We start from the raw sequence: 51926 nt of genomic DNA, 5'->3' as shown, positions 1-51926 counted from the left end.
GCCAGCACGCGCAGACGCGCCGCGACCGTTTGCGCATTCCAGCGGATCACCGCTTCAGCGTGGCTGCGCTCGACCAGCTTTTGCACCTCGTGAGGGTAGTGCAAACTGACGGAGATGTGTTCTTGCAGATCCAGCCCTACCTGAAACGTGCGCAGTAACCGCTTGTAGTCATGGTTTTTATTGGCTGCAAGCATATGCAACTGTTGGTAGCACTGGCTTATCAGATCGACCACCTTTTGCTGGCGAGCCAGCAGTGGCGGCAACGACTTTTCCGGGTCGGTGTGCTGAGTCAGCAAGGTGTACTTGGCTTCACAGTAATCAGCAAGCTGTACATAGAGCAGGCTCAGGGATTCACGCAGTGGCTGTTCGCGCCATAGCCAGAACCAAAACCAGTTAAATACGCCGTACCACAGCGTGCCCAGGGCGTAGATAAGCAGGGGTTCCCACATCGGCATATTGCCTGCGAGGCTGAGGGTAAAAATGGCCGCAATAAGCGATGCAGGCAGTAACCGGGCATGCAGTGAGCTGATTTCAGCCGTGACGCCAAGCGTCATCGCAAGTACTGTCAGAATCAGCGGCAGCGGGATCTCACGGGCGAGTAGCAGTTGCACCGCAAGGCTACAACCGGCAAACAGGCAGCCGCCAATAATCAGGCGTTTGAAAAAGCGTTTGTGGGGCGTATCCAGACCCGCAATGTTGCAGCAGGCAGGGACGAGAGAGAAAAGCAGACCTTGTTGCAGATGTCCGAGGAGCAATCCCACAGCCACAGGAAGACACAGCACCAGCGTTTGCCGCAGTGCATAGTTAACTTCCGGGTGATAAATCAGCCTTCGCCACATGGGGGATAGAGACAAAAACGGCGTGACACCTTGCGATGGCACGCCGTTTTACCGGAATTAACGGGTTCCGTAAACCACGATGGTTTTACCGTGTGCGGAGATCAGGTTCTGGTCTTCCAGCATTTTCAGGATACGGCCAACCGTTTCACGAGAACAGCCGACAATCTGACCAATTTCCTGGCGGGTGATTTTAATTTGCATACCGTCCGGGTGGGTCATTGCATCAGGTTGTTTCGCCAGGTTCAGCAGCGTCTGTGCAATACGGCCTGTTACGTCCAGGAAGGCGAGGTTACCCACTTTCTCAGACGTGACCTGCAGACGGCGAGCCATCTGCGAAGAAAGACGCATCAGGATGTCAGGGTTAACCTGGATCAACTGACGGAATTTCTTGTAGGAGATTTCAGCCACTTCACATGCGGTTTTTGCACGAACCCAGGCACTGCGTTCCTGGCCTTCTTCAAACAGGCCCAGCTCGCCGATGAAATCGCCCTGGTTCAGATAAGAAAGGATCATCTCTTTCCCTTCTTCATCTTTGATCAGCACTGCCACCGAGCCTTTGACGATGTAATACAACGTTTCCGCTTTTTCACCCTGGTGAATCAGCGTGCTCTTCGATGGGTACTTATGAATGTGGCAATGAGACAAGAACCATTCGAGAGTCGGGTCTGTTTGCGGTTTGCCAAGCACCATGCGCTGTTATCCTCTGTTATAAGCTGTCACCAGAGTCATAAGATGCATCCGGACTCTGGGGTTGCAATCGAATTCTTACCCATACCTGGGAAGTCGGCTGTCGTAATATTCGCAGCCAGTAAAGTTTGATGTCCTCTGCATACATGTGTAACGTCAATGTATTACTGTAGCATCCCGAGTGTTTTAGCATAGCTTTTGCCGCGTGTCTCCTGGTGTCTCGCTTCAGCATGATGCAGGTCGCCTTCCGTTGCGAGAATTGTAACGCACGCGTAATCTGTCACCAAAAATGCAACGTTGGAGTTAATGAATATGCAAGCGCGTGTGAAATGGGTTGAAGGTTTAACATTCCTGGGCGAATCCGCTTCTGGACACCAGATTTTGATGGATGGTAACTCCGGCGATAAAGCACCAAGTCCGATGGAGATGGTGCTGATGGCGGCGGGTGGATGCAGCGCAATTGACGTGGTATCTATTCTGCAAAAAGGTCGTCATGACGTGACAGATTGCGAAGTTAAGCTGACATCAGAGCGTCGTGAAGAAGCGCCGCGCCTGTTTACGCACATCAATCTGCATTTTATTGTCACCGGTAAAGATCTGAAGGATGCGGCAGTATCACGCGCGGTTGATCTTTCTGCTGAGAAATACTGCTCTGTGGCGTTAATGCTGGAAAAAGCGGTAAATATCACGCATTCCTACGAAGTGATTGAAGCCTGATGTGTGTTGGGCATCATGCACGTTGATGCCCTCATCCGGACCCTCTCCCTGCGGAGAGGGGAAATGTTCATGCGATCTTCTTCCCTTCCATCAGTCGCTCGACCAGCGGCGTCATGATCAACTCCATCGCCAGCCCCATTTTCCCGCCCGGAACCACTAATGTATTCATGTGGGAAATAAATGAGCCCTGCAACATTGCAAGCAGCCAGGGGTAATCAATACCTTCCAGATTTCGGAAGTGAATCACTACAAAACTCTCATCCAAAGAAGGAATACTTTTGGCCGCAAAAGGGTTGGAGGTATCGACCGTCGGGACGCGCTGGAAGTTGATGTGCGTACGCGAGAACTGCGGCGTCAGGAAGTTGATGTAATCCTCCATCGAACGCACGACCGAATCCATCACGGCTTCACGGGAATGACCGCGTTCGCTGGTATCGCGTGTGAGCTTTTGGATCCACTCCAGGTTGACGATAGGAACCACGCCGACCAGCAAATCCACATGTCGCGCCACGTTGTGATGTGGTGTGACCACACCGCCGTGCAAGCCTTCATAAAAGAGCACGTCGGTTGGTTCAGGAAGCGGTTGCCATGGCGTGAACGTGCCGGGAACCTGATTCCAGGGGACGGCTTCATCATAGGTATGCAGATACTTACGGGATTGCCCTTTACCTGTTTGCCCGTACGCATGAAATGTCTGCTCAAGCAGGCCGAAGTCGTTAGCATCAGGCCCAAAGTAGCTGATATGTTTACCGAGATCGCGAGCCTTGCGAATGGCCATATCCATTTCAGGGCGAGTATAGCGATGGAAACTGTCCCCTTCGACTTCGGCTGCCCGTAAGTTCAGTTGCGCGAAAATCTTGCGAAAGGCGAGGCTGGTGGTGGTTGTTCCTGCCCCACTCGAACCTGTAACGGCAATAACCGGATGTCTGGCAGACATAGCAACTCCCTGACTGGAAAGGTTTAACGGTCAGCCATGAAGCGCGTTGCGGGGCATGATATTGACCGTTTCGTGCAATTCGGACCACACCAGCACTACATCGCCACTTTTCAACTGGCGCTTCACATCGGCGACCTTTTGTTCAAGCGAATGTTCATGTTCACCATAATCTGTGCCTTCACGCAACACAAAGCTTTCAATCAGATTATCGAGCGTTTCGGGAGCCAGATCCTGCCAGGGAATAATCATTTTGCGCTTTCCAGATAAGAGGTTAACCAGTCAGGAATACGTGTCTCCAGCCACATCCGGGGATGTCTGAGCGTGCCGCCAACAAAACCGACATGGCCGCCATGCTCGGTCAGTTGATATTGCACATTGGCGGGCAGATATTCCTGCGCGGGTATGGAGTGATGATCCATAAAGGGGTCATCTTTGGCATGAATGATCAGCGTGGGTTGGGTTATTTTGCTGAGCAACGGCATGGCGCTGCACTGACGATAATAGTCAATCGCATCGGCAAAACCGTGGATCTTGGCAGTGATCAGATCGTCAAACTCGCGGATACGACGCACTTTTTTCAGTTGACGCAGGCTGACCGGCAATGTGTCCGGGTAGGCTTTCAGTTTACGTGCCGCGTTGGCTTTCAGCAGGTTGAGCAAGTAGCGCTGATAAACGCGTGAAAAGCCCTTTTCCATATGGTAGCTGCACTGCTCCAGCATGAACGGTGCAGAGACAATCACGGCGGCATCCAACGGAACCGACGCGCCTTCTTTTGCCAGCAAACAGGCGAGCATGTTTCCGCCCAGCGAGTAGCCTACTGCTGCGGTAGGTACGCGGCCAAAATGCTCATTCAGCCAGCGTAAAAACCCTGTGCCGTCTTCGGTTTCGCCGGAATGGTAAATCCGGTTCTGGCGATTGGGTTCGCCGCTGCATCCGCGAAAATGCATCACCACGCCAAGCCAGCCACGCGCTTTTGCCGCCTGGATCAAACCGTGCGCGTAGGGGCTGTACAAGCTGCCCTCCAGCCCATGAAATACCACCAGACGTGGTTTATGCCGGGCCTGCTCAGGCTCTTCGCTCCAGGCGAGATCCAAAAAGTCACCGTCGGGTAAATCCAGGCGTTGCCAGTGCGGTGTGAACTGTAGCTTGCGGCGAATCAGGCGCGGCAGCATGGTTTGCAGGTGGCGGTTTGCCACGCCACGCATGGGCACGAACTCTGCGCTTTCTTCGGACGCGATGTCGAAGTCGGATGGAATTATTTGGGTCATAACGGTGCGATGTTAATTCTTGTCTGTCATTTACTATACCTTCCGAATTGTACCCTGTTTATGAAAACGAGGGGCGTTTACCTCTGATTCAGCAATTTCCGCATCGTGAAATGATCCCGATCACAAATCCTTACGCTGATTATTACTCTCAGGCTAACGATTTCTCTCTACGCTTAATTGATGCCTTTCTCACCAGAGTGCAGACTTTACTCAGCGTTAAGCAAATCAAAATGATGTGCTGAATCAGGAGGTTAATAATGTTATCTGGGCAAACACCCGCCCGGGCATGGAACACTCGACGCACTGAGAAAGCGCGCCGTCTGGCTTCTGTCCCGGTGCAGGGCAAGGTACTGCCAACCGGCGACCTTGTCGCCATGCTGGAAAAACTGATCGCGCCAGGCGACAAAGTCGTACTGGAAGGCAACAACCAGAAGCAGGCAGACTTTCTGTCTCGCTCACTGGCTGAAGTGAACCCGCAAATCGTGCATGACCTGCATATGATCATGCCAAGCGTCGGTCGCAGTGAGCATCTGGATATCTTTGAAAAAGGGATCGCCCGCAAGCTGGACTTCTCCTTCTCCGGGACCCAAAGCCTGCGTATTTCGCAGTTGCTGGAAGATGGGCAACTCGAAATCGGTGCAATCCATACCTACATCGAACTTTATTCTCGCCTGTACGTTGATCTCTCGCCCAATGTGGCGCTGATTGCCGGGTTTAAAGCGGACCGCAAAGGCAACCTTTACACAGGGGCCAGTACAGAAGATACCCCAGCACTGGTTGAAGCTGCGGCGTTTCACGACGGGATCGTCATCGCACAGGTGAACGAGCTGGTGGACGACGAGTGTGACCTGCCGCGCGTGGATATTCCTGGTTCCTGGATCGACTACGTGGTGGTGGCGGATAAACCGTTCTTTATCGAACCGCTGTTTACCCGCGATCCGCGCCTGATCAAACAGGAACATATCCTGATGGCGATGATGGCCATCAAAGGTATCTATGCGGAGCACCAGGTACAGTCTCTGAACCACGGGATCGGTTTTAACACCGCCGCAATTGAGCTTCTGCTGCCGACTTACGGCGAACAGCTCGGCTTGAAAGGCAAAATCTGTAAACACTGGACACTGAACCCGCATCCAACGTTGATCCCGGCGATTGAAAGCGGCTGGGTTGAGAGCGTGCACTGCTTCGGTGGTGAGCTGGGGATGGAAGAGTATATCCGTGCTCGTCCGGATGTGTTCTTTACCGGCGCAGATGGCTCTATGCGTTCCAACCGCGCGTTCTGCCAACTGGCTGGCCAGTATGCTGTTGATATGTTCATTGGTTCGACCCTGCAAGTTGATGGCTACGCTAACTCCTCAACGGTGACTCGGGGGCGTTTGTCTGGCTTCGGTGGTGCACCAAATATGGGGCACGATCCGCACGGTCGTCGTCATGCTACCCCGGCATGGCTGAATATGATCACCGAACCGGACCCGATGCAGCGAGGTAAAAAGCTGGTCGTGCAGATGGTTGAAACGTTCCAGGCTGGTGTGAAACCGACCTTCGTGGAAAAACTCGACGCAGTCGAGGTCGCGAAAGCCTCCGGTATGCCACTGGCTCCCGTAATGATTTATGGCGATGACGTGACCCACGTTCTGACGGAAGAGGGGATTGCTTACCTTTACCGTGCGAAGGATCTCGGCGAGCGCCGGGCGATGGTTGCAGCCGTTGCGGGCATCACCGATATCGGCCTGGGTGTAGATGCCAAACGCGTCGCCGCGCTGCGTCAAAGCGGCAAAGTGGTTTACCCGGAAGATATGGGCATTCGCCGCACTGACGCCACCCGTTCCCTGCTGGCCGCTGGCAGTGTTTCTGACCTGGTGGAATGGTCTGGCGGTCTCTACAACCCACCTGCGAAATTCCGGAGCTGGTAATGAAACTTCTGCCCCAGATTCAGGTTGAAGGCGGTGCGGAATGGCTGGCGCGAACCGCCACGCAGTGTCTGATTGACGAAGCACGATTAAGCCCGAAGCCCGGTCTGGTGGACAGTCGGGGGAACGGCGCGCACCACGATTTAACGCTCGCGTTAATGGAGCGTTCCGCACACAGCCTGACCCCCACGTTTCAGGCACTGGCGCAACAAAGCTGGCAGCGTCCGGCAGACATTGCGCTCCGGCAAACCGTTGGGCGGCTTGGCCGCGAAGGCGAACAGCAGATGATGGTGGTCACGGAAGGCGTTAATACCCACCGTGGTGCAATCTGGGCACTGGGATTACTGGTGAGTGCCGTGGCGATGTTGGGGGGAAATGCTCGCGCGCAGGCCGTGGCGGAAACCGCAGCGGCCCTGGCAATGCTCCCGGATGATGCCGCGCCGAAAGTGTTTAGCAAAGGTCTTCGTGCGACGCACCGCTACCGTGTACCGGGCGCGCGTGAAGAGGCTCAGCAGGCGTTTCCGCATATTTTACAACGCGCATTGCCGCAGCTTCGTCTGAGCCGTCTGAACGGCAGCAGTGAAGCGCACGCCAGGCTTGATGCCCTGATGGCGATCATGACGTCCCTGACGGACACCTGCGTGCTGTCTCGTGCCGGGCTGGAAGGGCTGGATGTCATGCAAGACGGCGCTCGGGCAGTGCTTCGCGCCGGAGGTACGGCTCAGCCTGAAGGCCAACGCGCGCTGGCTGAACTCGATCGCCAGATGCTTGCACTTAACGCTTCGCCAGGAGGTGCGGCGGATTTGCTCGCCGCCACGCTGTTTCTCGATCGCGTCGAGACGCCATATTCAACGCATTAAGAGGATGTTATGGAAAAAATTACATTGACCGTGCCAGCCAGCCGCGTGTTAAGCGGCAGAGCGCTGGCAGGGGTTGTCGGCTCAGGGGATATGGAGGTGCTATTCACCGCCGACCAGGGGCAGACCTTAACTATTGATATCACCACTTCTGCCGACAACAGCCGTCGTCGCTGGGATGCACTGTTCAATCGTCTGCAAACCGTCAGCAGCCTGCCTGCAGGCAAACTGACGATCCACGATTTTGGCGCAACACCGGGTGTCGCGCGCATTCGTATCGAACAGGTTTTTGAAGAGGTGAATCATGCGTGATGACCGTAGTTTTATCGAACTAAAAGCACGTCAGCGTGCCCATGCCCTGCTGGATGACGGCAGCTACCGCGAACTGCTCGATCCGTTTGAAGGCATTATTTCACCCTGGCTGGGGCCACAGGGCATTGTGCCACAGGCCGACGACGGCATGGTGGTTGCTAAAGGGACAATCAATGGACAGCCTGCGGTGGTTGTCGCCATTGAAGGGGCATTCCAGGGGGGCAGCATGGGTGAAGTGTCCGGCGCCAAGATGGCGGCGGCACTGGAGCTGGCGGCAGAAGATAACCGCAACGGCATTCCGACACAGGCGGTTCTGTGCCTTGAAACCGGCGGTGTGCGTTTGCAGGAAGCGAATCTTGGTCTGGCGGCGATTGCCGATATCCATGCGGCGATAGTTGACCTGCGCCGCTATACCCCGGTGGTGGGTATTGTGGCCGGGACCGTCGGCTGTTTCGGCGGGATGTCCATTGCCGCCGCACTGTGCAGCTACCTGATTGTGACCCGTGAAGCGCGTCTTGGCCTCAACGGCCCGCAGGTGATTGAGCAGGAAGCGGGCATTGAAGAGTACGACTCCCGCGACCGTCCGTTTATCTGGAGCATGACCGGTGGCGAAGTGCGCTACCAGAGTGGTCTGGTGGATGCGCTGGTGGGGGATGGTGTGAATGCGGTGAAACAGGCGATGAATGACGCCATCGCCAAAGGCGTTCCGGCAAAGCATCGTACCGATAACTATGACGATTATCTGAACCGCCTGACGGCATTCGACACCCGCAAACAGGCCGATGCCGAACAAATCAAGGCGCTTTTTGCCCGGGAGGTGAAATGATGACTAGCTCAATAAGCCGCGGCGAATTATGGCTGCAAACCCTCGCTCCGAATGCGAAACGTCTGGAAGGATTATGCCCGTCCGTACAGGCAACTGACGGTGAACTCAACGGTGAAGCGGTGCGTTTCGTGGCGGTTGTCCCGGATGCGAATAATCACTTCCCGCGTGCAGCGAAGGGCGAAGTGGGTCTGCTGGAAGGGTGGACGCTGGCCAAAGTGGTGAGTGAAACCGTTGCCGCTGATGCAGATAAAACCGTGAAGCGCCCGATTGTGGCCGTGATTGACGTTCCGAGCCAGGCCTATGGTCGTCGCGAAGAGGCGTTTGGTATTCACCAGGCGCTGGCCGGTGCGGCGGCAGCGTATGCCAATGCGCGCCTGGCCGGGCATCCGGTGATTGGTCTGATTGTGGGAAAAGCGATGTCTGGTGCGTTTTTGGCGCATGGCTACCAGGCCAACCGCCTGATCGCATTCAACGATAAAGGCGTGCTGATCCACGCGATGGGGAAAGAGTCTGCGGCACGCATTACGCTGCGTACCGTGGAGGCACTGGAAAAACTGGCTGCCACCATCCCACCAATGGCCTATGACATCAGTAACTACGCTACGCTGGGGCTGCTTGAGAACCTGCTGGATATCAGCAATCCGGATGCCCCCACAACACATGATCTGGCGCAGGTGAAAACCACGCTGCAACAGGCCATCAACGACGCACGTCAGGACACCACGTTAAAAAATCGTCTGGGTGCTGACAACCGCCGCAGCTCTGCTCTTGTACGCGAACGTATGCGAGCAAGCTGGTAAGTAACAAAAGACCTGCCAGATGCATTACCCCGTGGGCGCGCCCGTAGCGCCCGCGCGGGATGCTGCATCCTGAAAAATAATAATCATCGCACCAGTGCTAAACATTTTTTATTTATTACAGGTGATATATGACTTACGTAATTGTTCATGCTCTTGCGCCAATTTTCATCATCATGCTACTGGGATTCTGGGCCGGTAAGGCAAAGATGGTCGATAACAAAAATGTTTCCCTGCTTAATATCTTCGTCATGGATTTTGCCCTGCCCGCTGCCCTGTTCAGTGCCACTGTGCAAACACCCTGGACGGGGATTGTGGCGCAGTCGCCGCTGATTCTGGTGCTGACTCTGGCGATGTGGATCACCTACGCCATCCTCTATTTCCTGGCAACCAGCGTCTTTAAAAAATCTCCACAGGATGCCGCTGTACTGACGCTGACAGTCGCTCTGCCAAACTACGCCGCGCTCGGCCTGCCGATCCTGGGAAGTGTGCTGGGAGAAGGGTCTTCAACATCGCTGTCTGTTGCCGTGTCAATTGCTTGCGGTTCTGTACTGATGACCCCGTTCTGTCTGCTGATCCTGGAACGCGAAAAAGCCCGAGCTGATGGCAATAACTCTGGTTCTACGCTGGCGATGTTGCCGGTACTGATGTGGCGCTCGATCAAAAAACCGATTGTGATGGGCCCGCTGCTGGGGGTGATTTTATCTGCCATTGGCATCAAAATGCCGGAGCTGGTTCTGGCTGCGATTAAACCGCTGGGCTTGTCTGCAACTGCTGCCGCGCTGTTCCTGACCGGTGTTATTCTTTCTGCCCGTAAACTGCAGATCAACACCATGGTGATCACCTCGACTGTCGCCAAACTGCTGATCCAGCCTGCGATTGCCTGGGGCATTGTGCTGATCTTCGGTCTGCACGGTTCTGTGGCGATTACCGCCATTCTGATGATTGCGCTGTCTGCTGGCTTCTTTGGTGTGGTGTTCGGCAACCGCTTTGGCGTGCAGTCGCCGGATGCAGAAGCTGTGCTGCTGTTAAGCTCCGTCCTGTGTATCCTGTCACTGCCGCTGTTTATCTCGCTGACTTCAGGAATGTAATCATGACCACAACATTACGCCCACACGACCTCATCTGGCTTACCGCGCGTGACGCGCTGGAAGGTATTACTGAATCCTGGGTGGATACGGTCTGGCATTCTGGTCTGCCGGTGGTCGTGAGGCGTGATGTTGATAACGATGGCCGTATTCCCGTTGGCGTGCGTGGTTTGCGCCGCGATCAGCGTGCGGCTGGGTGGGTGAAACCGGAAAACGTACTTCGTGTGGTTTCACCGGAAGCCCTGAGTGTGACAGCCGATTTGTTGCGCTCACCCTTCATCACTCAGCCGCCAGTTCAGGTGGCGTTACAGCTTTCTCAGCACTCCTGGCCGTGGGTGTGGGGAATTACCGGCAGCACAGGCTATGCCCTGGCGACCGGTATTCCGGTTATCCACGCTGACAGTGACCTCGACCTGCTGATCCGCGCGCCACTCGCACTATCGCAAGACGCATTTTCCCTCTGGCAGAACCAACTGAGCCGTGCACTTTGTCGTGCGGATACGCAGGTGGATACCCCAGAAGGCGGTTTTGCGTTATCTGAGTGGCTACGGGACGGAAAAATCTTGTTAAAAACAGGCCATGGGCCGCGCCTGGTGGTCGACCCGTGGCACAGGGAGGCGTGATGAAAATACTGTTTACCTTTCCGGGGCAGGGGACACAACATCCCGATATGCTGCAACATTTGCCGGGTACGGAACTGGATCAGGCGCGTGAGATATTGGGAACCGAAGCCGATGCGCTGGACACCCCCGATTCGCTACGCCATACCCGTGCGGTACAGCTCTCTTTACTTATTGCCGGTGTCGCCTGGGCGCGTGAACTTGAGCGTCGAGGGATCTCGGCGGATATCGTCAGTGGCCTGTCGATAGGCGCTTATCCCGCTGCGGTGGTTGCCGGGGTGCTTGATTTTGCTGATGCGCTGCAGTTGGTAGCGCTGCGCGGTGATTTGATGGAACAAGCGTATCCGCATGGCTATGGGCTGACAGCCATCATGGGGCTCACGCTGTCTCAGGTCGAAACCCTGATCGCGGATAGCGGGACCTATATCGCGAACCTGAATGCTGAAACGCAGATTGTGATTGCCGGAAGTAATGAGGGGATGGCGCAGGTTGCGAAACGCGCGCTGGAAAAAGGGGCTTCGAAAGCGCACCGGCTGGCGGTTAGTGTACCTTCGCATTGCGAGCTGTTGGCTGAACCAGCGCGAAAACTGGAAGATGCTTTCCGCCAGGTTACGCTCTCCCGTCCGCGCTGTGCGTACCTGAGTGGTAGTACCGGGCGCGTACTCTGGCAGCCGGAAAAGATTGCCGATGATTTAGCGATGAACATGGCGCGGACAGTGCGCTGGCAGGACGCGGTGATCTCGGCAAATGAACGCGACGCGCGGCTGGCGATTGAAATGCCACCCGGCGGTGTGCTGACCTGCCTGACGAGACAGGCTGCGTGGGAAGGCGAGTCCATTTCGCTGGAACGCAGTGGCGTTGATGTGGCGGTGCATCTGGCGAAGCGGCTTCGGGCGTGATCTTTTGTCCGGTGGCGCTACGCTGATCTGGCCTGCGTTCCTGGTGTGATGCATCGCATCGCCACAGGACAAGACATCAGACGCCGTCCTGCAAGCTACGGGCGTACATCCGCCCTTCGGCGGCTAATGCCCGCAGGCTTGGATCTTGCTCGCGGTTGCGGGCAAAGACAATGGCGATAAGCTGTTGCATCTGGTACGGCTGTGCCAGCTTCAAAAGTTGCACTGAATTCTCATACACCTTCTTCATTCTGCCGGGCATCAGCGTAAAGCCCACGCCCGCCTGCACCAGGCTCAGCATCGAGAAGATGTCATTCACGCGGGTGACGATCTCAGGCTCAAATCCGGCAATGTGAAAGGCTTCCTGAAAACCGGCATAAGTGGCAAACCCTTCCGCCAGGGCGACAAATTTCTGATCTTTATAATCGCGCAGGTCGGCCAGCCCGCTGGTGTGTAACGTGGCCGAAGCTGGGGCCGCCAGGAAAATATCATCATGAAACAGCGGCAGAACTTCGAGGCTGTTGCGGTCAATATCACTTTCAGAGATGGAGATTAAAATCGCATCCAGCGAGCCTTCATCCAGCATGTGCAACAAGGTTTCGTTAGAGCCCATCGTGAGATCCATCTCAAGATCCGGGCGGCGCAATTTCATACCCATAATCAGGCGGGGCACGGTTTCCAGCGTTAACGAATACAGCGTGCCGACACGTAAGCGTCCCTGGCCGATACCGGCAATTTTTCGCGCTTCTTCTAACCCGCGCTCCATCACCTGCATCACTTCCTGGCAATATTCCAGCAGTGTCCAGGCGGAGGGGAGCGCAATCAGGTTGCGGCCTTTGTGGGTGAAGAGTGGGCAGCGGACATTCTCTTCCAGGGTATGCAGTGCACGATGCACGCTGACGCCGCTCAGGCCCAGAGTTTCGGCGGTACGCGCGATGTTACCTTTTTCCATAAAAGTCATGAAAATACTGAGCTTGCGGAATGTAATGTCGCTCGTGATATCGAAACTCATAACCCTCCCTGCGTGTTAGTCGGCCTGTAGTATCGCTTCGAGTTGTTCCTGGGCATCGAGCCAGGCCATCTCACACTCTTCGAGGCTGGATTTGGTTTTCGCCTGCGTTTGCAGACAATCTGTCAGCTCTGCTTTTCGGCTTTGGTCGTACAACCCGCTATCACCTAGTTTTTCTTCAACGGCGGCAAGTGTGGCGTTGAGCTTCTCCATCTCTTTTTCCAGACGGGCAATCTCTTTGCGCAGGGGTTGCGTCTGGGTACGTCGTTCCGCTTCACGACGCTTCTGGTCTTTCCGCGACTGTGCGCTGTTAGCATTGTCTTTCGAGGCATCCTCAGGCTGGTTCTCCTGCTTCTGCACGTCTGTCAGCCACTGCTGGTAATCTTCCAGATCGCCGTCGAACGGTTCAACTTTTCCGTCATGCACCAGATAGAGATCGTCAGTGGTGGAACGGATCAGGTGGCGATCATGCGACACCACGACCAGTGCACCTTCGAATTCAATCAACGCCTCGGTGAGTGCCTGACGCATATCGAGATCGAGGTGGTTGGTTGGTTCATCAAGTAGCAGCAGGTTCGGACGCTGCCAGACAATCAGTGCCAGCACCAGACGGGCTTTTTCTCCGCCTGAGAAACGTTCGGTATTTTCCGTGACCTTGTCGCCCTGGAAGCCGAATCCGCCGAGGTAGTCGCGGAGTTTCTGCTCCATCTCCTGTGGCGCGAGGCGTGCGAGGTGCTGAACAGGAGATTCATCCGCGCGTAAAAATTCCAGCTGATGCTGGGCGAAGTAACCCAGTTTAATACCCTTTGCCAGACCAATATCACCGCTGACCGGGTTAAGCTCGCCCGCCAGCAGCTTAATGAGCGTCGACTTACCTGCGCCGTTACGTCCCAGCAGACCAATGCGGGAGCCAGGGACGAGGTTGAGCTTGATGGAGTCCAGGATAATGCGATCGCCATAACCGGCGCTGACCTTTTCCATTTTCAGCAGCGGGTTAGGCAGGCTTTCCGGTTCACGGAAGCTGAAATGGAAGGGGTTATCCACGTGCGCCGGGGCAATCATCTCCATACGTTCGAGCATTTTGATACGGCTTTGCGCCTGCTTGGCTTTAGAGGCTTTTGCTTTAAAGCGGTCGACAAAGCTTTGCAGATGGGCCACTCGCTGTTGTTGGCTTTCGTACATGGATTGCTGTTGGGCGAGGCGTGTTGCACGCTGGCGCTCGAAAGAGCTGTAGTTGCCGGTGTATTCGAACATCGTCTGTTGCTCGATATGAATGATTTTGTCCACCACCGGGTCAAGGAAATCACGGTCGTGGGAGATCAAAATCAGGGTTCCCTGATAGCTTTTCAGCCATTTTTCCAGCCAGATAACCGCATCGAGATCGAGGTGGTTAGTCGGTTCATCGAGCAACAATAAGTCTGAGCGGCAGATCAGCGCCTGAGCCAGGTTGAGGCGCATACGCCAGCCGCCGGAGAAATCGCTGACCGGGCGTTCGAGTTGTTCGTTGCTGAAACCCAGACCGTGCAGCAGGCTGGAAGCACGGGAACGGATGGTCCAGGCATCAATGGCGTCCAGCTTGACGTGAACGGTGGCGATCGCATGGCCGTCGTCTCGCTCATTTGCCGCACGCAGTTCGCTCTCAAGTTTGCGGTACTCACGGTCACCGTCAATCACATAGTCGAGAGCAGGTTCACTCAGGGCAGGTGTCTCCTGGTTGACCCACGCCAGTTGCCAGTTGCCCGGAAACGTGAAGTTACCGCCATCAGCGCTAATCTCGTTTTTCAGGAGTGACAGCAGGGTGGATTTGCCGCAGCCATTTTTGCCGACCAGACCGACTTTTTGGCCAGGATTGATGGTGGCTGTTGCGTTATCCAGCAGGACGCGCACACCACGACGAATTTGTAACGAGGAGAAAACAATCATAGAAGCGCCGTATGTTCCGACTATGTTAATTTGTCATTATGATAATGTAAGGTGTGCGCCATTTTCCGCACCGGGCCGCCATGGTAGCCCAAAACGACGACTTTACACAAAAACAGAAACAGAACCGGGAGGGGAGTGATGTCTCAGACAGCAAAAGTGCTGCTGCTGTATGCCCATCCGGAATCTCAGGACTCGGTGGCAAACCGGGTTCTGCTTAAGCCGGCTTTACAGCTCAACAATGTAACGGTGCACGACCTCTACGCGCACTATCCCGATTTTTTTATCGATATCCCTTTCGAGCAGGAATTGCTGCGCCAGCATGATGTGATTGTGTTCCAGCATCCGCTTTATACCTACAGTTGTCCCGCGTTGCTGAAAGAGTGGCTTGACCGGGTACTGAGCCGGGGGTTCTCCAGTGGAGTAGGGGGAAACCAACTGGCGGGAAAGTACTGGCGTAGTGTAATTACGACCGGTGAGCCAGAGAGCGCCTACCGTCACGACAGCCTTAACCGTTACCCGATGAGCGATATTCTGCGACCGTTTGAACTGACGGCCGCCATGTGCCGTATGCACTGGATGAGCCCGATTATTGTCTACTGGGCGCGTCGTCAGGAACCCAACGAGCTGGCGAGCCACGCTAAAGCATATGGCGAATGGCTGGCGTCGCCGATTCCGGCAGGAGGTCGCTGATGGAAGGCTCTAATTTGCTGCTGGCTGGTGTGCTGTTTTTGTTTGCGGCGGTCGTTGCTGTGCCACTGGCCTCGCGACTGGGTATTGGCGCTGTTCTGGGGTATCTGCTGGCGGGCATTGCTATTGGTCCCTGGGGACTTGGATTTATCAGTGATGTGGATGAAATCCTGCACTTCTCCGAGCTGGGCGTTGTTTTCCTGATGTTCATCATTGGCCTTGAATTGAACCCGTCAAAACTGTGGCAGCTTCGTCGCTCTATTTTTGGTGTCGGCGCAGCGCAGGTGATCTTCAGTGCCGCCATTCTTGGCGGCTTGCTGATGCTGACGGATTTTTCCTGGCAGGCAGCAGTGATTGGCGGCATAGGGTTGGCGATGTCTTCTACGGCCATGGCACTGCAGCTTATGCGCGATAAAGGTATGAACCGGAGTGAGGCTGGCCAATTGGGGTTCTCGGTGTTGCTGTTTCAGGATCTGGCGGTGATCCCTGCGCTGGCGCTTGTCCCGTTGCTGGCAGGATCGGGCGATGAGCATTTTGACTGGGTTAAAATTTGTATGAAGGTGCTGGCATTTGCCGGCATGTTGATTGGCGGACGTTTTTTACTGCGCCCGGTATTTCGCTTTATTGCGGCTTCAGGTGTGCGTGAGGTATTCACTGCGGCGACGTTGCTGTTGGTGTTAGGCTCCGCTTTGTTTATGGATGCGCTGGGCGTGTCTATGGCGCTCGGGACCTTTATCGCCGGGATATTGCTTGCGGAGAGCGAATACCGACATGAGCTGGAAATCGCGATTGATCCTTTTAAAGGGCTGCTGTTAGGGCTGTTCTTTATCTCGGTTGGCATGGCGCTCAATCTTGGCGTGTTGTACACCCATCTGCTGTGGGTGGTCATCAGCGTTGCTGTGCTGGTCGCGGTAAAAACGCTGGTGCTGTATGCCCTGGCACGTATTTACGGCCTGCGTAGCTCGGAAAGAATGCAGTTTGCCAGCGTGTTAAGCCAGGGGGGCGAGTTCGCGTTTGTACTCTTCTCCACAGCATCGTCCCAGAAATTGTTCAAAGATGATCAGATGGCGCTCCTGCTGGTGACGGTGACGTTATCGATGATGACGACACCGCTCCTGATGAAAATGGTTGATGCGTTCCTTGCCCGTCGGCTTAACCCGACAGATGATGAAGATGAAACGCCCTGGGTGCAGGATGATAAGCCCCAGGTGATCATTGTGGGTTTTGGGCGCTTTGGTCAGGTCATTAGTCGTTTGCTGATGGCGAACAAAATGCGCATTACGGTGCTTGAGCGTGATATCAGCGCGGTGAACCTGATGCGCAAATATGGCTATAAGGTGTATTACGGTGATGCCACTCAGCTTGAGCTGTTACGCTCTGCCGGGGCGGAAGCGGCAGAGTCGATAGTCATTACCTGCAATGAGCCGGAGGATACGATGAGGCTGGTGGAGTTGTGCCAGCAGCATTTTCCCCATTTACATATCCTGGCCAGGGCGCGTGGGCGCGTGGAGGCCCATGAGCTGTTGCAGGTGGGAGTAAAACATTTTTCACGTGAAACCTTCTCCAGTGCATTAGAACTTGGACGTAAGGCGCTGGTGTCGTTGGGTATGCATCCGCACCAGGCTCAGCGGGCTCAGATGCATTTCCGTCGTCTGGATATGCGCATGCTGCGAGAACTCATGCCTGTTCATTCTGATACGGCGCAAATTTCCCGCGTGCGGGAAGCTCGTCGGGAGCTTGAAGAGATTTTCCAGCGTGAAATGCAGCAGGAGCGACGCCAACTGGATGGCTGGGATGAATTTGAATAAAAGGTAAAAAAGCATGGCTGTACGTAAACGCTTTATCGCAGGTGCAAAATGCCCGTCCTGCCAGGCGCAAGATTCGCTGGCAATGTGGCGCGAGAATAATGTTGATGTTGTTGAGTGTGTTAAGTGCGGCCACCAGATGCGTGAGGCCGATAAACAGGCTCGCGAGCATGTTCGCAAAGAAGAGCAAGTCATTGGCATTTTTCATCCGGACTAGCGATATGCCCTGAGTTTTTTTAAGCTAAAGGGTACACGGGTGCAGATTTCCGCTACAATCTGCGCCAGCAATTTTCCCACGCTCAGGAGATATCATGAAAGTAGCAAAAGACCTGGTGGTCAGCCTGGCCTATCAGGTACGTACAGAAGACGGTGTGTTGGTTGATGAGTCTCCGGTGAGTGCGCCGCTTGACTACCTTCACGGTCACGGTTCTCTGATTTCCGGCCTGGAAAGCGCGCTGGACGGTCATGAAGTTGGCGACAAATTTGATGTTGCTGTAGGCGCAAACGACGCTTACGGTCAATATGACGACAACCTGGTGCAGCGCGTTCCGAAAGACGTGTTCATGGGTGTTGATGAGCTGCAGGTTGGCATGCGCTTCCTGGCTGAAACTGACCAGGGTCCCGTTCCGGTTGAAATTACCGAAGTGGAAGATGACCACGTTGTTGTTGACGGTAACCACATGCTGGCTGGCCAGAACCTGAAATTCAACGTTGAAGTTGTTGCGATCCGCGAAGCGACCGAAGAAGAGCTGGCTCATGGCCACGTTCACGGCGCTAACGGTCATGACCACGGTCACGATCACGACCATGACGGTTGCTGCGGCGGTCACGGCCACGATCATGACCACGGTCATGAACATGGCAAAGGCGGTTGTGGTGGTAACGGCGGTTGCGGTTGCCATTAATTCCGTTACACGGAAAATGAAAAAAGCGGGAATATCCCGCTTTTTTTACGCCTCAATAATGAGGTGGAGGTGTCTCTTCTGACTGAGAGGCGATGTGCGATGACTGTGTCGCTTTCACTTTTTCAGTGAGCAGGCGCATCAGATCTCGCAGTTTTGCCATTTCAAGTTCATGAGCCGTCACCGTCTGGTTGAGTTCTTCGATGGTGATGTCCTGAAAAGCCAGTCGGCTTTCCAGCTCGGCCAGTCTCTCTTCTAACATTGCATCTTTCATGATTCACCTCGTTTATCAATCTATCCCATATGGGGTGGCGGCGGCGAAGTCTAACCGAGTTTATCGTTAAGTGCAGCATCCATCCCATTGGCAAGAAACTTATTTAAACAAAAATAGTCTTAAAAGTGGCGAGAATAGGGAGAGTCTGTCTGTAGATTTCTTCCGCAACGTTTTATAGTACGCTTCTCATTTACGTTTAACGCTGGGGTGAGAGTCCCCAGGCCCTGGAGATATGGATGAAATCACTGTTTAAAGCAACGCTGCTGGCCACTACGATGGCTGTCGCACTGAATGCGCCGCTGTCTTTCGCTGCTGATACCGCTGCGAAGCCTGCTGCGACTGCAGACAGCAAAGCGGCGTTCAAAAATGACGACCAGAAATCCGCCTACGCACTGGGCGCATCTCTGGGCCGCTACATGGAAAACTCTCTGAAAGAGCAAGAAAAACTGGGCATCAAACTGGATAAAGCACAGTTGATCGCAGGTGTTCAGGATGCATTTGCTGATAAGAGCAAATTGACTGACCAGGAGATTGAGCAGACTCTGCAGGCATTCGAAGCTCGCGTGAAGGGTGCTGCTCAGGACAAGATGGATAAAGATGCAAAAGAAAACGAAGCGAAAGGCAAAGCCTACCGCGATACTTTTGCTAAAGAGAAAGGTGTGAAAACGTCCTCTACTGGTCTGGTCTATAAAGTAGAGAAGGAAGGTACAGGTGATGCGCCGAAAGACAGTGATACCGTTGTGGTCAACTACAAAGGTACGCTGATCGACGGTAAAGAGTTTGATAACTCTTACACCCGTGGCGAACCGCTCTCTTTCCGTCTGGACGGTGTGATCCCTGGCTGGACTGAAGGCCTGAAGAACATCAAAAAAGGCGGTAAAATCCAGCTGGTTATCCCACCAGATCTGGCTTACGGCAAAACAGGTGTCCCAGGTATTCCGGCAAACTCTACGCTGGTGTTTGACGTAGAATTGCTGGACATCAAACCGGCGCCGAAAGCTGACGCTAAACCGGAAGCCCCGGCAGACGATAAAGCCGCTGCCGCTGCGAAGAAATAATGTTGTGAAAACCGCCGCCTTCAAGGCGGCGGTTTTTTTATTGTGGGGCAGATATAATTAACGCTGGTAAGCGTTATACACGCTGTATTAATTTAGTTGTCCGTGTAGATAATGAGCCTGCCCTGAAAACGTAACGACAGGCTCCTGAAAAGGAGTGTTTTTTTCATGTCCAGGTCGCTTTTAACCAACGAAACCAGTGAACTTGATTTGCTGGATCAACGTCCTTTCGATCAGACCGACTTCGATATTCTGAAATCCTACGAAGCGGTAGTGGACGGGTTAGCGATGCTCATTGGGTCCCACTGCGAAATCGTATTGCACTCCCTGCAAGATCTAAAGTGTTCCGCCATCCGTATTGCCAATGGTGAGCATACTGGCCGCAAAATTGGCTCGCCAATCACCGACCTTGCATTGCGTATGTTGCACGACATGACCGGCGCGGACAGCAGCGTCTCCAAATGTTATTTCACTCGCGCCAAAAGCGGTGTACTGATGAAATCAGAAACCATCGCGATACGAAATCGTGAGCATCGTGTGATTGGACTGCTGTGCATCAACATGAACCTTGATGTGCCATTCTCGCAAATTATGAGCACCTTTATTCCGCCAGAAACACCAGATGTCGGTTCTTCAGTCAACTTTGCTTCTTCTGTCGAAGATCTCGTGACTCAAACGCTTGAGTTCACTATTGAAGAAGTGAATGCCGATCGCAATGTATCGAACAACGCGAAGAACCGTCAGATTGTGCTGAACCTCTATGAGAAAGGTATTTTTGATATCAAAGACGCCATTAACCAGGTTGCCGATCGTCTGAACATTTCCAAACACACTGTTTATCTCTATATCCGCCAGTTCAAAAGCGGTGATTTCCAGGGGCAAGATAAGTAATGCGTTTTGCTTTAATGGTGACGGGCCCGGCATATGGTACGCAGCAGGCCAGCAGTGCATTGCAATTTGCACAAGCGCTACTGGACGCGGGTCATGAACTGAGTAGCGTCTTTTTTTACCGTGAAGGGGTCTATAACGCGAATCAGTTCACTTCACCGGCTTCAGATGAGTTTGACCTGGTACGCGCCTGGCAATCCTTAAGCGAAAAGCAGGGCGTAGAATTACATATCTGTGTTGCAGCGGCGCTGCGTCGCGGTATCACGGATGCAGCAGAAGCGGCGCGTCTTGGTTTACCGGGTGCAAATCTGCAATCAGGATTCTTGCTGAGTGGTTTAGGCGCGCTTGCGCAGGCGGCGCTGACCTGTGACCGAATGGTGCAATTCTGATGAATCGTGTCGCGTTTGTTTTTTCTTCCGCTCCGCATGGTAGTGCTGCTGGCCGGGAAGGGTTGGATGCATTGCTGGCAACCTCCGCCTTAACCGAAGATATCGGTGTTTTCTTTCTGGGCGATGGCGTATTCCAGATACTGGGAGGGCAGTACCCGCAAGCTGTTCTCGCGCGCGACTATATTGCGACCTTTAAGGTTCTGCCTCTTTACGACATTGAAACCTTCTATGTTTGTGCTGACTCTCTGGCATCGCGTGGCCTTATGACAGATAAAGCCGCTTTTGTTCTGGACGTTACCATCCTTGCGGCGGGTCCGTTGCGCGAGCAACTCTCCCAGTACGACACCATTCTGACTTTCTGAGGCTGTCATGCTCCATACCTTGAGTCATTCCCCGTGGCAATGCGATATCGAAGCATTACTGAGAATGCTGAGTGAAGGCGATGATCTGTTGCTCATTCAGGATGGCGTTCTGGCGGCAATTGAAGATAGCCGCTTTGTTGAAATCCTCAATAATGCCCCCATATCTGTCTCTGCATTGAAGGAAGACATTGATGCGCGGGGTCTTGCTGGTCAAATTTCAGCCAAAATTAACGTGGTTGGCTATACTGATTTCGTTAATCTTGCAGTAAAGCATGCTGGTCAAATGAACTGGTGATCTGAGATCGCTGTATATTTCTTGACACCTTTTCGACAGAGCCCTAAAATTTCGCGTCCTCATATTGTATGAGGTCGTTTTATTACGTGTTTACGAAGCAAAAGCTAAAACCAGGAGCTATTTAATGGCAACAGTTAACCAGCTGGTACGCAAACCACGCGCTCGCAAAGTTGCAAAAAGCAACGTGCCTGCGCTGGAAGCCTGCCCGCAGAAACGTGGTGTATGTACTCGTGTATATACCACCACTCCTAAAAAACCAAACTCCGCACTGCGTAAAGTATGCCGTGTGCGTTTGACCAACGGTTTCGAAGTGACTTCCTACATCGGTGGTGAAGGTCACAACCTGCAGGAGCACTCCGTGATCCTGATCCGTGGCGGTCGTGTAAAAGACCTTCCGGGTGTTCGTTATCACACCGTTCGTGGTGCGCTTGACTGTTCCGGTGTTAAAGACCGTAAGCAGTCTCGTTCCAAGTATGGCGTGAAACGTCCTAAGGCTTAATGGTTCTCCGTTAAGTAAGGCCAAACTGTTTTATCTTAATGTCAAACTAAACTCTTAGAGTTTTGGACAATCCTGAATTAACAACGGAGTATTCCCATGCCACGTCGTCGCGTCATTGGTCAGCGTAAAATTCTTCCAGATCCGAAATTCGGATCAGAACTGCTGGCAAAATTTGTAAATATCCTGATGGTAGATGGTAAAAAATCTACTGCAGAAGCAATCGTATACAGCGCGCTTGAGACCCTGGCTCAGCGTTCTGGTAAAAATGAACTGGAAGCTTTCGAAGTCGCTCTCGACAACGTACGCCCGACTGTAGAAGTTAAGTCTCGCCGCGTTGGTGGTTCTACTTACCAGGTTCCAGTTGAAGTTCGTCCGGTTCGTCGTAATGCTCTGGCAATGCGTTGGATCGTTGAAGCTGCTCGTAAACGCGGTGATAAATCCATGGCTCTGCGTCTGGCGAACGAACTTTCTGATGCTGCAGACAACAAAGGTACTGCAGTTAAGAAACGTGAAGACGTTCACCGTATGGCAGAAGCCAACAAGGCGTTCGCACACTACCGTTGGTAATCCCTTCGGAGTCATAGTCACCAGGCGGGCACTTCAGCGAAGTTGCCCGTTCTGGGTTACTTAACTGAACGCCTAAAGAAACAAACGAGGAATCAAATGGCTCGTACAACACCCATCGCACGCTACCGTAACATCGGTATCAGTGCGCACATCGACGCCGGTAAAACCACTACTACCGAACGTATTCTGTTCTACACCGGTGTAAACCATAAAATCGGTGAAGTTCATGACGGCGCAGCTACCATGGACTGGATGGAGCAGGAGCAGGAACGTGGTATTACTATCACCTCCGCAGCGACTACTGCATTCTGGTCAGGTATGGCTAAGCAGTATGAACCGCATCGCGTTAACATCATCGACACCCCGGGCCACGTTGACTTCACAATCGAAGTAGAACGTTCCATGCGTGTTCTTGATGGTGCGGTAATGGTTTACTGCGCAGTTGGTGGTGTTCAGCCGCAGTCTGAAACCGTATGGCGTCAGGCAAACAAATATAAAGTTCCACGCATCGCGTTCGTTAACAAAATGGACCGTATGGGTGCTAACTTCCTGAAAGTTGTTGGTCAGATCAAAACCCGTCTGGGCGCGAACCCGGTTCCGCTGCAGTTGGCAATTGGTGCTGAAGAAGGTTTCACCGGTGTTGTTGACCTGGTGAAAATGAAAGCCATCAACTGGAACGAAGAAGATGCAGGCGTAACCTTCACTTATGAAGATATTCCAGCAGACATGCAGGATCTGGCTGACGAATGGCACCAGAACCTGATCGAGTCCGCTGCTGAAGCTTCAGAAGAGCTGATGGAAAAATACCTGGGTGGTGAAGAACTGACTGAAGAAGAGATCAAGAAAGCTCTGCGTCAGCGTGTTCTGAACAACGAAATCATCCTGGTAACCTGTGGTTCTGCGTTCAAGAACAAAGGTGTTCAGGCAATGCTGGATGCGGTAGTTGACTACCTGCCATCCCCAGTAGATGTTCCTGCGATCAACGGTATCCTGGACGACGGTAAAGACACTCCGGCTGAACGTCACGCAAGTGATGAAGAGCCGTTTGCTGCACTGGCGTTTAAAATTGCTACCGACCCGTTCGTGGGTAACTTGACGTTCTTCCGCGTGTACTCTGGCGTGGTTAACTCTGGTGACACCATCCTGAACTCCGTGAAAACTGCACGTGAACGTTTCGGTCGTATCGTACAGATGCACGCGAACAAACGTGAAGAGATCAAAGAAGTTCGTGCAGGCGACATCGCTGCTGCTATCGGTCTGAAAGACGTAACTACTGGTGATACCCTGTGTGATCCAGATGCGCCAATCATCCTGGAGCGTATGGAGTTCCCTGAGCCGGTAATCTCTATCGCGGTTGAACCAAAAACCAAAGCTGACCAGGAAAAAATGGGTCTGGCTCTGGGCCGTCTGGCTAAAGAAGACCCGTCATTCCGCGTATGGACTGACGAAGAATCTAACCAGACTATCATCGCTGGTATGGGTGAACTGCACCTCGACATCATCGTTGACCGTATGAAACGTGAATTCAACGTTGAAGCAAACGTGGGTAAACCTCAGGTTGCTTACCGCGAAGCGATTCGCCAGAAAGTTACTGATGTTGAAGGTAAACACGCTAAGCAGTCTGGTGGTCGCGGTCAGTATGGTCATGTTGTTATCGACATGTACCCACTGGAGCCGGGCTCTAACCCTAAAGGTTACGAGTTCGTCAACGACATTAAAGGCGGTGTAATTCCTGGTGAATACATCCCTGCCGTTGATAAGGGCATCCAGGAGCAGCTGAAGTCTGGTCCGCTGGCAGGTTACCCGGTTGTTGACATGGGTGTTCGTCTGCACTTCGGTTCTTACCATGACGTTGACTCCTCTGAACTGGCGTTTAAACTGGCTGCTTCTATTGCCTTTAAAGAAGGCTTTAAGAAAGCGAAACCAGTTCTGCTTGAACCAATCATGAAGGTTGAAGTAGAAACTCCAGAAGAGAACACCGGTGACGTTATCGGTGACTTGAGCCGTCGTCGTGGTATGCTGCGCGGTCAAGAATCCAACGTGACTGGCGTTGTGATCCACGCTGAAGTTCCGCTGTCTGAAATGTTCGGATATGCAACTCAGCTGCGTTCACTGACCAAAGGTCGTGCTTCTTACTCCATGGAGTTCCTGAAGTATGATGATGCGCCGAACAACGTTGCTCAGGCCGTAATCGAAGCCCGTGGTAAATAAGCCGCAGGGTTAAAAAACCAAAATCCCGTGCCCCCTCGGTGAGGGGGCACTATAGTAAGGAATATAGCCGTGTCTAAAGAAAAATTTGAACGTACAAAACCGCACGTCAACGTTGGTACTATCGGCCACGTTGACCATGGTAAAACTACCCTGACCGCTGCAATCACTACCGTTCTGGCTAAAACCTACGGTGGTGCTGCTCGTGCTTTCGACCAGATCGATAACGCACCAGAAGAAAAAGCTCGTGGTATCACCATCAACACTTCCCACGTTGAATATGACACCCCGACTCGCCACTACGCACACGTAGACTGCCCAGGCCACGCCGACTATGTTAAAAACATGATCACCGGTGCTGCGCAGATGGACGGCGCGATCCTGGTTGTTGCTGCGACTGACGGCCCTATGCCTCAGACCCGTGAGCACATCCTGCTGGGTCGTCAGGTAGGCGTTCCTTACATCATCGTGTTCCTGAACAAATGCGACATGGTTGATGACGAAGAGCTGCTGGAACTGGTAGAAATGGAAGTTCGCGAACTTCTGTCTCAGTACGATTTCCCAGGTGATGATACCCCAATCATCCGTGGTTCTGCTCTGAAAGCGCTGGAAGGCGAAGCAGAGTGGGAAGCGAAAATCATCGAACTGGCTGGCTTCCTGGATTCTTACATCCCAGAACCAGAACGTGCGATTGACAAGCCATTCCTGCTGCCAATCGAAGACGTATTCTCCATCTCCGGTCGTGGTACTGTTGTTACCGGTCGTGTAGAGCGCGGTATCGTTAAAGTGGGTGAAGAAGTTGAAATCGTAGGTATCAAAGAGACTGCCAAGTCTACCTGTACCGGCGTTGAAATGTTCCGCAAACTGCTGGACGAAGGCCGTGCTGGTGAGAACGTTGGTGTTCTGCTGCGTGGTATCAAACGTGAAGAAATCGAACGTGGTCAGGTACTGGCTAAGCCAGGCTCTATCAAGCCGCACACCAAGTTCGAATCTGAAGTGTACATTCTGTCCAAAGACGAAGGCGGCCGTCATACTCCGTTCTTCAAAGGCTACCGTCCACAGTTCTACTTCCGTACAACTGACGTGACCGGTACTATCGAACTGCCAGAAGGCGTTGAGATGGTAATGCCAGGCGACAACATCAAAATGGTTGTTACCCTGATCCACCCAATCGCGATGGATGACGGTCTGCGTTTCGCAATCCGTGAAGGCGGCCGTACTGTTGGCGCTGGTGTTGTAGCAAAAGTTCTGGGCTAATTTATTATCCTTGAATGAAAAAAGGACGCTTCGGCGTCCTTTTTTGTTATCTGCAGGCTGCCTCTATCACAATTATTTGTATTTTTTCCACACTCCCGCCCCGTCTCTGCATGCTTGTGCTATTGTAATCATAACGATTCTCACTTACACTTTGCGCATATTTTGAACGGGAGTATGTATGTACGTTTGTTTATGCAATGGTGTGAGTGACAAAAAAATACGTCAGGCCGTTCGACAGTTTCAACCTCAGTCTTTCCAGCAGCTTCGCAAATTTGTTCCAGTTGGAAATCAATGCGGTAAGTGTGTGCGTGCAGCGCGTGAGATCATGCAGGATGAACTGATGCAGATCCCTGAGTTCAAAGAGATCGCTTAAGCCCCTATCTTTTTTTTGACATCCTTGTAGCCCGATCTACGCTTCAATGAGTGGAAGCGGAGGGACTATATAATGAAAGGTGATGTTAAAATCATAAGTTATCTCAATAAATTATTGGGAAATGAGCTTGTCGCAATCAACCAGTATTTTCTCCATGCGAGAATGTTCAAAAACTGGGGACTGACGCGTCTCAACGATGTCGAATACCATGAATCAATCGATGAAATGAAACACGCTGATAAGTATATCGAGCGTATTTTGTTCCTTGAGGGTATCCCTAATTTGCAGGATCTTGGCAAACTGGGCATTGGTGAAGATGTCGAGGAAATGTTACGTTCCGATCTTGCGCTAGAGCTTGATGGTGCGAAAGACCTTCGCGAAGCCATTGCCTACGCGGATAGCGTACATGACTACGTGAGTCGCGATATGATGATCCAAATTCTGTCCGATGAAGAAGGTCACATCGATTGGCTGGAAACAGAACTGGATCTCATTGGTAAAATTGGCCTGCAGAATTATCTTCAGTCGCAGATCAGAGTGGAAAGTTAATCAGGTTCTGCCATCCGTTCAATAAACCCGCTGCCGCCATAAATGGTCCAAAAGGCAGTGGGTTTTTTAGTGTCCTTTTCCCAGGACTATTCCACGATCGGAAAAGGAGATAAATGGCAGCGAATAGTGCTGAAGACAACGCAATCATTGGTAAAACAGACCATCCATGCCAGGCGCCCAGGGCAGCCAGATACTTAATATCACCATATCCCAACCCTTCTCGTTTACGAATCAGGCGATATCCCCAGTATAGAAATGCGAAACCCAAATAACCGGCAACCGCCCCTATGACTGCGGCAGGTAGAAAAGAAGGGTGGAAGTTAAGGTGATAAAGTAGACCAGTCCACAATAGTGGACAAAGAAATTTGTCCGGGAGGATGCCACACCGTATATCCTCCCGGATGAGCAGGTAAGACAGGGTTACATAAAGCATGAGAAAGGGAAGGGGAGCGAGCATCTGCGAAATCCTTTGAGATGTATTTCGTCGAATAGTCCGCAGAAAAAGTGAGTCTGGATAGCCCTCAAACCTGGCAATTGCGTTGAAACCTCCAGCAAATCAAAAGTACATACATTATTTGCAGGGAAAAAAAGATCCGTTTACGCAGATTGGAGTGAGAGCGTTTGTTTTCTAAACTCTACTTGCGTTACGCGTATATTTACGTATAATGCGCGGGCTTGTCTAATATTGGCAGCGGTTCGATATGAACCTTGATGATGTTTTTGGTCATCAAACAATGTTCCCAATTGGGGAACTACGTAAGAACGGTTACACTCTCCCATCAATCGTAATGGGTTTGAGTAGTGATCATTTTCGTTTATAAAATAATTGGAGCTCTGGTCTCATGCAGAACCAAAGAATCCGTATCCGCCTGAAAGCGTTTGATCATCGTCTAATCGATCAATCAACTGCGGAAATCGTCGAGACTGCTAAGCGCACTGGTGCGCAAGTCCGTGGTCCGATCCCGCTGCCGACCCGCAAAGAGCGCTTTACCGTTCTGATCTCTCCGCACGTTAACAAAGACGCGCGTGATCAGTACGAAATTCGCACTCACAAGCGTCTGGTTGACATCGTTGAGCCAACTGAGAAAACCGTTGATGCTCTGATGCGTCTGGATCTGGCTGCCGGTGTAGACGTGCAGATCAGCCTGGGTTAATCAGGTCATCGAGCGATTGAGAGGTTGATACAATGATTGGTTTAGTCGGTAAAAAAGTGGGTATGACCCGCATCTTCACTGAAGATGGCGTATCTATCCCAGTAACCGTAATCGAAGTTGAAGCAAACCGCGTTACTCAGGTTAAAGATCTGGCTAACGATGGCTACCGCGCTGTTCAGGTTACCACTGGTGCTAAAAAAGCTAACCGTGTAACTAAGCCGGAAGCGGGTCACTTCGCTAAAGCTGGCGTTGAAGCTGGCCGTGGTCTGTGGGAATTCCGTCTTGCTGAAGGCGAAGAGTTCACTGTAGGTCAGGATATTAGCGTTGAGCTGTTTGCTGAAGTTAAAAAAGTTGACGTAACCGGTACCTCTAAAGGTAAAGGTTTTGCTGGTACCGTTAAGCGCTGGAACTTCCGTACCCAGGACGCTACTCACGGTAACTCCTTGTCTCACCGCGTTCCGGGCTCTATCGGTCAGAACCAGACTCCGGGCAAAGTGTTCAAAGGCAAGAAAATGGCAGGTCAGCTGGGTAACGAACGTGTAACTGTTCAGAGCCTGGACGTAGTACGTGTTGACGCTGAGCGCAACCTGCTGCTGGTTAAAGGTGCGGTTCCGGGTGCAACCGGTAGCGACCTGATCGTTAAACCAGCTGTGAAGGCGTAAGGGGATAGCAATGGAATTAGTATTGAAAGACGCGCAGAGCGCGCTGACTGTTTCCGAAACTACCTTCGGTCGTGATTTCAACGAAGCGCTGGTTCACCAGGTTGTAGTTGCTTATGCAGCTGGTGCTCGTCAGGGTACTCGTGCTCAGAAGACTCGTGCTGAAGTAACTGGTTCCGGCAAAAAGCCGTGGCGCCAGAAAGGTACCGGCCGTGCGCGTTCAGGTTCTATTAAGAGCCCGATCTGGCGTTCCGGTGGCGTGACCTTCGCTGCTCGCCCACAGGACCACAGTCAAAAAGTAAACAAAAAGATGTACCGCGGCGCGCTGAAAAGCATTCTGTCCGAACTGGTACGTCAGGATCGTCTGATCGTTGTCGAATCATTCTCTGTAGAAGCGCCTAAAACTAAGCTGCTGGCACAGAAATTGAAAGACATGGCTCTGGAAGATGTGCTGATCATCACCGGTGAGCTGGACGAAAATCTGTTCCTCGCAGCACGTAACCTGCACAAGGTTGACGTTCGCGATGCAACGGGTATCGACCCGGTTAGCCTGATCGCCTTCGACAAAGTCGTAATGACTGCTGATGCTGTTAAGCAAGTTGAGGAGATGCTGGCATGATTCGTGAAGAACGTCTGCTGAAGGTGCTTCGTGCGCCGCACGTTTCTGAAAAAGCGTCTACTGCGATGGAAAAAACCAACACCATCGTTCTCAAAGTTGCTAAAGACGCGACCAAAGCAGAGATCAAAGCTGCTGTGCAGAAACTGTTTGAAGTCGAAGTCGAAGTCGTTAACACCCTGGTAGTTAAAGGGAAAGTTAAACGTCACGGACAGCGTATCGGTCGTCGTAGCGACTGGAAAAAAGCTTACGTCACCCTGAAAGAAGGCCAGAATCTGGACTTCGTTGGCGGCGCTGAGTAAGTCGGAGGAGTAATACAATGGCAGTTGTTAAATGTAAACCGACATCTCCGGGTCGTCGCCACGTAGTTAAAGTGGTTAACCCTGAGCTGCACAAGGGCAAACCTTTTGCTCCGTTGCTGGAAAAAAACAGCAAATCCGGTGGTCGTAACAACAATGGCCGTATCACCACTCGTCACATCGGTGGTGGCCACAAGCAGGCTTATCGTATTGTTGACTTCAAACGCAACAAAGACGGTATCCCAGCAGTTGTTGAGCGTCTTGAGTACGATCCGAACCGTTCCGCGAACATCGCGCTGGTTCTGTACAAAGATGGCGAACGCCGTTACATCCTGGCCCCTAAAGGCCTGAAAGCTGGCGACCAGATTCAATCTGGCGTTGATGCTGCAATCAAAGCAGGTAACACCCTGCCGATGCGCAATATCCCGGTTGGTTCTACCGTTCATAACGTAGAAATGAAACCAGGTAAAGGCGGTCAGCTGGCTCGTTCCGCTGGTACTTACGTTCAGATCGTTGCTCGCGATGGTGCTTATGTCACCCTGCGTCTGCGTTCTGGTGAAATGCGTAAAGTCGAAGCAGACTGCCGTGCGACTCTGGGCGAAGTTGGCAATGCTGAGCATATGCTGCGCGTTCTGGGTAAAGCAGGTGCTGCACGCTGGCGTGGTGTTCGTCCTACCGTTCGCGGTACTGCGATGAACCCAGTCGATCACCCACATGGTGGTGGTGAAGGTCGTAACTTTGGTAAGCACCCGGTAACTCCGTGGGGCGTTCAGACCAAAGGTAAGAAGACCCGCAGCAACAAGCGTACTGATAAATTTATCGTACGTCGCCGTAGCAAATAATTTTAGAGGATAAGCCATGCCACGTTCTCTCAAGAAAGGTCCTTTTATTGACCTGCACTTGCTGAAGAAGGTAGAGAAAGCGGTGGAAAGCGGAGACAAGAAGCCCCTGCGCACTTGGTCCCGTCGTTCAACGATCTTTCCTAACATGATCGGTTTGACCATCGCTGTCCATAATGGTCGTCAGCACGTTCCAGTTTTTGTTTCCGACGAAATGGTTGGTCACAAACTGGGTGAATTCGCACCGACTCGTACTTATCGCGGCCATGCTGCTGATAAAAAAGCGAAGAAGAAATAAGGTAGGAGGAAGAGATGGAAACTTTAGCTCAACATCGCCATGCTCGTTCTTCTGCTCAGAAGGTTCGCCTTGTTGCTGACCTGATTCGCGGTAAGAAAGTGTCGCAGGCCCTGGACATCCTGACCTATACCAACAAGAAAGCTGCGGTATTGGTTAAGAAAGTACTGGAATCTGCCATTGCTAACGCTGAACACAACGATGGCGCTGACATTGACGATCTGAAAGTTGCGAAAATTTTCGTAGATGAAGGCCCAAGCATGAAGCGCATTATGCCGCGTGCGAAAGGTCGTGCAGATCGCATCCTGAAGCGCACCAGCCACATTACTGTGGTTGTGTCCGATCGCTGAGACTCTGGAGACTAGCAATGGGTCAGAAAGTACATCCTAATGGTATTCGCCTGGGTATTGTAAAACCATGGAACTCAACCTGGTTTGCGAACACCAAAGAATTCGCTGACAACCTGGACAGCGATTTTAAAGTACGTCAGTACCTGACTAAGGAACTGGCTAAAGCGTCTGTATCTCGTATCGTTATCGAGCGTCCGGCTAAAAGCATTCGTGTGACTATTCACACTGCTCGCCCGGGTATCGTTATCGGAAAGAAAGGCGAAGACGTAGAAAAACTGCGCAAGGTCGTAGCGGATATCGCTGGCGTTCCTGCACAGATCAATATCGCTGAAGTTCGTAAGCCTGAACTGGACGCTAAATTGGTTGCTGATAGCATCACTTCACAGCTGGAACGTCGTGTTATGTTCCGTCGTGCTATGAAGCGTGCTGTACAGAACGCAATGCGTCTGGGCGCTAAAGGTATCAAAGTTGAAGTTAGCGGCCGTCTGGGCGGCGCGGAAATCGCACGTACCGAATGGTACCGCGAAGGTCGCGTACCGCTGCACACTCTGCGTGCTGACATTGACTACAACACCTCTGAAGCGCACACCACTTACGGTGTAATCGGCGTTAAGGTATGGATCTTCAAAGGTGAGATCCTGGGTGGTATGGCTGCTGTTGAACAACCGGAAAAACCGGCTGCGCAACCTAAAAAGCAGCAGCGTAAAGGCCGTAAATAAGGAGCGTCGCTGATGTTACAACCAAAGCGTACAAAATTCCGTAAAGTGCACAAAGGCCGCAACCGTGGTCTGGCGCAGGGTACGGATGTTAGCTTCGGCACTTTCGGTCTGAAAGCTGTTGGCCGTGGTCGTCTGACTGCACGTCAGATCGAAGCAGCACGTCGTGCAATGACCCGTGCAGTTAAGCGTCAAGGTAAAATCTGGATCCGTGTATTCCCGGACAAACCAATTACCGAGAAGCCGCTGGAAGTCCGTATGGGTAAAGGTAAAGGTAACGTGGAGTATTGGGTTGCCTTGATTCAGCCGGGCAAAGTCCTGTATGAAATGGACGGTGTACCGGAAGAGCTGGCCCGTGAAGCATTCGGACTGGCAGCAGCGAAACTGCCTATCAAAACCACCTTTGTAACTAAGACGGTGATGTAATGAAAGCAAATGAGCTGCGTGAAAAAAGTGTTGAAGAGCTGAACGCTGAGCTGCTGAACCTGCTGCGTGAGCAGTTTAACCTGCGTATGCAGGCTGCTAGTGGCCAACTGCAACAGACTCACCTGCTGAAGCAAGTGCGTCGCAATGTTGCTCGCGTTAAGACTTTACTGACTCAGAAGGCGGGTGCGTAATGACCGATAAAATCCGTACTCTGCAAGGTCGTGTTGTTAGCAATAAAATGGAGAAATCCATTGTTGTAGCTATCGAGCGCGTTGTGAAGCATCCGATCTACGGTAAATTCATCAAGCGTACGACCAAACTGCACGTACATGACGAGAACAACGAATGCGGTATTGGTGACGTGGTAGAAATCCACGAATGCCGTCCGCTGTCCAAGACTAAGTCCTGGACGCTGGTTCGCGTTGTAGAGAAAGCGGTTCTGTAATACAGTAAGCCTTCTCGATACGAATAAACGGCTCAGCGATGAGCCGTTTATTTTTTCTACCCATATTGTAGAAGCGGTGTTATAATGCCGCGCCCTCGATATGGGGCTTTTTAATGGCTCTGAATTTAGAGTCTCAGGTAGTAGTTGACATTAGCGGAGCACTAAAATGATCCAAGAACAGACTATGCTGAACGTCGCCGACAACTCCGGTGCACGTCGCGTAATGTGTATCAAGGTTCTGGGTGGCTCGCACCGTCGCTACGCAGGCGTAGGCGACATCATCAAGATCACCATCAAAGAAGCAATTCCACGTGGTAAGGTCAAAAAAGGTGATGTGCTGAAAGCGGTAGTGGTGCGCACCAAGAAGGGTGTTCGTCGCCCTGACGGTTCTGTCATTCGCTTCGATGGTAATGCATGCGTTATTCTGAACAATAACAGCGAGCAGCCTATCGGCACGCGTATCTTTGGGCCGGTAACTCGTGAACTTCGTAATGAAAAGTTCATGAAAATTATCTCTCTGGCACCAGAAGTACTCTAAGGAGCGAATCATGGCAGCGAAAATCCGTCGTGATGACGAAGTTATCGTGTTAACCGGTAAAGATAAAGGTAAACGCGGTAAAGTTAAGAATGTCCTGTCTTCCGGCAAGGTTATTGTTGAAGGTATCAACCTGGTTAAGAAACATCAGAAGCCGGTTCCGGCCCTGAACCAACCAGGTGGCATCGTTGAAAAAGAAGCCGCTATTCAGGTTTCCAACGTAGCAATCTTCAATGCGGCAACCGGCAAGGCTGACCGTGTAGGCTTTAGATTCGAAGACGGCAAAAAAGTCCGTTTCTTCAAGTCTAACAGCGAAACTATCAAGTAATTTGGAGTAGTACGATGGCGAAACTGCATGATTACTACAAAGACGAAGTAGTTAACAAACTCATGACTGAGTTTAACTACAATTCTGTCATGCAAGTCCCTCGGGTCGAGAAGATCACCCTGAACATGGGTGTTGGTGAAGCGATCGCTGACAAGAAACTGCTGGATAACGCAGCAGCTGATCTGACAGCAATCTCCGGTCAAAAACCGTTGATCACCAAAGCACGCAAATCTGTTGCAGGCTTCAAAATCCGTCAGGGCTATCCGATCGGCTGTAAAGTAACTCTGCGTGGCGAACGCATGTGGGAGTTCCTTGAGCGCCTGATCTCTATTGCTGTACCACGTATTCGTGACTTCCGTGGCTTGTCCGCTAAGTCTTTCGATGGTCGTGGTAACTACAGCATGGGTGTCCGGGAGCAGATCATCTTCCCAGAGATCGACTACGATAAAGTCGACCGCGTGCGTGGTTTGGATATTACCATTACCACTACTGCGAACTCTGATGAAGAAGGCCGTGCTCTGCTGGCTGCCTTTGACTTCCCGTTCCGCAAGTAAGGTAGGGTTACTGAATGGCTAAGCAATCAATGAAAGCACGCGAAGTAAAGCGCGTAGCTTTAGCTGATAAATTCTTCGCTAAACGCGCTGAACTGAAAGCGATCATCTCTGATGTGAACGCTTCCGACGAAGATCGTTGGAATGCAGTTCTGAAGCTGCAGTCTCTGCCGCGTGATTCCAGCCCGTCTCGTCAGCGTAACCGCTGTCGTCAAACTGGTCGTCCGCATGCTTTCCTGCGGAAGTTCGGGTTGAGCCGTATCAAGGTCCGTGAAGCCGCAATGCGCGGTGAAATCCCGGGTCTGAAAAAGGCTAGCTGGTAATTGTCACCAATTGAATCACGGGAGTAAAGACAGATGAGCATGCAAGATCCGATCGCGGATATGCTGACCCGTATCCGTAACGGTCAGGCCGCGAACAAAGTTGCGGTCACCATGCCTTCCGCCAAGCTGAAAGTGGCAATTGCCAAAGTGCTGAAGGAAGAAGGTTTTATCGAAGATTTTAAAGTTGAAGGCGACACCAAGCCGGAACTGGAACTTACTCTTAAGTATTTCCAGGGTAAAGCTGTTGTAGAAAGCATTCAACGTGTCAGCCGCCCAGGCCTGCGCATCTATAAGAAAAAAGATGAGCTGCCAAAAGTTATGGCTGGTCTGGGTATCGCAGTTGTTTCTACCTCTAAAGGTGTTATGACTGATCGTGCAGCGCGCCAAGCTGGTCTTGGTGGCGAAATTATCTGCTACGTAGCCTAATCGGAGGAAAAAATGTCTCGTGTTGCTAAAGCACCGGTCGTTATTCCTGCCGGCGTTGATGTAAAAATCGACGGTCAGGTTATTACGATCAAAGGTAAAAACGGCGAGCTGACTCGTACTCTCAACAATGCTGTTGAAGTTAAACATGCAGATAATGCTCTGACCTTCGGTCCACGTGATGGTTTCGTGGATGGATGGGCTCAGGCTGGTACCGCGCGTGCCCTGCTGAACTCAATGGTTGTTGGTGTTACCGAAGGCTTCACTAAAAAGCTTCAGCTGGTTGGTGTAGGTTATCGTGCAGCGATCAAAGGGAATGCAGTAGGCCTGTCTCTGGGCTTCTCACACCCTGTTGAGCATCAGCTGCCAGCGGGAATCACTGCTGAATGTCCGTCTCAGACTGAAATCGTGCTGAAAGGCGCTGATAAACAGCTGATCGGTCAGGTTGCAGCAGACCTGCGCGCCTACCGTCGTCCTGAGCCTTATAAAGGCAAGGGTGTTCGTTACGCCGACGAAGTCGTGCGTACCAAAGAGGCTAAGAAGAAGTAAGGTAACACTATGGATAAGAAATCTGCTCGTATCCGTCGTGCGACCCGCGCACGCCGCAAGCTCAAAGAGCTGGGTGCAACTCGCCTGGTGGTACATCGTACCCCGCGTCATATTTACGCACAGGTAATTGCACCGAACGGTTCTGAAGTTCTGGTAGCCGCTTCTACTGTAGAAAAAGCTATCGCTGAACAATTGAAGTACACCGGTAACAAAGACGCTGCTGCAGCTGTTGGTAAAGTTGTCGCTGAACGCGCTCTGGAAAAAGGCATTAAAAATGTGTCCTTTGACCGTTCCGGGTTCCAATATCATGGTCGTGTCCAGGCACTGGCAGATGCTGCCCGTGAAGCTGGCCTTCAGTTCTAAGGTAGAGGTGTAAGATGGCTCACATCGAAAAACAGGCTGGCGAACTGCAGGAAAAGCTGATCGCGGTTAACCGCGTATCTAAAACCGTTAAAGGTGGTCGTATTTTCTCCTTCACAGCTCTGACTGTTGTTGGTGATGGTAATGGTCGCGTTGGTTTTGGTTACGGTAAAGCGCGTGAAGTACCAGCAGCGATCCAGAAAGCGATGGAAAAAGCCCGTCGCAATATGATTAACGTCGCGCTGAACCACGGCACCCTGCAACACCCAGTTAAAGGTGTTCACACGGGTTCTCGTGTCTTCATGCAGCCGGCTTCAGAAGGTACTGGTATTATTGCCGGTGGTGCAATGCGCGCCGTTCTGGAAGTCGCTGGAGTTCATAACGTTCTGGCTAAAGCATATGGTTCCACCAACCCGATTAACGTGGTTCGTGCAACTATTGATGGCCTGGAAAATATGAATTCTCCAGAAATGGTCGCTGCCAAGCGTGGTAAATCCGTTGAAGAAATTCTGGGGTAATTGACCATGGCAAAGACTATTAAAATCACTCAAACCCGCAGTGCAATCGGTCGTCTGCCGAAACACAAGGCAACGCTGCTTGGCCTGGGTCTGCGTCGTATTGGTCATACCGTTGAGCGTGAGGATACTCCCGCTGTTCGTGGTATGGTCAACGCGGTTTACTTCATGGTTAAAGTTGAGGAGTAAGAGATGCGTTTAAATACTCTGTCTCCAGCCGAAGGCTCTAAAAAGGCGGGTAAACGCCTTGGTCGTGGTATCGGTTCTGGCCTCGGCAAAACCGGTGGTCGTGGTCACAAAGGTCAGAACTCTCGTTCTGGTGGTGGCGTGCGTCGCGGTTTCGAGGGTGGCCAGATGCCACTGTACCGTCGTCTGCCGAAATTCGGCTTCACCTCTCGCAAAGCAGCGATTACAGCCGAAATTCGTCTGTCTGACCTGGCGAAAGTTGAAGGCGGCGTTGTAGACCTGAACACGCTGAAAGCAGCTAACATTATCGGTATCCAGATCGAGTTCGCGAAAGTGATCCTGGCTGGTGAAGTTTCTACTCCGGTAACTGTTCGTGGCCTGCGTGTTTCTAAAGGCGCTCGTGCTGCTATCGAAGCTGCTGGCGGTAAAATTGAGGAATAAGTAGCAGATGGCTAAGCAACCGGGATTAGATTTTCAAAGTGCCAAGGGTGGTTTTGGCGAACTGAAACGCAGACTTTTGTTTGTTGTTGGTGCGCTGATTGTTTTCCGTATTGGCTCTTTTATTCCGATCCCTGGTATCGATGCCGCTGTACTTGCCAAACTGCTTGAGCAACAGCGAGGCACTATCATTGAAATGTTCAACATGTTCTCTGGTGGTGCTCTCAGCCGTGCTTCTATCTTTGCTCTGGGTATCATGCCGTATATTTCGGCATCGATTATCATCCAGTTGCTAACAGTCGTTCATCCGGCTTTAGCTGAGTTGAAGAAAGAAGGGGAGTCTGGTCGTCGTAAGATCAGTCAGTACACCCGTTACGGCACTCTGGTGCTGGCGATATTCCAGTCAGTCGGTATTGCTACCGGTCTGCCGAATATGCCTGGTATGCAGGGCCTGGTGATTAATCCAGGCTTTGCATTCTATTTCACCGCTGTTGTAAGTCTGGTCTCAGGGACTATGTTCCTGATGTGGCTCGGCGAACAGATTACTGAACGTGGTATCGGTAACGGTATTTCGATCATTATCTTCGCTGGTATCGTTGCGGGACTCCCGCCAGCCATTGCCCATACTATCGAGCAAGCGCGTCAAGGCGACCTGCACTTCCTCCTGTTGCTGTTGGTTGCAGTATTAGTATTTGCAGTGACGTTCTTTGTTGTCTTTGTTGAACGTGGTCAACGCCGTATTGTGGTGAACTACGCGAAGCGTCAGCAAGGTCGTCGTGTCTATGCTGCACAGAGCACACATTTGCCGCTGAAAGTGAACATGGCAGGGGTAATCCCAGCGATCTTCGCTTCCAGTATTATTCTGTTCCCGGCAACCATCGCGTCATGGTTCGGGGGCGGGACTGGTTGGAACTGGCTGACAACAATTTCGCTGTATTTGCAGCCTGGGCAACCACTTTATGTGTTACTCTATGCGTCTGCGATCATCTTCTTCTGTTTCTTCTATACGGCGTTGGTTTTCAACCCGCGTGAAACAGCAGATAACCTGAAGAAGTCCGGTGCATTTGTACCAGGAATTCGTCCGGGAGAGCAAACGGCGAAGTATATCGATAAAGTAATGACTCGCCTGACTTTAGTTGGTGCGCTCTATATTACTTTTATCTGCCTGATCCCGGAGTTCATGCGTGATGCAATGAAAGTACCGTTCTACTTCGGTGGGACTTCTCTGCTTATCGTTGTTGTCGTGATTATGGACTTTATGGCTCAAGTGCAAACTCTGATGATGTCGAGTCAGTATGAGTCTGCATTGAAGAAGGCGAACCTGAAAGGCTACGGCCGCTAATTGGTCGCCTGAGAAGTTACGGAGAGTAAAAATGAAAGTTCGTGCTTCCGTCAAGAAATTATGCCGTAACTGCAAAATCGTTAAGCGTGATGGTGTCATCCGTGTGATTTGCAGTGCCGAGCCGAAGCATAAACAGCGCCAAGGCTGATTATTTCGCATATTTTTCTTGCAAAGTTGGGTTGAGCTGGCTAGATTAGCCAGCCAATCTTTTGTATGTCTGTACGTTTCCATTTGAGTATCCTGAAAACGGGCTTTTCAGCATGGTGCGTACATATTAAATAGTAGGAGTGCATAGTGGCCCGTATAGCAGGCATTAACATTCCTGATCAGAAACATGCTGTGATCGCATTAACTTCGATCTATGGCGTCGGCAAGACCCGTTCTAAGGCCATTCTGGCTGCCGCGGGTATCGCTGAAGATGTTAAGATCAGTGAGCTGTCTGAAGAACAAATCGACACGCTGCGTGACGAAGTTGCCAAATTTGTCGTTGAAGGTGATCTGCGCCGTGAAGTTAGCATGAGCATCAAGCGTCTTATGGATCTTGGTTGCTATCGCGGTTTGCGTCATCGTCGTGGTCTCCCGGTTCGCGGTCAGCGTACCAAGACCAACGCACGTACCCGTAAGGGTCCGCGCAAACCGATCAAGAAATAATCGGGGTGATTGAATAATGGCAAAGGCACCAATTCGTGCACGTAAACGTGTAAGAAAACAAGTCTCTGACGGCGTGGCTCATATCCATGCTTCTTTCAACAACACCATCGTTACTATTACTGATCGTCAGGGTAACGCATTGGGTTGGGCAACTGCCGGTGGTTCCGGTTTCCGTGGTTCACGCAAATCCACTCCGTTTGCAGCTCAGGTTGCAGCAGAGCGTTGCGCTGAAGCCGTAAAAGAATACGGCATCAAGAATCTGGAAGTTATGGTAAAAGGTCCGGGTCCAGGTCGCGAATCTACAGTTCGTGCTCTGAATGCCGCTGGTTTCCGCATCACTAATATTACTGATGTGACTCCGATCCCTCATAACGGTTGTCGTCCGCCGAAAAAACGTCGCGTATAACGCGCTCGTTTTCTAGGATTGTTGGAGATAGAAAATGGCAAGATATTTGGGTCCTAAGCTCAAGCTGAGCCGTCGTGAGGGCACCGACTTATTCCTTAAGTCTGGCGTTCGCGCGATCGATACCAAGTGTAAAATTGAACAAGCTCCTGGCCAGCACGGTGCGCGTAAACCGCGTCTGTCTGACTATGGTGTGCAGTTGCGTGAAAAGCAGAAAGTTCGCCGTATCTACGGTGTGCTGGAACGTCAGTTCCGTAACTATTATAAAGAAGCAGCACGTCTGAAAGGCAACACAGGTGAAAACCTGCTGGCTCTGCTGGAAGGGCGTCTGGACAACGTTGTATACCGTATGGGCTTCGGCGCTACTCGTGCTGAATCACGCCAGTTGGTTAGCCACAAAGCAATCATGGTAAACGGTCGTGTTGTTAACATCGCTTCTTATCAGGTTAAAGCGAATGACGTTGTTAGCATTCGTGAGAAAGCGAAAAAGCAATCTCGCGTGAAAGCCGCTCTGGAGCTGGCTGAGCAGCGTGAAAAGCCAACCTGGCTGGAAGTTGATGCTGGCAAGATGGAAGGTACGTTCAAGCGTCAGCCGGAACGTTCTGATCTGTCTGCGGACATTAACGAACACCTGATCGTCGAGCTTTACTCCAAGTAAAGCTTAGTACCAAAGAGAGGACACAATGCAGGGTTCTGTGACAGAGTTTCTAAAACCGCGCCTGGTAGATATCGAGCAAGTGAGTTCGACGCACGCCAAGGTGACCCTTGAGCCTTTAGAGCGTGGCTTTGGCCATACTCTGGGTAACGCACTGCGCCGTATTCTGCTCTCATCGATGCCGGGTTGCGCGGTGACCGAGGTTGAGATTGATGGTGTACTTCATGAGTACAGCACCAAAGAAGGCGTTCAGGAAGATATCCTGGAAATCCTGCTCAACCTGAAAGGGCTGGCGGTGAGAGTTCAGGGGAAAGATGAAGTTATTCTTACTCTGAATAAATCTGGCATTGGCCCTGTGACTGCAGCCGACATCACCCACGACGGTGATGTTGAAATCGTCAAGCCGCAGCACGTGATCTGCCACCTGACCGATGAGAACGCAGCTATTAGCATGCGTATCAAAGTTCAGCGCGGTCGTGGTTATGTGCCGGCTTCTGCCCGAATTCATTCGGAAGAAGATGAGCGCCCAATCGGCCGTCTGCTGGTCGACGCATGCTATAGCCCTGTAGAGCGTATTGCCTACAATGTTGAAGCAGCGCGTGTAGAACAGCGTACCGACCTGGACAAGCTGGTCATCGAAATGGAAACCAACGGCACAATCGATCCTGAAGAGGCGATTCGTCGTGCGGCGACCATTCTGGCTGAACAACTGGAAGCTTTCGTTGATTTACGTGATGTACGTCAGCCGGAAGTCAAAGAAGAGAAACCAGAATTCGATCCGATCCTGCTGCGCCCTGTTGACGATCTGGAATTGACTGTCCGCTCTGCTAACTGCCTCAAGGCAGAAGCTATCCACTATATCGGTGATCTGGTACAGCGTACCGAGGTTGAGTTGCTGAAAACGCCGAACCTGGGTAAAAAATCTCTTACTGAGATTAAAGACGTGCTGGCTTCTCGTGGTTTGTCTCTGGGCATGCGCCTGGAAAACTGGCCACCAGCAAGCATTGCTGACGAGTAACCGGATCACAGGTTAAGGTTTTACTGAGAAGGATAAGGTCATGCGCCATCGTAAGAGTGGTCGTCAACTGAACCGCAACAGCAGCCATCGCCAGGCTATGTTCCGCAATATGGCAGGTTCACTGGTTCGTCATGAGATCATCAAGACGACCCTGCCTAAAGCGAAAGAGCTGCGTCGCGTAGTTGAGCCGCTGATTACTCTTGCCAAGACTGACAGCGTTGCAAATCGTCGTCTGGCATTCGCCCGCACTCGTGATAACGAGATCGTGGCAAAACTGTTTAACGAGCTGGGCCCGCGTTTCGCGAGCCGTGCCGGTGGTTACACTCGTATTCTGAAGTGTGGCTTCCGCGCAGGCGACAACGCTCCGATGGCTTACATCGAGCTGGTTGATCGTTCTGAGTCGAAAGCAGAAGCTGCTGCAGAGTAATCTGTAGTAACGTAAAAAGACCCGCTTCGGCGGGTTTTTTTATATCTCTCATATCTCCACCCCACTACAATGATTCTATCTTCTTGTTCCTCTCCTGGAGTCCATAATGTGGTTGCTCGATCAGTGGGCAGAACGCCATATCAGTGATGCCCAAAAAAAAGGTGAGTTTGATAATCTTCCGGGAACAGGTGCTCCGTTAGTGCTGGATGATGATTCGTGCGTTGCACCCGAGTTACGTTCAGGGTATCGCTTGTTGAAGAATGCAGGTTGCTTGCCACCGGAACTTGAACAGCGTAAAGAAGCTTTACTCCTTGGCGACATGATTAAAAGTCTCCGTAGCGATGACCCCCAACATGCAGAGTTAAGCCGAAGGCTGACATTGGTTGAGCTTAAACTGCGTCAGGCAGGTTTAGATACAGGCTTTCTGCATGGCGAATATTCAGAAAGGCTGATACATAAAATAAATGAGGAATAAGCATGTACCGAATTGGTGAACTTGCAAAGCTCGCGAATGTAACGCCTGATACCATTCGTTATTATGAAAAACAGCAGATGATCGATCACGAGGTGCGGACTGAAGGCGGTTTTCGTCTTTATACCGAAAACGATCTGCAGCGTCTTAAATTTATTCGTTATGCCAGACAACTTGGTTTCACTCTGGATTCGATACGTGAGTTGCTATCGATCCGTATTGATCCCGAGCACCATACGTGCCAGGAATCAAAAAGCATTGTTCAGGCCAGGTTGAACGAAGTTGAAGAGCGAATTCAGGAACTTCAAACTATGCAGCGTTCATTACAGCGTTTAAATGATGCATGCTGTGGCACTGCTCATAGCAGTATCTATTGCTCTATTCTGGAAGCGCTAGAGCAAGGAGCCAGCGGGTGTTGATTTTCAGCACTCTCAGGTCTAGACTGCCGTCAACATGAATCCGATTCAGGAGAAACGATGAGTCGCTATAAACATACGAAAGGGCAAATCAAAGATAATGCGATTGAGGCCTTGCTCCATGACCCACTTTTTAGACAGCGGGTTGAGACGAATAAGAAAGGGAAAGGAAGTTATCTGAGAAAAGACAAACATGCAAAACGAGGTAACTGGGAGGCCAGTGGCAAAAAAGTGAATCACTTTTTTACCACTGGCCTTCTTGCTTTATCAATCTGATTAAGAACGATTATTTTGTTCTTTCAGAAGGTCTCTAATTTCAGAAAGCAGTAACTCTTCTTTTGTTGGGGCAGGTGCTGCTGCAGGTTCTTCTTTTTTACGATTGAGTTTGTTAATGAGCTTGATGGCCATAAAAATAGCAAACGCTACGATAACAAAATCAAATATGTTTTGAATGAACACGCCATAGTGCATTACTACTGCGGGAACGTCTCCCTGAGCATCTCGTAGCGTTACGGCAAATTGCTTGAAATCAATTCCCCCGATAAGAAGCCCTAAAGGTGGCATTATAATGTCGGCAACTAATGATGAGACGATCTTACCGAACGCAGCACCAATAATGACACCCACAGCCAAATCCACTACATTCCCGCGCATCGCAAATTCGCGAAATTCTTTAATAAAACTCATTATGTTCTCCTTGTGCCAGCTGACGATTATAAGTTTAACAAATGATTAGCTATTTGCCATTGGGGATAAATAATCGTTATGAAAAAATTAAGGCATATAGATTGGATGGTTAATGTTGAGGTGCCCAGATAAGAGCACCTCAACTATTACAGGAAGAATGGACTTGGTTGGAATAAACGTTCTACGTCGGTAATAAACTTTTTATCCGTAAGGAACATAATGACATGGTCACCTTGTTCGATACGTAAATTATCATTAGCGATCATGACATCATTACCCCGAACGACTGCTCCAATTATGGTTCCTGGCGGCAGTTTTATTTCATCAATGGACCGACCAACAACGCGCGATGTGGTTTCATCGCCATGTGCGACCGCTTCGATAGCTTCGGCGACACCGCGTCGAAGTGATGATACTCCAACAATATCAGCCTTACGTACATGGCTAAGCAGGGCCGAAATAGTGGCTTGTTGAGGAGAGATCGCAATATCAATGACGCTGCCCTGAACCAGGTCGACATAGGCACGACGTTGGATAAGCACCATGACTTTTTTTGCACCCATGCGTTTTGCCAGCATGGCTGACATGATGTTTGCTTCATCATCGTTGGTGACAGCAATGAAGAGATCTACTTGATCAATATGCTCTTCAGCCAGTAACTCTTGATCTGAGGCATCACCATAAAACACGATCGTGTTTTGTAACTTTTCTGCCAGTTCAGAGGCTCGCTGCTGATCGCGCTCGATCAACTTAACGCTGTAATCTTTTTCTAACCGCCGTGCCAGGCCCGCACCTATGTTGCCACCACCGACCAGCATGATGCGCTTGTAGGGTTTCTCAAGGCGTTGCAACTCACTCATGACGGCCCGGATATGCTGTGAAGCCGCAATAAAGAAGACTTCATCACCCGCTTCGACAATTGTTGATCCTTGTGGGCGGATGGGCCTGTCGTGACGGAAAATAGCAGCAACACGTGTATCAATATGCGGCATATGTTCGCGCATAGTGGAGAGTGCGTTACCGATCAATGGACCGCCATAATAGGCTTTAACAACGGCAAGACTGACTTTACCTTCGGCAAAATTAACAACCTGCAGAGCGCCAGGATATTCAATAAGACGATAGATACTATCGATAACCAACTGTTCTGGCGCAATAAGGTGGTCGATGGGAACGGCTTCTGAATTAAACAGCTTATCCGCATCCCGGACATAATCGGGTGAACGAATGCGGGCAATCCTGTTAGGTGTATTGAAGAGTGAGTAGGCCACCTGACAAGCCACCATATTGGTTTCGTCAGAACTGGTCACTGCAACCAGCATATCGGCATCGTCAGCACCGGCTTCACGTAGCACTCGCGGGTGTGAACCATGGCCCTGAACGACACGAAGATCGAACTTATCCTGCAAAACACGGAGACGATCGCCGTTAGTATCGACAATAGTGATGTCGTTATTTTCACCCACGAGGTTTTCGGCCAGCGTGCCGCCAACCTGTCCTGCACCCAGAATGATTATCTTCATAGTGTGTGACCTGTTCTCAACATCACTCTTTGATTAGCTTAGCGTAAAAGAAGCCGTCACCGTCTTCCTCACCAGGGAGGTTTTGCTGGCCTGGACGTTCTGGTGTACCCGTTTCATGGAGCCGGGCATCAGGCGTGCGCTTGAGGAACGCTGTAATTTGCTGACTGTTTTCTTCCGGTAAAACAGAACATGTTGCGTAGACCAGTGTGCCTCCTGGTTTCAGGTGGGGCCATATTGCGCCAAGAATTTCCGCTTGCAGTTGGGCAAGTTCGTTAATATCACGGTCACGGCGCAGCCATTTAATGTCTGGATGACGGCGGATCACTCCAGTCGCAGAGCAGGGAGCATCCAATAAAATACGATCAAATTGGATATTGCCACACCATTCAGTTGGTTTACGTCCGTCACCTTGCTTGACTTGCGCTTTTAATCCTAGACGTTTTAGGTTGTCGTATACGCGAGAGAGTCGTTGCTCATCGACGTCAACAGCCATTACGCTGGCTTGTGGGGCGACTTCCAGGATATGTGTCGTTTTCCCACCAGGTGCGGCGCAGAGATCGAGGATCTGCTCACCATTTTTTGGTTCAAGCCAGGTCATACAACCCTGGGCTGAAGCATCTTGCACAGTCACCCAGCCTTCTTCAAAGCCAGGCAATGCTTGTACAGGAACAGGAGAAGCTAAACGAACAGCGTCTGGATAAGCTTCATGTGTGAATCCACTCATTCCCGCGTCTTCCAGCAATGCAAGCCATGCGTCACGGGTTTGATGGTTGCGGTTAACGCGCAACCACATCGGTGGACGCTGGTTATTGGCCTCGGCAATTGCTTGCCATTCTTGTGGATAGGCTTTTTTAAGGCGCTTCAGAAGCCAGTCAGGGTGCAGGAAGCGGTTTTCTGTCTGGGCAAATTCGGTCAACAATTCTTCTTGTTGGCGCTGAAACTGGCGCAACACACCGTTGATCAAGCCTTTTAGCTGAGGTCGTTTAATCGCGACCGCACCTTCGACGGTTTCTGCCAGCGCAGCATGGGGAGGAATACGCGTGTAAAGAAGTTGGTAGAAGCCGACCATGATCAAATAATGAATCGTACGCTGTTTGCCCGTCATCGGACGCGACATCAGCTTACTAACCAACCAATCAAGCTGTGAAAGTGTGCGCAGGACGCCAAAACACAACTCCTGGAGGAGTGCTTTGTCTTTATCCGAAACTTTTTGTTGTAGTGGAGGAAGGACATTACTCAATGATTGCCCTTGCTCGATGACTTTTTCAATGGCCTGTGCCGCCAGGCTGCGTAGATTTTGTTTTTTCATAACCGTAAAAATAAAAATGCCCGGAAACTCCGGGCCTTAAGGATAAATGAGTTCAGGCAAGACTAAGGCCGGGAACAAACCATTCACGACGGGAATTTAATAGATCCTGGGCACTCATCGCTTTCTTTCCGGCAGGTTGCAGTGACTCAAGGTTCAAGATACCCTCAGCCGTAGCGACCTGTATACCGTGTTTGTTAGCATCAATGATCGTTCCAGGCTCTTTGGCTGAATGTCCTTCGATGACAGAGGCTTTCCAGACTTTAACCGGCTGACCATCAATCATGATCCAACTCATTGGCCATGGATTAAAGGCGCGAATGCAACGTTCAAGCTGCACTGCGGATAGCGACCAGTCTATCTGAGCCTCATCCTTGCTCAGTTTCTCTGCGTAGGTAACGAGAGCTTCATCCTGAACTTCAGGTTGTGCTGTATTACTCGCCAGCTGTTGTAACGTCTCAATGAGACCCTGTGGACCAAGTCCTGCCAGTTTATCGTATAGAGTGGCACTTGTGTCTTCTGCTGTAATTGGGCACGCCAGTTTATAGAGCATGTCCCCTGTGTCGAGACCTACGTCCATCTTCATGATAGTGACGCCAGTTTCTGTATCTCCTGCCCAAAGAGATCGCTGGATTGGCGCAGCACCTCGCCAGCGAGGGAGCAAAGAGCCGTGCACGTTGATGCAACCCAGACGTGGCATATCAAGAACGGCTTTTGGAAGAATTAAACCGTAAGCCACTACCACCATGACATCGGCGTTCAGGTTGGCAACCCGTTCCTGATTTTCCTGAGGGCGCAATGACACAGGCTGGAGCACGGGTAATCCATGCTCTTCTGCTAACATTTTCACCGGGCTCGGCATCAGTTTTTTACCACGACCAGCAGGGCGATCGGGCTGAGTAAACACGCCAACAATCTGGTGACCAGAAGATAACAGCGCCTCAAGATGACGCGCTGCAAAATCAGGGGTTCCCGCGAAGATAATACGTAGCTTTCTAGACACGTTATTCCTTGTATCCTTGAATGTTATGCGCGAGAACGCATGCGATCAAGTTTCTCTACTTTTTGGCGGATGCGCTGCTGTTTCAGTGGAGAGAGATAATCGATAAATAGCTTACCAACCAGATGATCCATCTCATGCTGAATACAAATCGCCAGAAGGTCATCGGCTTCAAGTTCGAACGGATTTCCGTCGCGATCAAGTGCCCGAATTTTTACCTTTTCCGCACGAGGTACTAAAGCTCTCTGTTCAGGAATAGACAGACAGCCTTCTTCTATTCCTGTTTCACCGCTTTTTTCGAGCAGTTCAGGATTAATTAATACCAGACGGTCTTCGCGATTCTCAGAAACGTCGATCACGATAATACGCTTGTGAATGTCCACCTGGGTTGCCGCAAGACCAATACCTTCTTCGGCATACATAGTATCGAACATATCATCGACGATACGCTGAATGTCTGCATTCACTTCTTTAACCGGTTCAGCGACGATGCGAAGGCGCTCGTCCGGGATATGTAACACTTGCAAAACTGCCATAAATTTCCAGAGTCGTGTTCAGGAGTTGATGAGAATATTACCTCTATTCTAGACAAATCCCCCTTCGATTGACAGCATCGGTGACCAATCGCAAAGATTGCTGAGGCTGCTTATGGCAGGGAAAAGGATGACATCTACAGAGATATGGTTACGGCTGATAAATATAGATGCGCTATGTGGTGATGTGATGCTATGCGTTGCACAACGACTGCTTTGTCAGACGATCATTGATGACACTACAGTCAGAGAGGCGGGGCTATCTGCCAGGCAGACCAAAAGATTCTTCGCACTCAGTCAGTATGAGCTTGAACGGAGTTTAATTTGGCTCGAGCAACCGGGTAATCATCTACTACTTGCATGTAGCCCACTTTATCCTCCTTTATTACGAGCGATTCCCGATTACCCAGGGGCGATCTTTGTGAAAGGCCATGTTGATGTACTTAATAGCTTACAGTTGGCCGTTGTGGGCAGCCGTGCGCCGTCCTGGTATGGTGAAAGATGGGGGCGAATTTTCTGCGAGCAATTGGCTCAATGTGGTTTTACGATTACCAGTGGTCTGGCGTGTGGTATTGATGGTGTTTCCCACAGCGCCGCGCTTACGGCCAAGGGGCGAAGTGTCGCTGTATTAGGTAATGGACTTTTTAGTGTTTACCCGCGTAGATATGCCTTCCTGGCGGAACATATTGTTGCCTCTGAAGGGGCTATCGTTTCTGAATTCTCGCTCGCGACACCGCCCAGACCCGGAAATTTCCCTCGCCGTAATCGTATTATTAGTGGTCTTAGCCGGGGTGTTCTGGTGGTTGAGGCTGCTGTGCGCAGCGGGTCACTTGTCACTGCGAGATGTGCGCTTGAACAGGGGCGTGAGGTTTTTGCTTTACCCGGCCCTGTCGGAAACCCAGGTTGTGAAGGACCGCACTGGCTGATTAAGCAAGGCGCTACGCCAGTAACGAACACTGAAGATATACTCGAAAATTTGCGATACGGCTTACATTGGTTGCCAGATGAACCTGAAAAGCGACTTTATTCATCAGATCAGGAGGAGGTGGCATTGCCATTTCCGAAGCTCCTGGCTAACGTAGGAGATGAGGTAACACCTGTTGACGTTGTCGCTGAACGTGCCGGCCAACCTGTGCCAGTAACGGTAGCACAGCTACTCGAACTGGAGTTAGCAGGGTGGATCGCAGCTGTACCCGGCGGCTATGTCCGATTGAGGAGGGCAAGCCATGTTCGACGTACTGATGTATTTGTTTGAAACTTACATCCATAACGAAGCAGAAATGCGCGTGGATCAGGACAAATTGACACGGGACCTTACTGATGCGGGATTCGAACGGGAAGATATCTATAATGCGTTAATATGGCTTGAGAAACTGGCTGATTATCAGGAAGGCCTCGCCGAACCGATGCAGCTTGCTTCCGATCCACTGTCTGTACGTATTTATACAGCTGAAGAGTGTGAAAGGCTGGATGCCAGCTGCCGAGGATTCATCTTATTCCTTGAGCAGATACAGGTGCTAAACCTCGAAACGCGAGAAATGGTGATAGAGCGCGTCATGGCGCTGGATACGGCAGAATTTGAGCTGGAAGACCTTAAATGGGTGATCCTGATGGTTCTGTTCAATATACCTGGCTGTGAAAATGCCTATCAGCAAATGGAAGAATTACTCTTTGAAGTGAATGAAGGTATGCTTCACTGATTCAATGTGTCGCACCAAGAGTTGTTATGGCCAAATCAGCACTGTTCACGGTGCATAAAAATGAGCCCTGCCCACAATGTGGGGCTGAGCTTGTCATTCGGTCCGGGAAACACGGTCCGTTTCTCGGTTGTTCGCATTATCCGGAATGTGACTATGTCCGTCCCCTGAAAAGTCAGGCGGACGGACATATCGTTAAAATTCTGGAGGGGCAAGTTTGTCCACTATGTGGTAGTGACTTAGCTCTGCGCCAGGGCCGCTTTGGTATGTTTATCGGGTGTAGTCACTACCCAGAGTGTGGGCATACAGAACAAATTGATAAACCAGATGAAACGGCCATCACGTGCCCGCAATGTCAGAGGGGGCAACTGGTACAACGTCGTTCTCGTTTTGGTAAGACCTTCCATTCATGCGATCGCTATCCTGAATGCCAGTTTGTTATCAATTTCAAACCGGTAGCGGGTGTCTGCTCTTATTGTGACTATCCGCTGCTTATCGAGAAGAAAACAGCACAGGGAGTGAAATGCTTCTGTGCCGGTAAACAATGTGGAAAGCCGGTTCCGGCGGATCAAACCAGTGAATAAAAACCTGCCATCAGGCTCCATCGCATATGCTGTGGACGTTCTGAAAAATGAAGAAGTCATCGCTTATCCAACTGAAGCTGTTTTTGGAGTCGGATGCGACCCTGACAGTGAAACGGCAGTTGACCGTTTGCTTGAACTAAAACAGAGGCCGGTTGAAAAGGGCCTGATTCTGATTGCTGCCAATTATGAGCAACTCAAACCTTATATTGATGACTCCATGCTAACACCGGCTCAGCGAGAAACGATCTTTTCAGCATGGCCAGGGCCTGTGACATTCGTGTTCCCGGCGCAAGCGACGACGCCTCGCTGGTTAACTGGTCGCTTTGATTCCCTTGCGGTTCGGGTAACGGATCATCCGCTGGTGGTTGAATTGTGTCTGGCATTTGGTAAGCCTTTGGTATCAACCAGTGCTAATCTTACGGGCCTGCCTCCTTGTAGAACAACTCAGGAAGTACTGGCGCAGTTTGGTGATGATTTCCCCGTTGCTTCAGGAGAAACGGGGGGGCGTCTGAATCCATCGGAAATTAGAGATGCCTTGACCGGTGAGCGTTTTCGCCAGGGGTAAATAATGGAAACTTATGCCGTTTTTGGTAACCCAATAGCACACAGTAAATCGCCGTTAATCCATCAAATGTTTGCGAAACAGTTGCAGATCAGCCATCCCTATGGGCGGGTATTAGCGCCAATTGATGGGTTCGTTGCCTCTCTGGATACCTTTTTCGACGAGGGTGGGAAAGGGGCAAATGTGACAGTACCTTTTAAAGAGGAAGCATTTGAACGAGCTGATGAGCTTACAGAGCGAGCGTCTCTTGCGGGTGCGGTGAACACCCTTAAACGGCTTGAAGATGGTCGCTTGCTCGGTGATAACACCGATGGGATTGGGCTACTCAGCGATTTAGAACGACTGTCCTTCATAAAGCCAGGTTTCAGGATATTGCTGATTGGTGCTGGTGGGGCGTCTCGGGGAGTATTGCTTCCACTGTTATCACTTGATTGCGCTGTCACGATGACCAATCGAACATTTTCCAGAGCCGAAGAGTTGGCGGCGTTGTTTGCACATACTGGCAGCGTTAGCGCTGTCGCACTTGATGATCTTGCTGGTCATGAGTTCGATCTTGTCATTAATGCAACGTCCAGCGGTATGAGTGGAGAGGTTCCCGCTATTCCTGCCTCGCTAGTGAATACTCATGTTTTCTTCTACGACATGTTCTATCAGAAAGGAAAGACGCCTTTCCTTTACTGGTGCGAACAACATGGAGCAAAACATCTGGCTGATGGTCTGGGTATGCTGGTTGGGCAGGCTGCACATGCGGTGCTGCTCTGGCATGGCGTTATGCCAGCAATTGAACCTGTTATCGAAAAACTGAAACAGGAACTGTCGATGTGAATCAGGCTATTCACTTTCCCGACAGAGAGAGTTGGGATGAAAGCAGAAACGCTGTCTGTTTCCCGGTTCTGGTTCACGGGATTCAACTTACTTGTGCAATAGGTGGCGAAACACTGCTACATCGTTTTGGTGGTTCAAACCCATTAGCGGTGTTTTGCGAAAATCGCTGGGATCTGGAAGAGGAAGCCAGCGACTTAATCCGCAATCAGCAGGAAGACGATCAGGGCTGGGTCTGGTTGTCCTGATCCAGATAGTCATTCTTCCATTTAACGTAGTTATTCGCTGAGTATTTCAATCCTTCGATTTCCGTCTCTTTTAAGGGGCGGATTTGTTTTACTGGGCTGCCTAAATAAAGATAACCGCTTTCAAGACGCTTATTCTGCGGTACAAGGCTTCCGGCTCCAATCATTACATCATCTTCCACGATGACACCATCCAGCAAAATCGATCCCATACCAACAAGTACCCTGTTACCGATCGTGCAGCCATGTAACATTACTTTATGACCGATGGTGACATCTTCACCGACGATAAGCGGATTGCCTTCAGGATTATGTGAGGATTTGTGGGTCACGTGCAGAACACTGCCGTCCTGAATATTGGTACGAGCACCAATTGCCACATAATTAACATCTCCCCTGATCGCAACGAGTGGCCAGATGCTGACATCGTCGGCCATTCGAACATCACCAATGACCACGCTACTGGTATCGATCATTACGCGATCGCCTTTTTGGGGGTGCAGATCTTTATAAGGACGTAATACTGCAGACATATCTACCTCAACAGATGAACGGTATACCGAAGACTTTGATCATATTATGGGATCCAGACAAGGTAAAATACGTCAATATTTAAGCAGGTCGGGCGGTATTTCAGCGAAAAGCGCGGAAAATCAGCAGTCAGAAAAAAAGATCTAAAAAATGCTTGTGCTAAAAAATGGGATCCCTATAATGCGCCTCCATCGACACGGCGGATGTGAATCACTTCACAAACAACCCGGTCGGATGAAGAGAAAAATC

Annotated in this window: 76 protein-coding genes (1 of these 76 running past the window's edge); 61 read left to right on the top strand and 15 right to left on the bottom strand. The window is 51.1% G+C overall.

Going from position 1 to position 51926, the window contains the following annotated elements:
* A protein-coding gene (locus GF617_RS16805) for a YccS/YhfK family putative transporter (protein WP_203452124.1) crosses the window boundary here: on the bottom strand, positions 1–839 show its beginning. 1249 nt of this gene lie to the left of the window's left edge; 839 of the gene's 2088 nt are visible here — the first part of the coding sequence; it begins with the start codon at positions 837–839; the stop codon falls past the left edge of the window.
* 57 nt (positions 840–896) lie between these two features.
* Positions 897–1529, bottom strand: a complete 633-nt coding sequence (crp, locus tag GF617_RS16800) for a cAMP-activated global transcriptional regulator CRP (protein WP_000242758.1) — start codon at positions 1527–1529, stop codon at positions 897–899.
* Positions 1530–1838: 309 nt separating this feature from the next.
* On the opposite strand from crp, the gene GF617_RS16795 reads away from it, so the two are divergent.
* Positions 1839–2243 (top strand): OsmC family protein, encoded by a 405-nt coding sequence (locus GF617_RS16795; protein WP_058609467.1) that lies wholly within the window; start codon positions 1839–1841, stop codon positions 2241–2243.
* 67 nt (positions 2244–2310) lie between these two features.
* Here GF617_RS16795 and GF617_RS16790 read toward each other — a convergent pair whose 3' ends face one another.
* The 3 genes from GF617_RS16790 to GF617_RS16780 are packed head-to-tail and all read right to left on the bottom strand — an operon-like array spanning position 2311 to position 4448.
* Positions 2311–3180, bottom strand: a complete 870-nt coding sequence (locus GF617_RS16790; RefSeq protein ID WP_181621102.1) for a phosphoribulokinase — start codon at positions 3178–3180, stop codon at positions 2311–2313.
* Between the two features lie 30 nt (positions 3181–3210).
* On the bottom strand, positions 3211–3429 hold the full coding sequence (locus GF617_RS16785) for a YheU family protein (protein WP_181621101.1): 219 nt from the start codon (positions 3427–3429) through the stop codon (positions 3211–3213).
* The gene (locus GF617_RS16780) at positions 3426–4448 is read right to left on the bottom strand and encodes a hydrolase (protein WP_203452118.1); all 1023 of its coding nucleotides are present in this window, start codon (positions 4446–4448) and stop codon (positions 3426–3428) included. Before GF617_RS16780 ends, GF617_RS16785 begins: the two co-directional genes overlap by 4 nt.
* Positions 4449–4705: 257 nt before the next feature.
* Between GF617_RS16780 and mdcA the strand changes: the two genes are divergently transcribed.
* From mdcA to mdcH, 8 genes are all read left to right on the top strand, one after another.
* Positions 4706–6361, top strand: coding sequence for a malonate decarboxylase subunit alpha (mdcA, locus tag GF617_RS16775; protein ID WP_203452117.1), 1656 nt, complete (start codon positions 4706–4708; stop codon positions 6359–6361).
* On the top strand, positions 6361–7218 hold the full coding sequence (locus GF617_RS16770) for a triphosphoribosyl-dephospho-CoA synthase (protein WP_181621098.1): 858 nt from the start codon (positions 6361–6363) through the stop codon (positions 7216–7218). Before mdcA ends, GF617_RS16770 begins: the two co-directional genes overlap by 1 nt.
* A gap of 9 nt (positions 7219–7227) precedes the next feature.
* Positions 7228–7527: a malonate decarboxylase acyl carrier protein gene (gene mdcC, locus GF617_RS16765; protein WP_203452116.1), complete on the top strand. Its 300-nt coding sequence runs from the start codon at positions 7228–7230 to the stop codon at positions 7525–7527.
* The gene (locus tag GF617_RS16760) at positions 7520–8353 is read left to right on the top strand and encodes a biotin-independent malonate decarboxylase subunit beta (protein WP_181621096.1); all 834 of its coding nucleotides are present in this window, start codon (positions 7520–7522) and stop codon (positions 8351–8353) included. The genes mdcC and GF617_RS16760 overlap by 8 nt, the downstream gene beginning before the upstream one ends.
* A complete protein-coding gene (mdcE, locus tag GF617_RS16755) occupies positions 8353–9153 on the top strand; it encodes a biotin-independent malonate decarboxylase subunit gamma (protein ID WP_181623848.1) in 801 nt (266 codons plus the stop codon). Before GF617_RS16760 ends, mdcE begins: the two co-directional genes overlap by 1 nt.
* A 128-nt stretch (positions 9154–9281) precedes the next feature.
* Positions 9282–10241: an AEC family transporter gene (locus GF617_RS16750; RefSeq protein WP_181621095.1), complete on the top strand. Its 960-nt coding sequence runs from the start codon at positions 9282–9284 to the stop codon at positions 10239–10241.
* A 2-nt stretch (positions 10242–10243) separates the two neighbouring features.
* Positions 10244–10861 carry a malonate decarboxylase holo-ACP synthase gene (locus GF617_RS16745; protein WP_181621093.1) on the top strand — a complete coding sequence of 206 codons (618 nt, stop codon included), beginning with the start codon at positions 10244–10246 and terminating at the stop codon, positions 10859–10861.
* The gene (mdcH, locus tag GF617_RS16740; protein ID WP_181621091.1) at positions 10861–11757 is read left to right on the top strand and encodes a malonate decarboxylase subunit epsilon; all 897 of its coding nucleotides are present in this window, start codon (positions 10861–10863) and stop codon (positions 11755–11757) included. The genes GF617_RS16745 and mdcH overlap by 1 nt, the downstream gene beginning before the upstream one ends.
* Positions 11758–11833: 76 nt before the next feature.
* Here the strand turns inward: mdcH and GF617_RS16735 are convergent, their stop codons facing one another.
* Together GF617_RS16735 and GF617_RS16730 are read right to left on the bottom strand one after the other, a co-directional pair.
* Positions 11834–12766 (bottom strand): LysR substrate-binding domain-containing protein, encoded by a 933-nt coding sequence (locus GF617_RS16735; protein WP_181621090.1) that lies wholly within the window; start codon positions 12764–12766, stop codon positions 11834–11836.
* A gap of 15 nt (positions 12767–12781) precedes the next feature.
* Positions 12782–14686, bottom strand: a complete 1905-nt coding sequence (locus GF617_RS16730) for an ABC transporter ATP-binding protein (protein WP_203452115.1) — start codon at positions 14684–14686, stop codon at positions 12782–12784.
* A 138-nt stretch (positions 14687–14824) separates the two neighbouring features.
* On the opposite strand from GF617_RS16730, the gene kefG reads away from it, so the two are divergent.
* The 4 genes from kefG (at position 14825) to slyD (ending at position 18083) form a co-directional block, all read left to right on the top strand.
* Entirely contained in the window at positions 14825–15376 is a 552-nt protein-coding gene (kefG, locus tag GF617_RS16725) for a glutathione-regulated potassium-efflux system ancillary protein KefG (protein WP_181621086.1), read from the top strand.
* A complete protein-coding gene (gene kefB / locus GF617_RS16720; protein ID WP_203452114.1) occupies positions 15376–17181 on the top strand; it encodes a glutathione-regulated potassium-efflux system protein KefB in 1806 nt (601 codons plus the stop codon). Before kefG ends, kefB begins: the two co-directional genes overlap by 1 nt.
* 13 nt (positions 17182–17194) lie before the next feature.
* The gene (locus GF617_RS16715) at positions 17195–17395 is read left to right on the top strand and encodes a YheV family putative zinc ribbon protein (protein WP_181621083.1); all 201 of its coding nucleotides are present in this window, start codon (positions 17195–17197) and stop codon (positions 17393–17395) included.
* Positions 17396–17489: 94 nt separating this feature from the next.
* Complete coding sequence (gene slyD, locus GF617_RS16710; protein ID WP_181621081.1) at positions 17490–18083, top strand: peptidylprolyl isomerase; 594 nt, start codon at positions 17490–17492, stop codon at positions 18081–18083.
* A gap of 52 nt (positions 18084–18135) precedes the next feature.
* Here slyD and GF617_RS16705 read toward each other — a convergent pair whose 3' ends face one another.
* Positions 18136–18354, bottom strand: coding sequence for a protein SlyX (locus GF617_RS16705; protein ID WP_181621079.1), 219 nt, complete (start codon positions 18352–18354; stop codon positions 18136–18138).
* 236 nt (positions 18355–18590) lie between these two features.
* Between GF617_RS16705 and fkpA the strand changes: the two genes are divergently transcribed.
* From fkpA to bfr, 11 genes are all read left to right on the top strand, one after another.
* On the top strand, positions 18591–19412 hold the full coding sequence (gene fkpA / locus GF617_RS16700) for an FKBP-type peptidyl-prolyl cis-trans isomerase (RefSeq protein ID WP_181621078.1): 822 nt from the start codon (positions 18591–18593) through the stop codon (positions 19410–19412).
* A gap of 165 nt (positions 19413–19577) precedes the next feature.
* Positions 19578–20300 carry a transcriptional regulator gene (locus tag GF617_RS16695; RefSeq protein ID WP_014171909.1) on the top strand — a complete coding sequence of 241 codons (723 nt, stop codon included), beginning with the start codon at positions 19578–19580 and terminating at the stop codon, positions 20298–20300.
* Entirely contained in the window at positions 20300–20686 is a 387-nt protein-coding gene (gene tusD / locus GF617_RS16690; RefSeq protein ID WP_181621076.1) for a sulfurtransferase complex subunit TusD, read from the top strand. The genes GF617_RS16695 and tusD overlap by 1 nt, the downstream gene beginning before the upstream one ends.
* Positions 20686–21048, top strand: a complete 363-nt coding sequence (gene tusC / locus GF617_RS16685; RefSeq protein WP_181621074.1) for a sulfurtransferase complex subunit TusC — start codon at positions 20686–20688, stop codon at positions 21046–21048. Before tusD ends, tusC begins: the two co-directional genes overlap by 1 nt.
* Before the next feature lie 7 nt (positions 21049–21055).
* Positions 21056–21343: a sulfurtransferase complex subunit TusB gene (gene tusB / locus GF617_RS16680; protein WP_181621073.1), complete on the top strand. Its 288-nt coding sequence runs from the start codon at positions 21056–21058 to the stop codon at positions 21341–21343.
* A 124-nt stretch (positions 21344–21467) separates the two neighbouring features.
* On the top strand, positions 21468–21842 hold the full coding sequence (gene rpsL, locus GF617_RS16675) for a 30S ribosomal protein S12 (protein WP_003023654.1): 375 nt from the start codon (positions 21468–21470) through the stop codon (positions 21840–21842).
* 96 nt (positions 21843–21938) lie between these two features.
* Positions 21939–22409 (top strand): 30S ribosomal protein S7, encoded by a 471-nt coding sequence (rpsG, locus tag GF617_RS16670; RefSeq protein WP_004106370.1) that lies wholly within the window; start codon positions 21939–21941, stop codon positions 22407–22409.
* A gap of 96 nt (positions 22410–22505) precedes the next feature.
* A complete protein-coding gene (fusA, locus tag GF617_RS16665; protein WP_181621072.1) occupies positions 22506–24620 on the top strand; it encodes an elongation factor G in 2115 nt (704 codons plus the stop codon).
* 69 nt (positions 24621–24689) lie between these two features.
* Positions 24690–25874, top strand: a complete 1185-nt coding sequence (gene tuf, locus GF617_RS16660) for an elongation factor Tu (RefSeq protein ID WP_181621071.1) — start codon at positions 24690–24692, stop codon at positions 25872–25874.
* A 178-nt stretch (positions 25875–26052) separates the two neighbouring features.
* Positions 26053–26247, top strand: a complete 195-nt coding sequence (gene bfd / locus GF617_RS16655) for a bacterioferritin-associated ferredoxin (protein WP_003863268.1) — start codon at positions 26053–26055, stop codon at positions 26245–26247.
* A 72-nt stretch (positions 26248–26319) separates the two neighbouring features.
* Complete coding sequence (gene bfr / locus GF617_RS16650) at positions 26320–26796, top strand: bacterioferritin (RefSeq protein ID WP_181621070.1); 477 nt, start codon at positions 26320–26322, stop codon at positions 26794–26796.
* Here bfr and GF617_RS16645 read toward each other — a convergent pair.
* Positions 26780–27253, bottom strand: a complete 474-nt coding sequence (locus tag GF617_RS16645; protein ID WP_181621069.1) for an A24 family peptidase — start codon at positions 27251–27253, stop codon at positions 26780–26782. The genes bfr and GF617_RS16645 overlap by 17 nt on opposite strands.
* A gap of 385 nt (positions 27254–27638) precedes the next feature.
* Here GF617_RS16645 and rpsJ point away from each other — a divergent pair, with 385 nt between their 5' ends.
* The 31 genes from rpsJ to GF617_RS16490 all read left to right on the top strand — a co-directional run bounded on the left by rpsJ (position 27639) and on the right by GF617_RS16490 (position 42463).
* Positions 27639–27950 carry a 30S ribosomal protein S10 gene (gene rpsJ, locus GF617_RS16640; protein ID WP_001181005.1) on the top strand — a complete coding sequence of 104 codons (312 nt, stop codon included), beginning with the start codon at positions 27639–27641 and terminating at the stop codon, positions 27948–27950.
* Between the two features lie 32 nt (positions 27951–27982).
* Positions 27983–28612, top strand: a complete 630-nt coding sequence (rplC, locus tag GF617_RS16635) for a 50S ribosomal protein L3 (protein WP_016538466.1) — start codon at positions 27983–27985, stop codon at positions 28610–28612.
* A gap of 10 nt (positions 28613–28622) precedes the next feature.
* Entirely contained in the window at positions 28623–29228 is a 606-nt protein-coding gene (gene rplD / locus GF617_RS16630) for a 50S ribosomal protein L4 (protein ID WP_003031119.1), read from the top strand.
* Positions 29225–29527, top strand: coding sequence for a 50S ribosomal protein L23 (rplW, locus tag GF617_RS16625; protein ID WP_000617546.1), 303 nt, complete (start codon positions 29225–29227; stop codon positions 29525–29527). The genes rplD and rplW overlap by 4 nt, the downstream gene beginning before the upstream one ends.
* Before the next feature lie 17 nt (positions 29528–29544).
* Complete coding sequence (gene rplB, locus GF617_RS16620; protein ID WP_000301859.1) at positions 29545–30366, top strand: 50S ribosomal protein L2; 822 nt, start codon at positions 29545–29547, stop codon at positions 30364–30366.
* 16 nt (positions 30367–30382) lie between these two features.
* On the top strand, positions 30383–30661 hold the full coding sequence (gene rpsS, locus GF617_RS16615; protein ID WP_001138115.1) for a 30S ribosomal protein S19: 279 nt from the start codon (positions 30383–30385) through the stop codon (positions 30659–30661).
* A 14-nt stretch (positions 30662–30675) separates the two neighbouring features.
* The gene (gene rplV, locus GF617_RS16610; protein ID WP_002919773.1) at positions 30676–31008 is read left to right on the top strand and encodes a 50S ribosomal protein L22; all 333 of its coding nucleotides are present in this window, start codon (positions 30676–30678) and stop codon (positions 31006–31008) included.
* Positions 31009–31025: 17 nt separating this feature from the next.
* Positions 31026–31727 carry a 30S ribosomal protein S3 gene (gene rpsC, locus GF617_RS16605; protein WP_000529945.1) on the top strand — a complete coding sequence of 234 codons (702 nt, stop codon included), beginning with the start codon at positions 31026–31028 and terminating at the stop codon, positions 31725–31727.
* A 12-nt stretch (positions 31728–31739) separates the two neighbouring features.
* Positions 31740–32150 (top strand): 50S ribosomal protein L16, encoded by a 411-nt coding sequence (gene rplP, locus GF617_RS16600; protein WP_002919759.1) that lies wholly within the window; start codon positions 31740–31742, stop codon positions 32148–32150.
* A complete protein-coding gene (rpmC, locus tag GF617_RS16595; protein WP_006817276.1) occupies positions 32150–32341 on the top strand; it encodes a 50S ribosomal protein L29 in 192 nt (63 codons plus the stop codon). The genes rplP and rpmC overlap by 1 nt, the downstream gene beginning before the upstream one ends.
* On the top strand, positions 32341–32595 hold the full coding sequence (gene rpsQ / locus GF617_RS16590; protein WP_181621068.1) for a 30S ribosomal protein S17: 255 nt from the start codon (positions 32341–32343) through the stop codon (positions 32593–32595). Before rpmC ends, rpsQ begins: the two co-directional genes overlap by 1 nt.
* Before the next feature lie 166 nt (positions 32596–32761).
* The gene (rplN, locus tag GF617_RS16585) at positions 32762–33133 is read left to right on the top strand and encodes a 50S ribosomal protein L14 (protein ID WP_000613954.1); all 372 of its coding nucleotides are present in this window, start codon (positions 32762–32764) and stop codon (positions 33131–33133) included.
* 10 nt (positions 33134–33143) lie between these two features.
* A complete protein-coding gene (gene rplX, locus GF617_RS16580) occupies positions 33144–33458 on the top strand; it encodes a 50S ribosomal protein L24 (RefSeq protein WP_000729185.1) in 315 nt (104 codons plus the stop codon).
* 14 nt (positions 33459–33472) lie between these two features.
* Positions 33473–34012, top strand: coding sequence for a 50S ribosomal protein L5 (gene rplE, locus GF617_RS16575; protein ID WP_032614703.1), 540 nt, complete (start codon positions 33473–33475; stop codon positions 34010–34012).
* A gap of 14 nt (positions 34013–34026) precedes the next feature.
* The gene (gene rpsN / locus GF617_RS16570) at positions 34027–34332 is read left to right on the top strand and encodes a 30S ribosomal protein S14 (protein WP_015960709.1); all 306 of its coding nucleotides are present in this window, start codon (positions 34027–34029) and stop codon (positions 34330–34332) included.
* Positions 34333–34365: 33 nt separating this feature from the next.
* A complete protein-coding gene (rpsH, locus tag GF617_RS16565; RefSeq protein ID WP_181621067.1) occupies positions 34366–34758 on the top strand; it encodes a 30S ribosomal protein S8 in 393 nt (130 codons plus the stop codon).
* A 12-nt stretch (positions 34759–34770) separates the two neighbouring features.
* Positions 34771–35304 (top strand): 50S ribosomal protein L6, encoded by a 534-nt coding sequence (gene rplF, locus GF617_RS16560; RefSeq protein ID WP_100778650.1) that lies wholly within the window; start codon positions 34771–34773, stop codon positions 35302–35304.
* 9 nt (positions 35305–35313) lie between these two features.
* Positions 35314–35667, top strand: coding sequence for a 50S ribosomal protein L18 (gene rplR / locus GF617_RS16555; protein ID WP_181621065.1), 354 nt, complete (start codon positions 35314–35316; stop codon positions 35665–35667).
* A 14-nt stretch (positions 35668–35681) separates the two neighbouring features.
* Positions 35682–36182, top strand: a complete 501-nt coding sequence (gene rpsE / locus GF617_RS16550) for a 30S ribosomal protein S5 (protein ID WP_002438697.1) — start codon at positions 35682–35684, stop codon at positions 36180–36182.
* 6 nt (positions 36183–36188) lie between these two features.
* Positions 36189–36368, top strand: a complete 180-nt coding sequence (rpmD, locus tag GF617_RS16545) for a 50S ribosomal protein L30 (protein ID WP_003863301.1) — start codon at positions 36189–36191, stop codon at positions 36366–36368.
* Positions 36369–36371: 3 nt separating this feature from the next.
* A complete protein-coding gene (gene rplO, locus GF617_RS16540) occupies positions 36372–36806 on the top strand; it encodes a 50S ribosomal protein L15 (protein ID WP_064327681.1) in 435 nt (144 codons plus the stop codon).
* Between the two features lie 7 nt (positions 36807–36813).
* Entirely contained in the window at positions 36814–38145 is a 1332-nt protein-coding gene (secY, locus tag GF617_RS16535) for a preprotein translocase subunit SecY (RefSeq protein ID WP_181621064.1), read from the top strand.
* 31 nt (positions 38146–38176) lie between these two features.
* Entirely contained in the window at positions 38177–38293 is a 117-nt protein-coding gene (gene rpmJ, locus GF617_RS16530) for a 50S ribosomal protein L36 (protein ID WP_000868187.1), read from the top strand.
* Between the two features lie 146 nt (positions 38294–38439).
* Positions 38440–38796 (top strand): 30S ribosomal protein S13, encoded by a 357-nt coding sequence (gene rpsM, locus GF617_RS16525; RefSeq protein WP_003031135.1) that lies wholly within the window; start codon positions 38440–38442, stop codon positions 38794–38796.
* 16 nt (positions 38797–38812) lie between these two features.
* Positions 38813–39202: a 30S ribosomal protein S11 gene (gene rpsK, locus GF617_RS16520; RefSeq protein ID WP_003031137.1), complete on the top strand. Its 390-nt coding sequence runs from the start codon at positions 38813–38815 to the stop codon at positions 39200–39202.
* A gap of 34 nt (positions 39203–39236) precedes the next feature.
* The gene (gene rpsD, locus GF617_RS16515; protein WP_003863314.1) at positions 39237–39857 is read left to right on the top strand and encodes a 30S ribosomal protein S4; all 621 of its coding nucleotides are present in this window, start codon (positions 39237–39239) and stop codon (positions 39855–39857) included.
* A 25-nt stretch (positions 39858–39882) separates the two neighbouring features.
* On the top strand, positions 39883–40872 hold the full coding sequence (locus GF617_RS16510) for a DNA-directed RNA polymerase subunit alpha (RefSeq protein WP_002919219.1): 990 nt from the start codon (positions 39883–39885) through the stop codon (positions 40870–40872).
* 40 nt (positions 40873–40912) lie between these two features.
* Complete coding sequence (rplQ, locus tag GF617_RS16505; protein WP_001216372.1) at positions 40913–41299, top strand: 50S ribosomal protein L17; 387 nt, start codon at positions 40913–40915, stop codon at positions 41297–41299.
* A gap of 106 nt (positions 41300–41405) precedes the next feature.
* Positions 41406–41774 carry a DUF1992 domain-containing protein gene (locus tag GF617_RS16500; protein WP_181621063.1) on the top strand — a complete coding sequence of 123 codons (369 nt, stop codon included), beginning with the start codon at positions 41406–41408 and terminating at the stop codon, positions 41772–41774.
* 2 nt (positions 41775–41776) lie between these two features.
* Entirely contained in the window at positions 41777–42190 is a 414-nt protein-coding gene (zntR, locus tag GF617_RS16495; RefSeq protein ID WP_181621062.1) for a Zn(2+)-responsive transcriptional regulator, read from the top strand.
* Positions 42191–42247: 57 nt separating this feature from the next.
* On the top strand, positions 42248–42463 hold the full coding sequence (locus GF617_RS16490) for an alternative ribosome-rescue factor A (protein ID WP_203452113.1): 216 nt from the start codon (positions 42248–42250) through the stop codon (positions 42461–42463).
* Here GF617_RS16490 and mscL read toward each other — a convergent pair whose 3' ends face one another.
* From mscL to def, 5 genes are all read right to left on the bottom strand, one after another.
* Entirely contained in the window at positions 42464–42874 is a 411-nt protein-coding gene (mscL, locus tag GF617_RS16485; RefSeq protein ID WP_181621060.1) for a large-conductance mechanosensitive channel protein MscL, read from the bottom strand.
* Positions 42875–43020: 146 nt separating this feature from the next.
* A complete protein-coding gene (trkA, locus tag GF617_RS16480) occupies positions 43021–44397 on the bottom strand; it encodes a Trk system potassium transporter TrkA (protein ID WP_181621059.1) in 1377 nt (458 codons plus the stop codon).
* A 22-nt stretch (positions 44398–44419) separates the two neighbouring features.
* Positions 44420–45706, bottom strand: coding sequence for a 16S rRNA (cytosine(967)-C(5))-methyltransferase RsmB (gene rsmB / locus GF617_RS16475; RefSeq protein ID WP_203452112.1), 1287 nt, complete (start codon positions 45704–45706; stop codon positions 44420–44422).
* A gap of 52 nt (positions 45707–45758) precedes the next feature.
* Positions 45759–46706, bottom strand: coding sequence for a methionyl-tRNA formyltransferase (gene fmt / locus GF617_RS16470; protein ID WP_181621056.1), 948 nt, complete (start codon positions 46704–46706; stop codon positions 45759–45761).
* Between the two features lie 23 nt (positions 46707–46729).
* The gene (gene def, locus GF617_RS16465) at positions 46730–47239 is read right to left on the bottom strand and encodes a peptide deformylase (RefSeq protein WP_181621054.1); all 510 of its coding nucleotides are present in this window, start codon (positions 47237–47239) and stop codon (positions 46730–46732) included.
* A 127-nt stretch (positions 47240–47366) separates the two neighbouring features.
* On the opposite strand from def, the gene dprA reads away from it, so the two are divergent.
* From dprA to GF617_RS16435, 6 genes are read left to right on the top strand one after another with little or no spacing between them, the layout of a single operon-like run.
* Complete coding sequence (gene dprA, locus GF617_RS16460; protein WP_203452111.1) at positions 47367–48491, top strand: DNA-protecting protein DprA; 1125 nt, start codon at positions 47367–47369, stop codon at positions 48489–48491.
* Entirely contained in the window at positions 48463–48936 is a 474-nt protein-coding gene (gene smg, locus GF617_RS16455) for a DUF494 family protein Smg (protein ID WP_181621051.1), read from the top strand. The genes dprA and smg overlap by 29 nt, the downstream gene beginning before the upstream one ends.
* Positions 48937–48962: 26 nt before the next feature.
* A complete protein-coding gene (locus tag GF617_RS16450; RefSeq protein ID WP_203452110.1) occupies positions 48963–49517 on the top strand; it encodes a type I DNA topoisomerase in 555 nt (184 codons plus the stop codon).
* A complete protein-coding gene (gene tsaC / locus GF617_RS16445) occupies positions 49510–50082 on the top strand; it encodes an L-threonylcarbamoyladenylate synthase type 1 TsaC (RefSeq protein ID WP_181621048.1) in 573 nt (190 codons plus the stop codon). The genes GF617_RS16450 and tsaC overlap by 8 nt, the downstream gene beginning before the upstream one ends.
* Before the next feature lie 3 nt (positions 50083–50085).
* Complete coding sequence (gene aroE / locus GF617_RS16440; protein WP_181621047.1) at positions 50086–50904, top strand: shikimate dehydrogenase; 819 nt, start codon at positions 50086–50088, stop codon at positions 50902–50904.
* The gene (locus tag GF617_RS16435) at positions 50901–51149 is read left to right on the top strand and encodes a DUF1488 domain-containing protein (protein WP_181621046.1); all 249 of its coding nucleotides are present in this window, start codon (positions 50901–50903) and stop codon (positions 51147–51149) included. Before aroE ends, GF617_RS16435 begins: the two co-directional genes overlap by 4 nt.
* On the opposite strand, the gene GF617_RS16430 is transcribed toward GF617_RS16435, so the two are convergent.
* Entirely contained in the window at positions 51125–51679 is a 555-nt protein-coding gene (locus GF617_RS16430) for a gamma carbonic anhydrase family protein (protein WP_181621045.1), read from the bottom strand. The genes GF617_RS16435 and GF617_RS16430 overlap by 25 nt on opposite strands.
* Positions 51680–51926 lie beyond the last annotated feature (247 nt).

This window comes from Lelliottia sp. RWM.1, from assembly GCF_016859735.1.
GTDB lineage: Bacteria > Pseudomonadota > Gammaproteobacteria > Enterobacterales > Enterobacteriaceae > Enterobacter.
Note: the sequence above shows the minus strand (reverse complement) of the source record. Positions and strands in the feature narration are given on the sequence as shown.

Coding starts and splice junctions, on each gene's coding strand:
- crp (WP_000242758.1), bottom strand. CDS start 1,529: ATGGTGCTTGGCAAACCGCAAACAGACCCGACTCTCGAATGGTTCTTG.
- GF617_RS16795 (WP_058609467.1), top strand. CDS start 1,839: ATGCAAGCGCGTGTGAAATGGGTTGAAGGTTTAACATTCCTGGGCGAA.
- GF617_RS16790 (WP_181621102.1), bottom strand. CDS start 3,180: ATGTCTGCCAGACATCCGGTTATTGCCGTTACAGGTTCGAGTGGGGCA.
- GF617_RS16785 (WP_181621101.1), bottom strand. CDS start 3,429: ATGATTATTCCCTGGCAGGATCTGGCTCCCGAAACGCTCGATAATCTG.
- GF617_RS16780 (WP_203452118.1), bottom strand. CDS start 4,448: ATGACCCAAATAATTCCATCCGACTTCGACATCGCGTCCGAAGAAAGC.
- mdcA (WP_203452117.1), top strand. CDS start 4,706: ATGTTATCTGGGCAAACACCCGCCCGGGCATGGAACACTCGACGCACT.
- GF617_RS16770 (WP_181621098.1), top strand. CDS start 6,361: ATGAAACTTCTGCCCCAGATTCAGGTTGAAGGCGGTGCGGAATGGCTG.
- mdcC (WP_203452116.1), top strand. CDS start 7,228: ATGGAAAAAATTACATTGACCGTGCCAGCCAGCCGCGTGTTAAGCGGC.
- GF617_RS16760 (WP_181621096.1), top strand. CDS start 7,520: ATGCGTGATGACCGTAGTTTTATCGAACTAAAAGCACGTCAGCGTGCC.
- mdcE (WP_181623848.1), top strand. CDS start 8,353: ATGACTAGCTCAATAAGCCGCGGCGAATTATGGCTGCAAACCCTCGCT.
- GF617_RS16750 (WP_181621095.1), top strand. CDS start 9,282: ATGACTTACGTAATTGTTCATGCTCTTGCGCCAATTTTCATCATCATG.
- GF617_RS16745 (WP_181621093.1), top strand. CDS start 10,244: ATGACCACAACATTACGCCCACACGACCTCATCTGGCTTACCGCGCGT.
- mdcH (WP_181621091.1), top strand. CDS start 10,861: ATGAAAATACTGTTTACCTTTCCGGGGCAGGGGACACAACATCCCGAT.
- GF617_RS16735 (WP_181621090.1), bottom strand. CDS start 12,766: ATGAGTTTCGATATCACGAGCGACATTACATTCCGCAAGCTCAGTATT.
- GF617_RS16730 (WP_203452115.1), bottom strand. CDS start 14,686: ATGATTGTTTTCTCCTCGTTACAAATTCGTCGTGGTGTGCGCGTCCTG.
- kefG (WP_181621086.1), top strand. CDS start 14,825: ATGTCTCAGACAGCAAAAGTGCTGCTGCTGTATGCCCATCCGGAATCT.
- kefB (WP_203452114.1), top strand. CDS start 15,376: ATGGAAGGCTCTAATTTGCTGCTGGCTGGTGTGCTGTTTTTGTTTGCG.
- GF617_RS16715 (WP_181621083.1), top strand. CDS start 17,195: ATGGCTGTACGTAAACGCTTTATCGCAGGTGCAAAATGCCCGTCCTGC.
- slyD (WP_181621081.1), top strand. CDS start 17,490: ATGAAAGTAGCAAAAGACCTGGTGGTCAGCCTGGCCTATCAGGTACGT.
- GF617_RS16705 (WP_181621079.1), bottom strand. CDS start 18,354: ATGAAAGATGCAATGTTAGAAGAGAGACTGGCCGAGCTGGAAAGCCGA.
- fkpA (WP_181621078.1), top strand. CDS start 18,591: ATGAAATCACTGTTTAAAGCAACGCTGCTGGCCACTACGATGGCTGTC.
- GF617_RS16695 (WP_014171909.1), top strand. CDS start 19,578: ATGTCCAGGTCGCTTTTAACCAACGAAACCAGTGAACTTGATTTGCTG.
- tusD (WP_181621076.1), top strand. CDS start 20,300: ATGCGTTTTGCTTTAATGGTGACGGGCCCGGCATATGGTACGCAGCAG.
- tusC (WP_181621074.1), top strand. CDS start 20,686: ATGAATCGTGTCGCGTTTGTTTTTTCTTCCGCTCCGCATGGTAGTGCT.
- tusB (WP_181621073.1), top strand. CDS start 21,056: ATGCTCCATACCTTGAGTCATTCCCCGTGGCAATGCGATATCGAAGCA.
- rpsL (WP_003023654.1), top strand. CDS start 21,468: ATGGCAACAGTTAACCAGCTGGTACGCAAACCACGCGCTCGCAAAGTT.
- rpsG (WP_004106370.1), top strand. CDS start 21,939: ATGCCACGTCGTCGCGTCATTGGTCAGCGTAAAATTCTTCCAGATCCG.
- fusA (WP_181621072.1), top strand. CDS start 22,506: ATGGCTCGTACAACACCCATCGCACGCTACCGTAACATCGGTATCAGT.
- bfd (WP_003863268.1), top strand. CDS start 26,053: ATGTACGTTTGTTTATGCAATGGTGTGAGTGACAAAAAAATACGTCAG.
- bfr (WP_181621070.1), top strand. CDS start 26,320: ATGAAAGGTGATGTTAAAATCATAAGTTATCTCAATAAATTATTGGGA.
- GF617_RS16645 (WP_181621069.1), bottom strand. CDS start 27,253: ATGCTCGCTCCCCTTCCCTTTCTCATGCTTTATGTAACCCTGTCTTAC.
- rpsJ (WP_001181005.1), top strand. CDS start 27,639: ATGCAGAACCAAAGAATCCGTATCCGCCTGAAAGCGTTTGATCATCGT.
- rplC (WP_016538466.1), top strand. CDS start 27,983: ATGATTGGTTTAGTCGGTAAAAAAGTGGGTATGACCCGCATCTTCACT.
- rplD (WP_003031119.1), top strand. CDS start 28,623: ATGGAATTAGTATTGAAAGACGCGCAGAGCGCGCTGACTGTTTCCGAA.
- rplW (WP_000617546.1), top strand. CDS start 29,225: ATGATTCGTGAAGAACGTCTGCTGAAGGTGCTTCGTGCGCCGCACGTT.
- rplB (WP_000301859.1), top strand. CDS start 29,545: ATGGCAGTTGTTAAATGTAAACCGACATCTCCGGGTCGTCGCCACGTA.
- rpsS (WP_001138115.1), top strand. CDS start 30,383: ATGCCACGTTCTCTCAAGAAAGGTCCTTTTATTGACCTGCACTTGCTG.
- rplV (WP_002919773.1), top strand. CDS start 30,676: ATGGAAACTTTAGCTCAACATCGCCATGCTCGTTCTTCTGCTCAGAAG.
- rpsC (WP_000529945.1), top strand. CDS start 31,026: ATGGGTCAGAAAGTACATCCTAATGGTATTCGCCTGGGTATTGTAAAA.
- rplP (WP_002919759.1), top strand. CDS start 31,740: ATGTTACAACCAAAGCGTACAAAATTCCGTAAAGTGCACAAAGGCCGC.
- rpmC (WP_006817276.1), top strand. CDS start 32,150: ATGAAAGCAAATGAGCTGCGTGAAAAAAGTGTTGAAGAGCTGAACGCT.
- rpsQ (WP_181621068.1), top strand. CDS start 32,341: ATGACCGATAAAATCCGTACTCTGCAAGGTCGTGTTGTTAGCAATAAA.
- rplN (WP_000613954.1), top strand. CDS start 32,762: ATGATCCAAGAACAGACTATGCTGAACGTCGCCGACAACTCCGGTGCA.
- rplX (WP_000729185.1), top strand. CDS start 33,144: ATGGCAGCGAAAATCCGTCGTGATGACGAAGTTATCGTGTTAACCGGT.
- rplE (WP_032614703.1), top strand. CDS start 33,473: ATGGCGAAACTGCATGATTACTACAAAGACGAAGTAGTTAACAAACTC.
- rpsN (WP_015960709.1), top strand. CDS start 34,027: ATGGCTAAGCAATCAATGAAAGCACGCGAAGTAAAGCGCGTAGCTTTA.
- rpsH (WP_181621067.1), top strand. CDS start 34,366: ATGAGCATGCAAGATCCGATCGCGGATATGCTGACCCGTATCCGTAAC.
- rplF (WP_100778650.1), top strand. CDS start 34,771: ATGTCTCGTGTTGCTAAAGCACCGGTCGTTATTCCTGCCGGCGTTGAT.
- rplR (WP_181621065.1), top strand. CDS start 35,314: ATGGATAAGAAATCTGCTCGTATCCGTCGTGCGACCCGCGCACGCCGC.
- rpsE (WP_002438697.1), top strand. CDS start 35,682: ATGGCTCACATCGAAAAACAGGCTGGCGAACTGCAGGAAAAGCTGATC.
- rpmD (WP_003863301.1), top strand. CDS start 36,189: ATGGCAAAGACTATTAAAATCACTCAAACCCGCAGTGCAATCGGTCGT.
- rplO (WP_064327681.1), top strand. CDS start 36,372: ATGCGTTTAAATACTCTGTCTCCAGCCGAAGGCTCTAAAAAGGCGGGT.
- secY (WP_181621064.1), top strand. CDS start 36,814: ATGGCTAAGCAACCGGGATTAGATTTTCAAAGTGCCAAGGGTGGTTTT.
- rpmJ (WP_000868187.1), top strand. CDS start 38,177: ATGAAAGTTCGTGCTTCCGTCAAGAAATTATGCCGTAACTGCAAAATC.
- rpsK (WP_003031137.1), top strand. CDS start 38,813: ATGGCAAAGGCACCAATTCGTGCACGTAAACGTGTAAGAAAACAAGTC.
- rpsD (WP_003863314.1), top strand. CDS start 39,237: ATGGCAAGATATTTGGGTCCTAAGCTCAAGCTGAGCCGTCGTGAGGGC.
- GF617_RS16510 (WP_002919219.1), top strand. CDS start 39,883: ATGCAGGGTTCTGTGACAGAGTTTCTAAAACCGCGCCTGGTAGATATC.
- rplQ (WP_001216372.1), top strand. CDS start 40,913: ATGCGCCATCGTAAGAGTGGTCGTCAACTGAACCGCAACAGCAGCCAT.
- GF617_RS16500 (WP_181621063.1), top strand. CDS start 41,406: ATGTGGTTGCTCGATCAGTGGGCAGAACGCCATATCAGTGATGCCCAA.
- zntR (WP_181621062.1), top strand. CDS start 41,777: ATGTACCGAATTGGTGAACTTGCAAAGCTCGCGAATGTAACGCCTGAT.
- GF617_RS16490 (WP_203452113.1), top strand. CDS start 42,248: ATGAGTCGCTATAAACATACGAAAGGGCAAATCAAAGATAATGCGATT.
- mscL (WP_181621060.1), bottom strand. CDS start 42,874: ATGAGTTTTATTAAAGAATTTCGCGAATTTGCGATGCGCGGGAATGTA.
- trkA (WP_181621059.1), bottom strand. CDS start 44,397: ATGAAGATAATCATTCTGGGTGCAGGACAGGTTGGCGGCACGCTGGCC.
- rsmB (WP_203452112.1), bottom strand. CDS start 45,706: ATGAAAAAACAAAATCTACGCAGCCTGGCGGCACAGGCCATTGAAAAA.
- def (WP_181621054.1), bottom strand. CDS start 47,239: ATGGCAGTTTTGCAAGTGTTACATATCCCGGACGAGCGCCTTCGCATC.
- dprA (WP_203452111.1), top strand. CDS start 47,367: ATGACATCTACAGAGATATGGTTACGGCTGATAAATATAGATGCGCTA.
- smg (WP_181621051.1), top strand. CDS start 48,463: ATGTTCGACGTACTGATGTATTTGTTTGAAACTTACATCCATAACGAA.
- GF617_RS16450 (WP_203452110.1), top strand. CDS start 48,963: ATGGCCAAATCAGCACTGTTCACGGTGCATAAAAATGAGCCCTGCCCA.
- aroE (WP_181621047.1), top strand. CDS start 50,086: ATGGAAACTTATGCCGTTTTTGGTAACCCAATAGCACACAGTAAATCG.
- GF617_RS16430 (WP_181621045.1), bottom strand. CDS start 51,679: ATGTCTGCAGTATTACGTCCTTATAAAGATCTGCACCCCCAAAAAGGC.